This window comes from Streptomyces sp. NPDC032161 (assembly GCF_040636995.1).
Classification (GTDB): Bacteria; Actinomycetota; Actinomycetes; order Streptomycetales; family Streptomycetaceae; genus Streptomyces.
The window spans coordinates 1-56,741 of record NZ_JBEZVN010000032.1; the positions used below are offsets into that span (position 1 = coordinate 1).

Annotated in this window: 50 protein-coding genes, 3 tRNA genes and 1 pseudogene (1 of these 54 running past the window's edge); 24 read left to right on the forward strand and 30 right to left on the reverse strand. The window is 70.7% G+C overall.

The annotated features are described in order from the left end of the window. Window positions 1-114: 114 nt before the first annotated feature. Window positions 115-447: a hypothetical protein gene (locus tag AB0E67_RS30245; protein WP_362032532.1), complete on the forward strand. Its 333-nt coding sequence runs from the start codon at window positions 115-117 to the stop codon at window positions 445-447. Window positions 448-542: 95 nt separating this feature from the next. Here AB0E67_RS30245 and cutA read toward each other — a convergent pair whose 3' ends face one another. The 10 genes from cutA to AB0E67_RS30295 all read right to left on the reverse strand — a co-directional run bounded on the left by cutA (window position 543) and on the right by AB0E67_RS30295 (window position 13,226). After that, window positions 543-779 carry a divalent-cation tolerance protein CutA gene (gene cutA, locus AB0E67_RS30250; protein ID WP_362032535.1) on the reverse strand — a complete coding sequence of 79 codons (237 nt, stop codon included), beginning with the start codon at window positions 777-779 and terminating at the stop codon, window positions 543-545. 232 nt (window positions 780-1,011) lie between these two features. Next, window positions 1,012-2,364, reverse strand: coding sequence for a DNA cytosine methyltransferase (locus tag AB0E67_RS30255; protein ID WP_362032537.1), 1,353 nt, complete (start codon window positions 2,362-2,364; stop codon window positions 1,012-1,014). A gap of 9 nt (window positions 2,365-2,373) precedes the next feature. After that, window positions 2,374-4,218: a DUF6339 family protein gene (locus AB0E67_RS30260; protein ID WP_362032540.1), complete on the reverse strand. Its 1,845-nt coding sequence runs from the start codon at window positions 4,216-4,218 to the stop codon at window positions 2,374-2,376. Further along, the gene (locus tag AB0E67_RS30265) at window positions 4,215-5,018 is read right to left on the reverse strand and encodes a hypothetical protein (RefSeq protein ID WP_362032543.1); all 804 of its coding nucleotides are present in this window, start codon (window positions 5,016-5,018) and stop codon (window positions 4,215-4,217) included. The genes AB0E67_RS30260 and AB0E67_RS30265 overlap by 4 nt, the downstream gene beginning before the upstream one ends. Window positions 5,019-5,107: 89 nt before the next feature. Then, window positions 5,108-7,045 (reverse strand): hypothetical protein, encoded by a 1,938-nt coding sequence (locus AB0E67_RS30270; protein WP_362032546.1) that lies wholly within the window; start codon window positions 7,043-7,045, stop codon window positions 5,108-5,110. After that, the gene (locus AB0E67_RS30275; protein ID WP_362032549.1) at window positions 7,042-8,067 is read right to left on the reverse strand and encodes a PD-(D/E)XK motif protein; all 1,026 of its coding nucleotides are present in this window, start codon (window positions 8,065-8,067) and stop codon (window positions 7,042-7,044) included. The genes AB0E67_RS30270 and AB0E67_RS30275 overlap by 4 nt, the downstream gene beginning before the upstream one ends. Further along, the gene (locus AB0E67_RS30280) at window positions 8,064-10,619 is read right to left on the reverse strand and encodes a Z1 domain-containing protein (protein ID WP_362032552.1); all 2,556 of its coding nucleotides are present in this window, start codon (window positions 10,617-10,619) and stop codon (window positions 8,064-8,066) included. The genes AB0E67_RS30275 and AB0E67_RS30280 overlap by 4 nt, the downstream gene beginning before the upstream one ends. A gap of 259 nt (window positions 10,620-10,878) precedes the next feature. Then, window positions 10,879-11,328 (reverse strand): very short patch repair endonuclease, encoded by a 450-nt coding sequence (locus AB0E67_RS30285; RefSeq protein WP_362032555.1) that lies wholly within the window; start codon window positions 11,326-11,328, stop codon window positions 10,879-10,881. A 285-nt stretch (window positions 11,329-11,613) separates the two neighbouring features. Continuing rightward, a complete protein-coding gene (locus AB0E67_RS30290; protein ID WP_362032558.1) occupies window positions 11,614-12,138 on the reverse strand; it encodes a GNAT family N-acetyltransferase in 525 nt (174 codons plus the stop codon). A gap of 86 nt (window positions 12,139-12,224) precedes the next feature. After that, window positions 12,225-13,226, reverse strand: a complete 1,002-nt coding sequence (locus tag AB0E67_RS30295) for an SEC-C domain-containing protein (protein WP_362032561.1) — start codon at window positions 13,224-13,226, stop codon at window positions 12,225-12,227. A gap of 78 nt (window positions 13,227-13,304) precedes the next feature. Between AB0E67_RS30295 and AB0E67_RS30300 the strand changes: the two genes are divergently transcribed. Both AB0E67_RS30300 and AB0E67_RS30305 read left to right on the forward strand, forming a co-directional pair. Next, a complete protein-coding gene (locus AB0E67_RS30300) occupies window positions 13,305-14,114 on the forward strand; it encodes a class E sortase (protein ID WP_362032564.1) in 810 nt (269 codons plus the stop codon). 232 nt (window positions 14,115-14,346) lie between these two features. Continuing rightward, entirely contained in the window at window positions 14,347-14,553 is a 207-nt protein-coding gene (locus AB0E67_RS30305; protein ID WP_362032567.1) for a hypothetical protein, read from the forward strand. Window positions 14,554-14,753: 200 nt separating this feature from the next. On the opposite strand, the pseudogene AB0E67_RS30310 reads toward AB0E67_RS30305, so the two are convergent. Then, window positions 14,754-14,883, reverse strand: a pseudogene (locus tag AB0E67_RS30310) (IS5/IS1182 family transposase); the annotation flags it as partial. Window positions 14,884-15,013: 130 nt separating this feature from the next. On the opposite strand from AB0E67_RS30310, the gene AB0E67_RS30315 reads away from it, so the two are divergent. From AB0E67_RS30315 to AB0E67_RS30330, 4 genes are all read left to right on the forward strand, one after another. Continuing rightward, window positions 15,014-15,172, forward strand: coding sequence for a DUF3311 domain-containing protein (locus AB0E67_RS30315; RefSeq protein ID WP_362032690.1), 159 nt, complete (start codon window positions 15,014-15,016; stop codon window positions 15,170-15,172). After that, on the forward strand, window positions 15,169-16,797 hold the full coding sequence (locus AB0E67_RS30320) for a sodium:solute symporter family protein (RefSeq protein WP_362032693.1): 1,629 nt from the start codon (window positions 15,169-15,171) through the stop codon (window positions 16,795-16,797). The genes AB0E67_RS30315 and AB0E67_RS30320 overlap by 4 nt, the downstream gene beginning before the upstream one ends. A gap of 135 nt (window positions 16,798-16,932) precedes the next feature. After that, window positions 16,933-17,277, forward strand: a complete 345-nt coding sequence (locus tag AB0E67_RS30325) for a DUF6412 domain-containing protein (protein WP_362032570.1) — start codon at window positions 16,933-16,935, stop codon at window positions 17,275-17,277. 321 nt (window positions 17,278-17,598) lie between these two features. Beyond that, window positions 17,599-18,369, forward strand: coding sequence for a YidC/Oxa1 family membrane protein insertase (locus tag AB0E67_RS30330; protein ID WP_073783293.1), 771 nt, complete (start codon window positions 17,599-17,601; stop codon window positions 18,367-18,369). A 119-nt stretch (window positions 18,370-18,488) separates the two neighbouring features. Here AB0E67_RS30330 and AB0E67_RS30335 read toward each other — a convergent pair whose 3' ends face one another. After that, window positions 18,489-19,634 carry a Gfo/Idh/MocA family oxidoreductase gene (locus AB0E67_RS30335; protein ID WP_362032573.1) on the reverse strand — a complete coding sequence of 382 codons (1,146 nt, stop codon included), beginning with the start codon at window positions 19,632-19,634 and terminating at the stop codon, window positions 18,489-18,491. Between the two features lie 577 nt (window positions 19,635-20,211). Here AB0E67_RS30335 and AB0E67_RS30340 point away from each other — a divergent pair. From AB0E67_RS30340 to AB0E67_RS30390, 11 genes are all read left to right on the forward strand, one after another. Beyond that, the gene (locus AB0E67_RS30340; RefSeq protein WP_362032576.1) at window positions 20,212-21,486 is read left to right on the forward strand and encodes a hypothetical protein; all 1,275 of its coding nucleotides are present in this window, start codon (window positions 20,212-20,214) and stop codon (window positions 21,484-21,486) included. Between the two features lie 143 nt (window positions 21,487-21,629). Continuing rightward, a complete protein-coding gene (locus tag AB0E67_RS30345; RefSeq protein ID WP_362032579.1) occupies window positions 21,630-22,400 on the forward strand; it encodes a GntR family transcriptional regulator in 771 nt (256 codons plus the stop codon). Between the two features lie 213 nt (window positions 22,401-22,613). Further along, a complete protein-coding gene (locus AB0E67_RS30350; protein WP_362032582.1) occupies window positions 22,614-23,738 on the forward strand; it encodes a TIGR03364 family FAD-dependent oxidoreductase in 1,125 nt (374 codons plus the stop codon). A 59-nt stretch (window positions 23,739-23,797) separates the two neighbouring features. Further along, on the forward strand, window positions 23,798-24,514 hold the full coding sequence (locus AB0E67_RS30355; RefSeq protein ID WP_362032696.1) for a phosphonatase-like hydrolase: 717 nt from the start codon (window positions 23,798-23,800) through the stop codon (window positions 24,512-24,514). Further along, window positions 24,511-25,668, forward strand: a complete 1,158-nt coding sequence (locus AB0E67_RS30360; RefSeq protein ID WP_362032585.1) for an ABC transporter ATP-binding protein — start codon at window positions 24,511-24,513, stop codon at window positions 25,666-25,668. Before AB0E67_RS30355 ends, AB0E67_RS30360 begins: the two co-directional genes overlap by 4 nt. Before the next feature lie 199 nt (window positions 25,669-25,867). Continuing rightward, on the forward strand, window positions 25,868-26,683 hold the full coding sequence (locus tag AB0E67_RS30365; RefSeq protein ID WP_362032699.1) for a 2-aminoethylphosphonate ABC transporter permease subunit: 816 nt from the start codon (window positions 25,868-25,870) through the stop codon (window positions 26,681-26,683). Beyond that, window positions 26,670-27,467 carry an ABC transporter permease subunit gene (locus AB0E67_RS30370; RefSeq protein WP_362032589.1) on the forward strand — a complete coding sequence of 266 codons (798 nt, stop codon included), beginning with the start codon at window positions 26,670-26,672 and terminating at the stop codon, window positions 27,465-27,467. The genes AB0E67_RS30365 and AB0E67_RS30370 overlap by 14 nt, the downstream gene beginning before the upstream one ends. A gap of 106 nt (window positions 27,468-27,573) precedes the next feature. After that, window positions 27,574-28,635, forward strand: a complete 1,062-nt coding sequence (locus tag AB0E67_RS30375; RefSeq protein WP_362032592.1) for a 2-aminoethylphosphonate ABC transporter substrate-binding protein — start codon at window positions 27,574-27,576, stop codon at window positions 28,633-28,635. 116 nt (window positions 28,636-28,751) lie between these two features. Next, entirely contained in the window at window positions 28,752-29,549 is a 798-nt protein-coding gene (locus tag AB0E67_RS30380; RefSeq protein WP_362032595.1) for an HAD-IIA family hydrolase, read from the forward strand. Between the two features lie 226 nt (window positions 29,550-29,775). Further along, window positions 29,776-30,390 carry a hypothetical protein gene (locus AB0E67_RS30385; protein WP_362032598.1) on the forward strand — a complete coding sequence of 205 codons (615 nt, stop codon included), beginning with the start codon at window positions 29,776-29,778 and terminating at the stop codon, window positions 30,388-30,390. A 1-nt stretch (window position 30,391) separates the two neighbouring features. Beyond that, on the forward strand, window positions 30,392-31,075 hold the full coding sequence (locus AB0E67_RS30390; protein WP_362032601.1) for a class F sortase: 684 nt from the start codon (window positions 30,392-30,394) through the stop codon (window positions 31,073-31,075). A 521-nt stretch (window positions 31,076-31,596) separates the two neighbouring features. On the opposite strand, the gene AB0E67_RS30395 is transcribed toward AB0E67_RS30390, so the two are convergent. Next, window positions 31,597-31,670, reverse strand: a tRNA-Lys gene (locus tag AB0E67_RS30395). 183 nt (window positions 31,671-31,853) lie between these two features. Between AB0E67_RS30395 and AB0E67_RS30400 the strand changes: the two genes are divergently transcribed. The 3 genes from AB0E67_RS30400 to AB0E67_RS30410 all read left to right on the forward strand — a co-directional run bounded on the left by AB0E67_RS30400 (window position 31,854) and on the right by AB0E67_RS30410 (window position 36,088). Next, window positions 31,854-33,299 carry a peptidoglycan-binding protein gene (locus tag AB0E67_RS30400; RefSeq protein ID WP_362032604.1) on the forward strand — a complete coding sequence of 482 codons (1,446 nt, stop codon included), beginning with the start codon at window positions 31,854-31,856 and terminating at the stop codon, window positions 33,297-33,299. A 10-nt stretch (window positions 33,300-33,309) separates the two neighbouring features. After that, window positions 33,310-35,340 carry an SPFH domain-containing protein gene (locus tag AB0E67_RS30405; RefSeq protein ID WP_362032607.1) on the forward strand — a complete coding sequence of 677 codons (2,031 nt, stop codon included), beginning with the start codon at window positions 33,310-33,312 and terminating at the stop codon, window positions 35,338-35,340. Between the two features lie 157 nt (window positions 35,341-35,497). Further along, a complete protein-coding gene (locus AB0E67_RS30410) occupies window positions 35,498-36,088 on the forward strand; it encodes a lytic polysaccharide monooxygenase auxiliary activity family 9 protein (protein ID WP_362032610.1) in 591 nt (196 codons plus the stop codon). Between the two features lie 124 nt (window positions 36,089-36,212). Here AB0E67_RS30410 and AB0E67_RS30415 read toward each other — a convergent pair whose 3' ends face one another. The 8 genes from AB0E67_RS30415 to AB0E67_RS30450 form a co-directional block, all read right to left on the reverse strand. Next, complete coding sequence (locus AB0E67_RS30415) at window positions 36,213-37,730, reverse strand: MFS transporter (protein ID WP_362032613.1); 1,518 nt, start codon at window positions 37,728-37,730, stop codon at window positions 36,213-36,215. Between the two features lie 142 nt (window positions 37,731-37,872). Further along, window positions 37,873-37,946: transfer RNA gene (locus tag AB0E67_RS30420), tRNA-Lys, on the reverse strand. A 117-nt stretch (window positions 37,947-38,063) separates the two neighbouring features. Beyond that, window positions 38,064-38,822, reverse strand: coding sequence for an IclR family transcriptional regulator C-terminal domain-containing protein (locus AB0E67_RS30425; protein WP_362032616.1), 759 nt, complete (start codon window positions 38,820-38,822; stop codon window positions 38,064-38,066). 164 nt (window positions 38,823-38,986) lie between these two features. Further along, window positions 38,987-39,880, reverse strand: coding sequence for an ectoine/hydroxyectoine ABC transporter ATP-binding protein EhuA (ehuA, locus tag AB0E67_RS30430; RefSeq protein ID WP_362032619.1), 894 nt, complete (start codon window positions 39,878-39,880; stop codon window positions 38,987-38,989). Continuing rightward, window positions 39,870-40,526, reverse strand: a complete 657-nt coding sequence (ehuD, locus tag AB0E67_RS30435) for an ectoine/hydroxyectoine ABC transporter permease subunit EhuD (protein ID WP_362032622.1) — start codon at window positions 40,524-40,526, stop codon at window positions 39,870-39,872. The genes ehuA and ehuD overlap by 11 nt, the downstream gene beginning before the upstream one ends. Beyond that, window positions 40,523-41,263 (reverse strand): ectoine/hydroxyectoine ABC transporter permease subunit EhuC, encoded by a 741-nt coding sequence (gene ehuC / locus AB0E67_RS30440; protein ID WP_362032625.1) that lies wholly within the window; start codon window positions 41,261-41,263, stop codon window positions 40,523-40,525. The genes ehuD and ehuC overlap by 4 nt, the downstream gene beginning before the upstream one ends. A gap of 24 nt (window positions 41,264-41,287) precedes the next feature. Beyond that, window positions 41,288-42,190: an ectoine/hydroxyectoine ABC transporter substrate-binding protein EhuB gene (gene ehuB / locus AB0E67_RS30445; protein WP_362032628.1), complete on the reverse strand. Its 903-nt coding sequence runs from the start codon at window positions 42,188-42,190 to the stop codon at window positions 41,288-41,290. 249 nt (window positions 42,191-42,439) lie between these two features. Further along, window positions 42,440-43,408 carry a D-2-hydroxyacid dehydrogenase gene (locus AB0E67_RS30450; RefSeq protein WP_362032631.1) on the reverse strand — a complete coding sequence of 323 codons (969 nt, stop codon included), beginning with the start codon at window positions 43,406-43,408 and terminating at the stop codon, window positions 42,440-42,442. Window positions 43,409-43,690: 282 nt separating this feature from the next. Here AB0E67_RS30450 and AB0E67_RS30455 point away from each other — a divergent pair, with 282 nt between their 5' ends. Continuing rightward, window positions 43,691-44,512, forward strand: coding sequence for a decarboxylase (locus tag AB0E67_RS30455; protein ID WP_362032634.1), 822 nt, complete (start codon window positions 43,691-43,693; stop codon window positions 44,510-44,512). Window positions 44,513-44,768: 256 nt separating this feature from the next. Next, window positions 44,769-45,869: an LLM class flavin-dependent oxidoreductase gene (locus AB0E67_RS30460; protein WP_362032702.1), complete on the forward strand. Its 1,101-nt coding sequence runs from the start codon at window positions 44,769-44,771 to the stop codon at window positions 45,867-45,869. Window positions 45,870-45,896: 27 nt separating this feature from the next. Here the strand turns inward: AB0E67_RS30460 and AB0E67_RS30465 are convergent, their stop codons facing one another. Next, complete coding sequence (locus AB0E67_RS30465; protein WP_362032637.1) at window positions 45,897-47,915, reverse strand: EAL domain-containing protein; 2,019 nt, start codon at window positions 47,913-47,915, stop codon at window positions 45,897-45,899. A gap of 394 nt (window positions 47,916-48,309) precedes the next feature. On the opposite strand from AB0E67_RS30465, the gene AB0E67_RS30470 reads away from it, so the two are divergent. After that, on the forward strand, window positions 48,310-49,557 hold the full coding sequence (locus AB0E67_RS30470) for a M6 family metalloprotease domain-containing protein (RefSeq protein ID WP_362032640.1): 1,248 nt from the start codon (window positions 48,310-48,312) through the stop codon (window positions 49,555-49,557). Window positions 49,558-49,722: 165 nt separating this feature from the next. Here the strand turns inward: AB0E67_RS30470 and AB0E67_RS30475 are convergent. The 8 genes from AB0E67_RS30475 to AB0E67_RS30510 all read right to left on the reverse strand — a co-directional run. Then, window positions 49,723-49,796: transfer RNA gene (locus AB0E67_RS30475), tRNA-Lys, on the reverse strand. Then, window positions 49,787-50,491, reverse strand: coding sequence for a hypothetical protein (locus AB0E67_RS30480; protein WP_362032643.1), 705 nt, complete (start codon window positions 50,489-50,491; stop codon window positions 49,787-49,789). Before AB0E67_RS30480 ends, AB0E67_RS30475 begins: the two co-directional genes overlap by 10 nt. Before the next feature lie 162 nt (window positions 50,492-50,653). Next, the gene (locus tag AB0E67_RS30485) at window positions 50,654-50,995 is read right to left on the reverse strand and encodes a hypothetical protein (RefSeq protein ID WP_362032646.1); all 342 of its coding nucleotides are present in this window, start codon (window positions 50,993-50,995) and stop codon (window positions 50,654-50,656) included. 197 nt (window positions 50,996-51,192) lie between these two features. After that, window positions 51,193-51,351 (reverse strand): hypothetical protein, encoded by a 159-nt coding sequence (locus tag AB0E67_RS30490; RefSeq protein WP_362032648.1) that lies wholly within the window; start codon window positions 51,349-51,351, stop codon window positions 51,193-51,195. Between the two features lie 124 nt (window positions 51,352-51,475). Beyond that, the gene (locus tag AB0E67_RS30495; protein ID WP_362032651.1) at window positions 51,476-52,810 is read right to left on the reverse strand and encodes an AAA domain-containing protein; all 1,335 of its coding nucleotides are present in this window, start codon (window positions 52,808-52,810) and stop codon (window positions 51,476-51,478) included. Window positions 52,811-53,107: 297 nt separating this feature from the next. Beyond that, on the reverse strand, window positions 53,108-54,751 hold the full coding sequence (locus AB0E67_RS30500; protein WP_362032654.1) for a hypothetical protein: 1,644 nt from the start codon (window positions 54,749-54,751) through the stop codon (window positions 53,108-53,110). Next, the gene (locus tag AB0E67_RS30505) at window positions 54,742-56,055 is read right to left on the reverse strand and encodes a hypothetical protein (RefSeq protein WP_362032657.1); all 1,314 of its coding nucleotides are present in this window, start codon (window positions 56,053-56,055) and stop codon (window positions 54,742-54,744) included. Before AB0E67_RS30505 ends, AB0E67_RS30500 begins: the two co-directional genes overlap by 10 nt. Beyond that, window positions 55,940-56,741 carry the 3' portion of a phosphatase PAP2 family protein gene (locus tag AB0E67_RS30510; protein WP_362032660.1) on the reverse strand. Its footprint extends 200 nt past the window's final position, so the window shows 802 of its 1,002 coding nt (coding positions 201-1,002); the start codon falls outside the window, past its right edge; the stop codon is at window positions 55,940-55,942. The genes AB0E67_RS30505 and AB0E67_RS30510 overlap by 116 nt, the downstream gene beginning before the upstream one ends.

The window sequence follows — 56,741 nt, forward strand, 5'->3', positions numbered from 1 at the left end:
CACCCGTCGAGTACGAGACCAACTACTACACGGAACTGACAAAACCCCAGGTCACAACCACAATCTGAGATCTCTACCGAACCCGGGGCGGTTCAACCTGACTGGGCGGCTTGGGTGGATCACACCGAGATTCAGATCATGATTGGGCGATGCTGGACGGAGCTGGGCCGTCCGCTTCGGGCTGTTCCGGCGCTCGAGCGCGCCTTGTCCGGGTATGGAGATAATTTTGCTCGTGACAAAAGTCTTTACCTGTCCTGGCTAGCGGAGGCGTATCTTTCTGCTGGCGAAGTTGAACAAGCAGCGCATGCGACGATGAAGGCTCTTTCCTTGGCGGCAGGGGTGGCTTCTGTCCGTCCGCAACAGAGGATCAGGCTGGTGGTGCAAAAGCTGGGTGCGTACAAGGAATTGTCGGCAGTGGCAGAAGTGTTGGATCTGGCCAACGCCTAGTGTGTGCTTGGGAGACCTTTAGTGTTGGTTTCCACCCAGCGGAGGCTAGCAGTTGAACCCGCGAAAATCGCCACTGCTACAATCTCCGGATTCTCTCACGGGTGGTTCCGTAGAATGTAATCTTCGATTTCTGCATATAGCTCCCTACGGGTCTTGAAAAGGAGCTGCCACTCTTCTCCGATGCCGAAGTCTCCGTTGTGCCAGAAAACGGAAGTGACAGGGCCAATGATCTGAGCGCCTGCGGCCAGCCGTTCAGCAACCACAGATCGGGCCAGATCTACAGCAGCTTGACGGTCTGGCGTTGCGGTGGACACCTGGATGAAGTCAGCCATGCCGCGAGCGTAGCCGAGCATTGTTGTGTCAGGGATGGGAGGTTTCCGCCCGGTTGAGAGGGAACGGGAGCCCCCGGCGCTGATGCCGAGAGCTTCCGTGATCTGGGTGGCGGCGGGGCGTCGCTGACATGTCGGAGTCAGCCGCACCAGCTGAGTCCTGGCCGAGCACGGACGGCTGGTGATGGTTTGGTGACTCCGTCGCGATGCAGCTGAGGGGGAAGCTCCCTTCCGGTCAGCCGCGCAGGAAGGCGTGGATCGAGGATGCTATGGCTGTGCCGAGAGGGATGGGCACCGCGTTGCCGATCTGGCGGGCGATGTCGGTCTTCGAGCCGCACCAACGGAAGTCGTGAGGGAAACCCTGAATACGGGCGGCCTCGTAGTGGGTGATGGGGCGGGCGGCCGTCGGGTGGAGATAGCGGCCCTTTTCCGGTTTGAAGAACTCTGTCCGGATGGTGACCGAGGGCTCGCCGAGGCGGAGGCGGCCCATCACGTCACCGGTGCCGGAGTTGTGGTTGTCCCAGCTTTCGGTCGAAAGGTAGGCCACCGTGGTCTTCACGCCCTGAGGGTTCGGCTCGCCGAAGATCCTGATACGGCCATCCTCGTCCACAGTGAACCACTTTCCCCGCAGATCCTTACGGTTTCCACCTGGAGGGATGGCTTTGTAGCGGGCGATCGACAGCGGCTCCGGATTGCGCCCGAAGTGCAGGTCACGAGTGGTGAAGATACCGAGGACGCGAGCGTTCACGTCGGCGACATCTTCTTTGGAGTCCGGAAGCTCGGTGCCCTGGAGCCTCAATTCGGAGGACTCCTCGAACACACTGTCCACGGCACGCCAGTACGGCAGACCCACATCGATACCGTCGAACGCCTGCGTCGAGCTGCCCTTGCCGAGTCGTGGGCGTCGGACGTGAGTTGCCATGGGGTACGCCATTGTCCGGCCGCTGTCGATGTCTTTTCGGACGCCGATGACGATGGCGCGGCGACGGGCCTGGACCGCGCCGTAGTCGGCGGCGTTGAGCAGGTACCGCTTGATCCTGCGTTCCTCTGTGTCCGTCGGCTCGTGGCCCGGTGGATCGACAAGTCGATAATCAGCCAGCCGTCCGCCCTCGCTCACTTCTTTGAGGAGATTACGGAATTCGTCCGACTTCAGGAATCGGTCAACGTTCTCGATGACGAAGACCTTGGGCCTGATTTCCTGTACAACGCGGACGTATTCCTCCCATAGGCGATTGCGCTCGGTGCCCTTCTTGATACGGTTCAGCGCAGAGAAACCCTGGCAGGGAGGGCCCCCGACAACGACGTCTGCACTCAGCTCGTCCGACGTCGGCGTCCAGTCCTCGATGTTCTCGAGATGGATACGTGCCGGTGGAACGTTGTCGTCCCCCCGGCCGCTTCCGAAGTTCGCCGCGTACGTGGCAGCCGCTGCCGTGTCGTGTTCGACGGCCGCGATGCTGTGGAAGACCGGGCCTCCATCCGGCGCTGTGGTTGGACGGAACTCGTGAAAGCCCTGAGTGAAGCCCCCGCAGCCGGAAAAAAGATCAAGGACGGTGACGGGCTCGGGGTCGCGGGGGCGGGACGTACGCATGGGGCGATCTTAGCTTCGCAGAGCGGCTGCTATCGCTCGGCCGACGGCGCTTGCCAGCGGGGGTGGCATGGCGTGACCGATCTGCCGGTACCTGGACGTTTTGCCGCCAGCGAAGCGCCAGTCCTCGGGAATCGACTGGATCAGGGCAGCCTGTTCGACGGTCAGCTTGGGCAGGCCGTCCATGGGGAAGTCCGGTCCGGGCGGCTTGTTGCCGAGGCTGCTGCCGTTCACGCCGAGTGCCTCCCACGCCTTCTTGCTGCCGGTCGGACCGAGGTCCGCTCCACCGCGCCGGTCGGAGCCTCCGACGAGGGCGGGCGCAATGCGGTCGGCTCCCTTGGCCCAGCGTTCCGCCCCTGGCCAGTCATTTGCAGACATCGTGGGTGCGAGCACCTGGCCCACGGTCGGCGGTGTCCTGTCGGCAGGCTCGGGCCAGGAGAACCGTGAGTGGTATGGGCCCTGCAGTGCGACCAGGAATCCGCTGCGACGGTTCTGCGGCACTCCGAAGTCGGCTGCGTTCAGGACTGCCCAATGGCATTCGTATCCCGCTTGCACGAGAGCCTCTGTCATCCATGAACGATCTACCTCGAAGTCCGGGCTCTCGACGAGGTCGGGAACGTTCTCCAACAGCACAGCCTTGGGCCTGATGATGCGGGCTAGGTCAATCGTCGCTCGAAGCACCTTGCGCTCGTCGGTGTCCTCGTCGCGTCCGACGGTGGCCATCGACTTGACGCGTGGGAGGCCACCGCTCAGAAGGTCGACTCCGATGACGTCCTGTCGCTCGAAAACCCGGAAGTGTGCGAGGTCCATGCAGATGACGTCCCACTCGGGACGGTTCGCCTCGATGGTGAAGCAGGCGTCGGCCTTGCTGTCGATGAGGAGTATGGGCTCGAAACCGGCACGCTCGAGTCCGAGCGCCTGTGCACCGCACCCGGCGCAGATCTCGACGGAGCGGAGCTGGCGGTCAGGTACGGACACATCCCGGGTCGAGAGTGTCCGAGACACCGGTGTCTCTCCCCCCGGCGCCACTTGGTTCCTCCGTTCCTCGGAGGTCGATTTCTGTCCGGTGTCCCTTGCTACGTTCAGGTCGATCTGCAGGGTGGCGAGTCGCTGCGCATGGATGGACTCCTGGGCGACAGCGTGCAGTTCGTCGTCCAGCGCCGCTCCGGCGACGCCGTCGAAGAGAACGAACGGGGCGAGCCTTAGCAGTCGTTTGAGGAAGTCGCGAAGAGTTTCGCGTTCGTTCAGGCCCTGCAGGTCGAGTTCTGCCCAGACTCGCAGGATGGCTCCTACCATGTGCGGGCTGCCACCGAGCGCGGCTCGGCGTGCGTAGATCTGGTCGAAGGCGGCCTCCCCGAGAATCTTCAGAGCGCCGTACGGTTCCGGGGCGTCGGAGGAGCGCACGAGCTGGGCCCGCCACCAGAGCCGGCCGAAGACGTGTCTGGTGAGATCCGTACCGAGGACGCGGTCCTTGGGCGGCTGGGGGTAGCGCCAGAAGGCGACGTCGGGCAGGACGATCAAGGCAAGAAAGGCCCACACGTCACGGGCGGCGGCTTCGGCGGGCACCATGCCCATCTCGGCGTGCAGGAAGGCGGCGAGTGCGAGATCGAATTCGGCATTGCGCGTGCGTTCGGAGTTGTCAGGGAAGCCTGCACGCTTGGCAAGGTCGACAACGCCCTCGCGCAATTCCCGTAGTCGATCGGCGGAGACACGGTCGCCGCCCGTGGCCACGTACACCGCCGACTCATGGGCGAAGGCCACGCGTCTGGTCAACTCGGAGGTCGATAGCTGCCGGTACTCGGTGAAGAGAGGGGTGGCCTGGTCGGCGAGCAGGCGAGGGTAGAGAAAGCTGATCACAGCACCTCGAAGATCTTGACTGCCGCCTGCAGATCCGAGGCGAACAAGGACGGCGACTGGCGCTGGCGCAGGCGAATGTCAGTGATCGACTGGTCGGGGAAGAGCCGATCGAGCAGGCTGAGCAAGGTCGCGCCGAGCGAGTCCTCCGGGTAGTCGGAGTCCTCGGTGAAGTCCTCGTGGCCGAGCGCATGCTCGACCATGATCCGGGCGGCGTCTGCGTACACCGCAGAGAGCACCACCCGGTCGACCGGTCGGGGCTTTCCCGCGTTCTCGAAGGCGGCGGCAGTGACCGTGTTTTGCTCGTTGACGAGTAGGAGGAGGGCACCCATGGCGGCACTCTCCAGGCCGCCGCTGATTTGCAGGTGCCAGGCCGCGCAGTCGGGGAAGGACGTACGGGCGAAGTCGATCACGGCCATGGGGAACTGTGGCGCATCGCCCTGGAGGCGCAGTGCTTCTCGATCACTCCAGAGGACAGAGCCCGCTCTGCGGGGGGACGAGGGGCGGGCGTCGGTGCGCCGTTCGGCCAGGACGAGGGCGGTGTCGAGGAGGAGCAGACCGCCCAGGTCGGCCCCGCGAAGCTCGACATTGATCTCCACCGGGACGGTGCCCGCCTGGGGCAGACGTATATGTCGCCCCGGGCCGCTGAGGCTGGATCCGGTGGCGGTCCACACGGCTGCGAGCATCAATGCTGCGTCGGCCGGGAGACCTGACTGGGAGCGCGCCCGGTCCAGGTCGATCCGGACGGTCCTGCGTAGGTGCAGGTCCATCCGATAGTCCCAGTCCGGTAGTGCCTCCGGCATTGCGACCTCGCCGTCCGCGGTTACCAGAAACCAGCTTGCGGCGGAGACGACGTTGTCTGACGGAGTGCGATACGGAAGAACTCGGCGAGTCAGGACGACCTCACCGCCTCCACAGTGATGCCGATTTCTGTCACGGTGTCCGGGGCCGGGAGCACGAGCGCACGCCAGAGGGACTCTCCGCCCTCGATCTCGAAGACGTCGGAGTCGTGCACCTGGCCGGCGCTGTCTTCCCAGCCGACGAGCTCAGGCAGGCTGGCTCCGATCGGCGGGTCCGTCTCACGTCCCCCCGTTCCGGGCAGGGTGACGGCCAGATCTGCTCGGACCCGCTGCGGCCCGGGCACAGGAAGACGGAACTCCTGGACGAGGAGGGACGTGTCCCCGCGATCTTCGTAGTAAGGGGCACCGACGTACCGGACTTGCGGGCGTCTTCGCGGCGTCGTGGTCCGCTCGTCGTTTCCTGCCACATCCTTCGAACCGACCGATGCCGTCGTAGGAGAGGGCTGGCCCGTGCCTGAAGGGGTAGTGCTCTCTCCAGCGTCGTTTGCCCTCGACTTTCGCCGCGTGGCGGTGCTGCCCGGCTTGGAGTACGCCGTGTCCCCACCGATGCCCCAGGCTCCGCCCACCAACCCGGAGAAGAACGAACTGGCCGCACCCAGCGCGACGTTGCTTGCTCCGGGACGCGCGACACCGCCGAGCGAGAGCAGGTTCTCCAGTGCCTCGCCGACGCGTCGGAAGGTCGTTTGCACGAACGTGCTCTCGGGCCTTTCGAGGGACTGCGGATTCCAGGCGTCGTGTGTGGGTGGCTCGGCCTTGGCGTAGATCTCGTCCATGGACTCGTCGGCCCGGAAGACCCCGGCGTAACCCTGGTTCACACTGGGCGGCTTCGGCCCGGGCCGGTAGGTGACGACGAGTTCAGCGGGGCGCATCAGGCAGACGTGATGAATAAGGTCCTCGATGTCGACCATACGGGAGGCTCGGCTCGGCTCCAGTGGAGGCATGATCCGCTTCTCCAGCCCGAGGCGCCCCAAATAGCGCTTGGGGCGATTGCAGTGCAGCTCGCTGCCGTCCCGGCTGCTCATCTTCTCGTAGGCAGCAACGAACATGTTGAGTGGACGGGTCTCCCTGGGGTCGGGCACGGGGTGTTCGACCCCGTCGCACGTGACGGAGAACCGCATATCGGCGGGCTTTCCGGCCGTGGATATCATCTTGGGCCAAAGGTGCCAGGCGATGGTGTCGGCCAGATAGTCGGCTGCCTCAACCGGTCTGAGCTCGTCAAGAATCGGATCGATGACGACGACCATCGTTCCAGTCTCCTCGGGTCCGAAGGGACGGAGCCCGAGACGCCGGGCCACGATGTCCGCGTCCTGACCGGTCAGTGGTTCGACAACGTCATCCGAGATGTCACCCCACCAATGCCGGCCGGTGTGGCGGCGATTCCCGCCGGACTCGTTCGCGACGTAGCTCTTCCAGAGCGTGCAGCCGATGAGCCTGGTCTCGTAGCCGCCTTGCGTGGTGCGGCAGCGTGAGTGCACAAGGATCGTCCCGGCGTTGGACAACAGGTAGAAGATGCCCTTGCCGAAGCCGTACGTACCGCCTCCCAGAGCGTTGTCCCGAGGTTCACCTATGTTGCGGACGAACGACACGAAGTCATGTTCGGGTTCGAAAGCGTCGGCCCGCGTGGGCCCTCCGAGCCCGCGGGTGCCACGGTCGGACACAGCCATGACTCGGATTGAATTGCGTCTGAGGATCTCGCGCAGTGGGAAGCTGTCCCGCTCGGCAGGCGCGCCGCTGAGTAGCAGTTCACGCCACGCACCGGCATGGGCCGGGCCGACCGTCCACATATCGATGCGGTAGTCGACGGGAGCGGAGGAGTTCTGAATGCGAGCATCCCAACTGTTCTGTGCCGACTCCCGCACCAGGATGGTGAGCAGGTCGAGCTGCGGACGCCCGAGCTGATTGCGAATCCCTTCGGCAGCGCTCGCACCCTCCGGAGGGTAGGCCTGGGAGAACCAACTGGGCTTCGTCACACCGACTCCTGGATCAAGCGGTTGACCGCCCGGGTCACGTGGCCGATCTCCAACGGAGCAGGAGATTCACCGGACAGGTCGATCGTGTACTCGACATTCAGGGCCGATACCGGGACGCCTGCTGCGGCAAGGGCTGCACCCGTGAGGCCGGGGAAGTCGGGGCCGACCCGGTACCAACGCTCCTCGCTGACGACGAAGCGAACATCCCGGTAGCGGTCGACGTCAGTTGGACGATATCCAGCCCCGGCAAGAAGGTCGAGAAGCGCACGTTCGTCGTCGCACAGGCGTAGTGTCCGACCGATCAGCTCCACCAAGCCGGTGCCCACACCGGCCGCGGTGGTCCTCTGGAGCCGGAACCAGGTGAGCCAGAGCTCTCCCTCTTCAGGAGCCTCCAACTGGTCCAGACCGTGGATCCTCGGTTTCCGCCCTTCCGTTGAAGTACTCGTCTTCACCTCCACGGCAGTCGTCCCGGCCCAGAAGTCGTGGCGATACCCGCTCGGGCCGTGCCACAGTCGATGTGCGCTGGGGTCCTTGTCGAGGAGCCGCTGCAGAACCATCAACTCGCCGAACAGGCCCGCAAGCTGCTCCGGACTCAGGGAATCCCTTTGCGAACGGAAGAGCGCCTTCCACCGGTCGAGGACGGTGTAGAGAGCCTTGAGGGGGTTCGCGGACATCTCCTCTGTTGCGCCCAGTACATCCACGCAGAGTTCTGTGAACAGGTCTCCGAAGCCGTCGCGGAGACAGCCGAGGTCGGCGTACGTCTGGTAGCTCTCCTCGTCCTCCAGCGCGCGCTTGCGCAGTTGCAGCACGGGGCCGTCGAGGCCAGGGCGAACCTTCCCGTGAACGGGTATCGGCACAAGAAGATGGCGGTATCCGTGGTGGTCGACAGCCGCCATCAGCGGACCCTGCTCGGTGCCGACCGGCAGCGGAGACACCCGCAGGCGGTGTTCCCCCGACGCGTGCTCGACCTCAAGCGCCGTCCATCTGTCTCCGACGACCCTGCGGAGCGTCTCGTCGCTCATGCGTCCTCGCCGTCGAGGATGCTGTAGTCCTCCTCCTCGATTCGGACGTTGGTCAAGTTGGCGGCAATGTAGCCCTCCACCTCGCTGTCACGGTCCCTCGGCGCGGGGAAGACCAGACCTACGCCGATTACATGCTCCTCGGCGTTCAATGGCGCGCGCAGTTTCTTCGAAGGATTCGGCTCGGACACCTTGTCGATCGGGTACAGGACAAGCAAACCGGTGTCGGGCAACTGCTTCCGACGCTCGACCATGATCTCCTTTTCCGTCAGCTTCGCCGTGTTTCCTGCCAGATCGATCGCGGCGTCGCGACGGCTCATCAGCGTCTTGATGTCGGCGAAGTCCGGTCCGGGGTTGGGTAGATCCAGGCGGGCACGGTTGACACGTCCGATGGTAACGATGGGTGTGAAGCTGAAGTCCTCCCCCTTTCCCTTGGGGGTGCCGACGATCGCGACGTTCCATCGTCGCAGCGAGCCAGCCCTGACTCGCTTTCGGATGTAGCCGGTGATCAGATCGGCATTGTTCTCCTGGGACTTCTCGTGGAACTGGTATGCCGTCAGGAACGCGGTAACGACGTCGTGCGGCACATCGCGGAACAGGTACCGGCCCGCCGACAGGTGCTCATCCACTTGATTCGCGTTCGCGGCGGAGCTGGCAACCAGAGCTTTCGCGGCGTCAATGTTCCTGCGCAACCAATCGGTATCGGTGTGGAAGAAGTGGGTCTGGACCCGCTTGCCGCCGTACGAGGAGGCTGCTGTGACGGCGTCGCGCATCTTGGCGGCTGCGGTCACGCGCAGGGCGGGGTGCGTGCGCAGGCGCACCGCGAATGTGAGTGGACTTTCGGCCTCGGTCAGGTAGACGTCGATGTCACGGCGCATCTCGGTTTCGACAGTAGCGAGGTGCCGGAACCACTCGGCCAACTCGTCGGTCATCCAGATGCGCGGCAGGTCTGCGTAACCGTTACGGAAACCGAACCACCGCCCCATCTGGAGCAAGGTGTCGTAGGCCGACACTGCTCGGACGAAGTAGCTTACGGACAGGCCCTCCAGCGTCAGTCCGCGTGAGAGCGTGTTCCCGCCCACCGCGATGGCCACGACCGGACCGTTCTCGTAGTCGAGGCGGTCCTCACTGCTGGAGTTGTCCATGATGATCCGGCAGCTGTTGAGCACCCCGGCCAGCTCGGGAGCAAGCCGGTCGAACGGCACCTTGGTCTCGCCGAAGTCCTTGGCGGGGACACGCGCAGTCTCCTCATCCCACAGGTCTCGCAGGTGGGACATGAACTTCGCGTCCGTCAGGGACCGCGAGGCACAGTCACGAAGATATTCCAGCGGTCTTCTGAAGCTGTTGTGCACTGTCGTGTTGACGCTTGTGTGGATCAGCATGGTGTTGTGCGGATTGCCGACGCCGCGCCACCGTCGGGCAGCGGTCACCATCCAGAAGTACTGGACAGACCTCTGCAAGGTGTCGGTGATGACCGGCTCGAAACCATCGATTTCGGCTCGTGTTCCCGGGCGCACCGCTAGCACATCCTCGTCGGGAACGGACCTGATCATGTCGTATCCGTCGTCGATGTCCTCCGGGTCGTCTCCGTCGAGCGCGTAGCGCCCGAAGAGCACCTCGGTGCCGAAGTGACCTTCCGGCTTGGGGAGATTGACGACGAAGTCCTTGGGATACAGGTTCTCGGAGCTCGGATCGATCAGCAGGTTCGCGAATGGAGAGGCGGTGTAGCCGACGTATGCGGATCGCGGCAGGCTGCTCATGATGTCGAGGATCAGCGGGTTGATCGACTTGGTGGCCACTGTCGCCTGGTCGGCCTCATCATCGATGATCAGCGCGGGGCAGTCGGCCAGGTAGGCCGACGCTTTGTCGAGCCACTTGGCCAGTTTGCGGAGGACTGTCGCGTTCTTCTTTACGACACACAGCACATGTGTCTTGTTGTTCTTGCCGAAGTACGAGGCAGGGTTCTCGTGCGGGGTGAAATCGTGGTCGAGGCCCGTCAGCTGGGACCAAAGCGAGGGGTTCGGCTCCACGAGCTGCTGGACGAGGCGGGCTTGCGTCTGACGGCGGAGGCCGTTATGGACGCCGGCCAGAACGATGAACAACTTGTAGCCGCGGTCGGCGGCCTTGGCCATGACAGACGTGAAGTTGGTCGTTTTGCCCGACTGTACGTAGCCGACCACGAGGCCCCGCGTGGCGAACGACTTTTCCTTCGGGTGGTTCAGCAGTGACACGACGCGACTGGAGGAGTCGTCGAGGCTCTTGATTGCAGGTTCTTCGGGCCAGCCGTCCTTGCGGAGCAGCGAGACGATCGCCGGCCAGCACTTGTCCTTCGACTGGGGACCCGTGTACCAGGTGATGCGATTGTCTCGAACGACCGCTTGCGGCTCCTCGAGTTCCTTGATGCGGAGGGCCTCCTGCTCGTGCCTCTCCCGAATCCGCTCGACGATGTCACGGCCGACGCCGAACTGCTCGAGTCGCTTGACCGCCTCCGTGGGAGGGAACGATTCCAACAGAGCCTTGAACGTGTCGTACATCGCGTCGAATTCATCGGTCATGAGAGTCGACCGTTCCCCGTTCTTGTCCACTGAAGCCGCCACCTCGAACCCTCCGCATTCGCGGATCACAGGCATGCCGAGGGGACGGCGGTCGCCAGGCCCCCGTACGGCCTCTACACCCTATTGGGTGAGATGAGCGCCGATGCGTGTTACCAGAACTTCGACAGTGTCACCCGTCCTGGCAGGCGCGGGCGGCCAGGGAATCGATGAGGTACCGACCCTGCACGTCGTGTGCGTGCGACCGTCGCGCCACTCACAGTCACGACTTGGGCGCGGCACATCCCGCCCTGCCCAGGGACGGTGGCCCCACTGTCGCGGTGACCTTGCCCATGACGTCCTCGACCGACTCGTGTTCCCAAAACCTCAGGACCGTCCATCCTTGGGACTCAAGATGGGTGGTTGTCTCCTTGTCCCGCGCCATGTTGCGGTCGAGTTTCTGCCGCCACCACTCAGCGTTCGATTTCGGTTGCGTGGCGTGAACAGGGCACCCGTGCCAGAAGCAGCCGTCCAGAAAAATCGCCACCTTAGCCCGGGTGAAGGCGATGTCCATCGTCCGACGGGACATGCCTGGCACCCGCGCATTGATCCGGTAGCGGTATCCGGAGGCGTGCAGCAACTTCCGGACCGCCACCTCCGGTGTTGTGTCGCGGCTCGGCTGGCGGCTCATGCGGGCAGAGACGCCGGGGGAGGAAGGCTTCGCGATGTTCATCACTGTCAAGTCTCCTACTACCTGTCGGTCTCTCGACCGATGAAGGCGAAGTCGCTTCTCCCCGAATCGATGGTTCGGAAGCGCACCAGGCTGTCTCCAGTCGGTCGACGGCTTGGGCGCGATCAGGGAGGAAGCCGTCGATCAGATGGCGGGGCGATCGCGCGGCTGGCGGTCAGCTGGGGGCGCCACCGACCGCGAGACACAGGACCAGGCACCTTGCCGCTTTGGGGCGAAGAAGGTGAAGAAGCAGCGTTTCCCGCATTCCGCCATGCGATTACGGGGTTCTTAGCCCCGGCTCCTGACCTCGGAACCCCGATTCAAGTCCCGCACGTACCCCAGCCCCCGCCGACCACCCAGCAGGAGTTCCTCGCCGGTCGGGGTGAAGCCGGCGCGGGTGAGGACCGCTCGGGAGGCGGGGTTGTCGAGGGTGGTGGCGGCGCGGAGGGTGGTGAGGCCGTACTCCTCGGCGGCCAGGGTGCACAGGTGGCGGAGGGTGGTCGTGGCGAGGCCGCGGCCGGTGGCCTTCTCGGCTACGCGGTAGCCGAGTTCGGCGGAGCCGTCGGCCACGTCGACCAGGTTGAAGCGGCCCAGGATCTCCCCGCGGGTGAGGGGGTCGGTGGACACCAGGACGTGGAAGTGGCAGGTTCCCGCGGCCTGTTCGGCGAGCAGGGCGGCGTGGCGGGTGTCGAAGTGGGTGAAGTAGTCGTCGCCGCGATCCGGCACCGAGGCGGCGAAGTAGGCGCGGTTCTCCCGCTCGAAGGCGAGGACGGCCGGGGCATGGACGGGGCGGAGACGTCGGAGTTCGGGCATGGGGGGAGGGTACGTGGCCCCGCGTCCGGGAAGCCCGCGGATTCCCTGCCCCGCCGCAGGGGCGACGGGGCACGGCCCCTCTCCGGTCATTCGGCCCCGTGGCACTTGCGGTAGGGGCGGTCCGAGCCGCACCAGCAGGGGGCGTTGCGGGCCGGGGGCCAGGGGACGGCGCGGCCGCGGGCGGCGAGGGTGGTGGCGTACTGGGGGAGGAGGTCCGGGTCGGCCGGGGAGGCGGCCTCCGACGCGGCGAAAGCCTCGTACGAGGGGACCGTGCCGGTCACGATGCCCAGGTTCGGGGTGCCGGCCTGGTGGAGGTCGCGGAGGGCGGCCTCCAGACGGGCGAGGTGGTCGGCGTGGGAGGGGTACTCGGAGCGCAGGTTCGGGTACGCGGCGAGGAGTTCGTCGAGTTCGTGGGCCGGCCAGTGCAGCATCGCCACCGGGAACGGGCGGGACAGTGCGGTGCGGTAGGTGCCCAGTTCTGCGCGGAGGCGGGTGATCTCGGCCCGGAGCTCGCCGGGGTCGGAGGAGCCCAGCGCCCACAGCCGCTTCGGGTCGTGGAGCTCGTCCAGCGGTACGGAGGCCGTGTGGACGGCGTCCGCCAGGTCGTCCCAGACATCGTGGTCGACGCCCATCAGCCGGCGGACGCGGTGGCGGCCGATCAGCAGCGACTGTGTGGCGTACGGCACCTCCTCGCCCGGTGTCAGCAGGAGGGTCAGCGCGGTCGTGAAGCAGTCGTGGGCCGCGTCCAGTTCGTCGTGGGACTCGAAGGTCTCCGCCGCGATCTCCCACGGTGCCGGGTCGAGCGGTTTCGCGGTACGGACACCCTCCAGGATCGCGCGGGCCTCCGCCTCGTGGCCGTACTCCCACAGGTTGGCCGCGTTCAGCGCCTTGACCAGGTGCGGGTGGTCGAGGCCGGGGGAGCCGAGCAGGTCCTCGTAGAGGGTGGTGGCACGGGCGCGGTCGCCGGCGAGTTCCAGATGGGCCGCGGCCTGGAGGAGAAGCGGTTCACGGTCCTCGGGATAGCGCTCCGCGGTGCGCAGCAGTCGTTCGGCTTCGGTGGTGTGGTCGGCAGGCGTGTCGGGACGCATGAACCACACGGTACTGCGGCGCGCCGCATGGACGGAGAGTTGTTCCGGCCCTGGAGAGTTACGGGGCCGGGCCCTATCGTGCGGGCCGTGCGGGAGCGGATACCGGTGGTGGTGCAGCACGGCGCACGGGGACGCAGGGCCGTGGCGCGCGTTCTCTGGACGGCGGCCGAGGCGGTGGTGACCCTCGGCGTCGTCCTGTTGTTGCTCGTTGTTCATCAGCTGTGGTGGACCAACCGGCAGGCCCGCACCGACGCCGAACACGAGGTGCGGGCCCTGCGGAAGACGTGGCAGGAGCCGGAGGGGGAGAGAGGACACGGAGCGGGGACGACGGGCGGAGCGGGAGACCGGGACACCGGGAGCGGTGACGGGCCGGACCGTGGCGCGGGCTCCGGAGGGCGTACGCCCCAGGGGCGCACCGCGCCCGCCGAGCCCCGGTGGGACCAGGCGTACGCCGTCATCCGCATTCCCAGGATCGGGCTCGTGGCCCCCGTCGCCCAGGGCATCGGCAAGCGCGGCGTCCTCGACAAGGGGTACGTCGGGCACTACCCGCAAACCGCGCAGCCCGGCGAGGCGGGCAACTTCGCACTCGCCGGACACCGCAACACCCACGGCGAGCCCTTCCGGCGCATCGACCGCCTGCGCCGCGGCGACGTGATCGGCATCGAGACCCGGGACGCCGTGTACACGTACACCGTCGACCGGACGCTCGCGCGGACCAGTCCTCGCGACAGCGGTGTCATCGCGCCCGTTCCGCGCAGCGGGGTGAAGCCGGGCGCCGGATACACCGCGGCCGGCTCCTATGTGACGCTCACCACCTGCACGCCCGAGTTCACCTCCCGGTACCGGCTCGTGGTGTGGGGGAGGCTCGCCGATGTCCGGGTTCGGTAGGAGGCGTCCGGTTCGGTGCACGGAGTGGAGGGGAGCCGGGGGCGGGAACGGGGGGCGTGGACCTGTGGGCCTCCGGGGGCGGTGCAACCAGGGCCTGTCCGACGGGTCGCGTCACCGACCCCGCACCCGCCGGCACTGTCACCTGAATGGCGCGACATGACGTGCCTCCCACAGGGGTGTGGATCAAGCTGACTAGTGCCCCGACCGAGGCAATCCGTGAAAGGGGAACCACATGCGCATTCGACGAATCCTCACCGCCGTCATCGCCACGGCAGCCCTCGCCGGACTCGGCCTCACAGGCGCCGCCACCGCCACCGCCACCGCACAGGGTGACCCGTCCTACGTCACCCCTTCTGAGTGCAAGCAGGGCGGCGGAATGCCCGATCTGGCGGACAACCGCTGCAAGGGGGGTATGCACGACGGGGAGCAGATCGACTAAACCCCACAAGGCGCCCCGCGGCCACGCGCCGCGGGGCGCTCCCGCGGTCTGCCGACGCCAGCATGGACACGTTGACGCTGTTGTCGCTGACGACCCCCTTCCTCCGTCTGATCGACGCCGAAGCACGTGGGTCCGCCGAGGACGGGGTGATGGTCGTCCTGACCGAAGTGGACAGCTCGTTGTGGGACGTCAGGGCTGTCGACGGGCGCGTACTCAGCGAACTTCGTCGCCACTGTCCGGGTGCAACGGACCGTGCTTGAGCCGATTGATGGTCCGCTCGACTTCGTTGCGTCGGCGGTAGACCGTCTTGTCGAACCCTGTGGGCCGGCCGCTGGGGTCTCCCCTGCTCGAACGAGGCTGAGAGCTCGGGAAGTGCCGGGCGGCGCGACGGGGCAGACGTTGCCGGGGAGGGGAACTAGGGTGGCCCGACGTGCTGAGACGACGTCCGCAGTTGTTGTGGTTGCTGGTTCCCTATGTGCTGTACCTCGGGATGCTGCCGCTCGTGAACCGGGTGACGCCGGTGGTTCTCGGGCTGCCGTTCCTCTTCGTCTGGCTGCTCGGGGCGACCCTGCTGACACCCGTCGCCGTATGGCTGACCAGGCGGGGGGACCGCCGGTGAACGCGGCGGTCGCGACCTCCGTCCTCGGGGTCTTCATGGTGCTCACCGTCGCCCTGGGGCTGCTCGCGGCGCGCGGGCCGCGGAAGGGGCACGGAACGGACGGCGGCGGGCTCGCGGAGTGGTCCGTGGGCGGGCGCAGCCTGGGGACCGTGTTCATCTGGGTGCTGATGGCCGGCGAGGGCTACACCAGCTTCAGCTACCTGGGCGCCGCGGGATGGGGGTACAACTACGGCGCCCCCGTGCTCTACGTGGTGGCGTACATGTCGTGCGGTTACGCCCTCGGCTACGTCGTCGGGCCGATGCTCTGGGCGTACGCGCGCAGGCACGGACTCGTCGGGATCACCGACATGGTGGCCCATCGCTTCGGGCGGCCCTGGCTCGGCGCGCTGGTCGCCGTTCTCGCGACCGTGTTCCTGCTCCCGTACATCCAGCTCCAGATCACCGGCATGGGGGTGGTCGTCTCGACCATCTCCTACGGCGCCATCAGCCTGAACTGGGCCTACTTCATCGCCTTCGCCGTCACCACCGGCTTCGTCGTGGTGAGCGGGCTGCGCGGCAGCGCGTGGGTGTCCGTGCTCAAGGACGTCCTCGTGATCGCCACGCTCGGCTTCCTCGTCGTCTACGTGCCGCTGCACTACTTCGACGGGTACGGGGCCTTCCTCGACCGGCTCGTCACCGAGAAGAGCGAGTGGCTGACCTTCCCCGGGCACGGGGACAGCGGGCTCGGACAGGCGTGGTTCATCACCACCTCGTTCCTCAACTCCCTCACCGTGGTGATCTTCCCGACCACCGTCGCGGGGTACCTGGGCGCGAAGAACGCCGACGTGCTGCGCCGCAACGCGATGTTGCTGCCCGCGTACAACGTGCTGCTCTTCGTGCCGATGCTGCTCGGCATGGCGGCCCTCTTCGTCGTGCCGGGACTCGTCGGCGCCGAGTCCAACCTGGCGCTCTTCAAGCTCGTCGTGGACTCGCTGCCCGCGTGGGTGGTCGGGGTCGTCGGTGTGGCGGCGGCGCTGTCGTCGATCGTGCCGATGGCCGTGTTCATGCTGGTCATCGGCACGATGTGGGGGCGCAGTGTGCTGTCCCTGGTGCCGCGCTGGGAGCGGCGGCAGAAGGGTGCCGCGCAGAGCGTCGTGGTGGCCGCGGGCGTGATAGCGCTCGTGCTCACCTACACCGCGCCCAACACACTGGTGCGGCTCTCGCTCATCTCGTACGAGGGAATGGCGCAACTGCTTCCGATGGTGCTGCTGGGACTGGTGTGGCGGCGGCTGACGTCGGCCGGGGCGGTGAGCGGGCTGGTCGTCGGGGTGGGGGCGGTATGCGGTTTCGTGTTCACGGGGAACGATCCGGTGTGGGGGGTGAACGCGGGGGTCGTGGCGCTCGGTGCCAACCTGCTGGTCGCCCTCGCCGTGACCTGCGCGGGACCGCGCGTGCGCGACGACCGGCCGGACGACGAGGTGCTCGCACGGGACGAGATCGGCGTTCCGGAGGGGGCCGACGGCCCGGCCGGCGGTCCGGGGAAGACCGGCGGCCCGGGGAGGACCGGTGCGTCGGGGAAGGTCCCCGCTCCCGGGGCTCCCGCCTCCGGGGTCCCTGCCTCCGGAGAGATCCCCGCCTCGGGGTGAGGGGGGCTGGGGTACGGGGAACGGCCGCTCTGTCCGAGCCGTCGTGTATAACGGCTGGAGAGTATGGCGCACGCACAGGTGCGCGAAAGCCGTGCCGTGACAGTCCGCGCATGACAGCGACGAGGGGAGGGGCCGATGAGTGGTGACACGCGCAGTCCGCGTGACGGCGTCACCGGCCTGCCCCGCCCCGTGGCGCTGCTGCTCCTCCTCGTCACCGAGCTGTTCGCGGCGATCCTGCTCGCCGAGGGCGGCAGCCTTTCCGCCGCCGTAGCCCTCGCCGCCACCGCGGCCGCCGGCTCCGCACTCGTCGCCGCCGCGGTCATCAGCGCCCGCTGTGCCGCGCCCGTGCCCCGGACCCGTGTCCGCACGGCGATACGCGACCGGGAGCAGCGCACCGCGTTCCTGCCGCAGCGGGACCCGGACGCCAGGGGCCGCAGACGCCCCCGGGCCCCCGGGCACGCCCTCCCGACGACCGCGTAGGGGCCCGTCCGGTCCGTCCTCCGCCCTGTTCCGTGCGTGGGCCGGTCCGACGCGTGGGCGGTGCGTGTGTGCGTGCGCACTCGTGTCCGCATGCGGATGCCGACACAGCATGTGTACACACGGCGCGTGTACGCGCGGTGCGCCCGTGGCAGGTGCGCCTGGGCGCCCGGCCACGGGTGTCCTCCTCGCGGTTCGTCATGCCGAGTCCGTTACTCACCCCCGGTACTCCGGTGCTCCGGTACGTCCAGTACTTCCAGGACCCCGGTACTCCCGGCACTTCCGGTATTCCCGGCACGACGAGATCCCTCGGAGGGCTCACCGATGTCCGTCCTCATGTCCGCGTTCGCCGCCCTGGTCGGCGCGCTGGCCGATGTACTGCACCCGCTCTTCCAGAGCGCTTCCACCGCCGCCGCCATCGTGCTGTTCACGGCGCTCGTGCGGCTCGCCGTACACCCCCTGTCGCGGGCCGCGGCACGCGGGCAGAAGGCCCGCACCAGGCTCCAGCCGCAGATCGCCGAACTGCGGAAGAAGCACGGCAAGGACCCCGAGCGCATGCAGCGGGCGCTCATGGACCTGCACCGGGAGGAGAAGGTCTCGCCGCTGTCCGGCTGTCTGCCGAGCCTGCTCCAGATGCCCGCGTTCTTCCTCCTCTACCACCTGTTCTCCAGCCGGAGCATCGGCGACGGGCCCAACGAGCTGCTCGGCCACCAGCTGTTCGACGCCCCGCTCGGCGGGCGCTGGCACGATGCGCTGGCGCACGGCGGGCCGTTCGGGGCGCAGGGGCTCGTCTACCTCGGACTGTTCGCGATCGTCGCGGCCGTGGCCACGTTCAACTTCCGGCGTACGAAGCGGCAGATGGCCGCCAACCCGGTCGTCCCCGCGACCGGGCCCGACGGCGAGCCCGTTCCGGGCATGGGCGCCATGACGAAGCTGATGCCGCTGTTGTCGTTCGCCACCCTCTTCACCGTCGCCGTGGTGCCGCTGGCCGCCGCCCTGTACGTCGTCACCAGCACCACCTGGACGGCGGTCGAGCGGGCCGTCCTCTACCGCGACATGCCCGTCGCCGGCACGGCAGCCGCCACCACGGCCTGACCGCGGCCGTGTCCAGGGCCTGGGACGCGAGGTTCAGGGCCTGACGGGCCTGACGGACGGGTGGGAGAGGGGAGCCGTAGGACGCGGGGCGGGGGCGTGTCCCGCCCGGGCCGGGCCCGTCAGGCGTCGGTCGTCGTGTCCGTGGCGGGCGGCAGGGAAACGGTGACGCCCTCGCGGGCCGAGCGGCGGGCGGCCTCCAGCACGTCCAGGGTGGCGGCGGCCTGGAGAGCGGTCACGGGGTTGTCGCCCCTGCCGCGCAGCGCGTCGGTGACCGCCGCGTAGTAGGCGCGGTAGTCGCCCGGCACGGTGGGGACCGGGGCGCCGCCGCCCGTCAGCGGGGACTCGCCCGAGCCGATCCGCCCCCACAGGCTCTCCGGTTCCTCGCCCCACGGCTGGTCGTCCGTCGGGCGGGCGCCCGTGCGCAGGGCGGCCTCCTGCGGGTCGAGGCCGTACTTCACATAGCCGGCGGCCGTACCGAGCACCCGGAAGCGGGGGCCGAGCTGGGCGGCGGTGGCGCTGACGTACAGATGCGAGCGGACCCCGTTCGCATGGGTGAGCGCGAGGAACGTGTCGTCGTCGGCGGCTGCGCCCGGACGGCGTACGTCGGACTCCGCGTACACCCGCGCCACCGGCCCGAACAGCACGAGCGCCTGGTCGACGACATGGCTGCCCAGGTCGTACAGCAGCCCGCCGATCTCCTGCGGATCACCCGACTCGCGCCAGCCGCCCTTGAGCTGTGGACGCCAGCGCTCGAAACGGGACTCGAAGCGTTGTACGGTGCCCAGCTCGCCGTCCGCGAGCAGTTGGGTGAGGGTGCGGAAGTCGTTGTCCCAGCGACGGTTCTGGAAGACCGACAGCAACAGCCCGCGCTCCCGCGCGAGTGCCGCGAGCCGCCGAGCCTCGGCGGCCGTACCGGCGATCGGCTTGTCCACGACGACCGGCAGACCGGCCTCGATCGCTGTGGTGGCGAGCGGGACATGGGTCCGGTTCGGTGACGCGATCACGACCAGATCGAGTTCGTCCGCCCTCTGCCACAGCTCCTCGGGCGACGCGGCGAGCCGCGCGGCGGGGAACTCGGCCCGGGCCCGCGCCCGCCGCTCCTCGTCCGAGGTGACGACCGTGTCGAGGACGAGTCCCTCGGCCGCGGCGATCAGCGGGGCGTGGAACACGGAACCCGCCAGTCCGTAGCCGATCAGTCCGACACGCAGGGCGGGCGGGAAGGTCTCGGACACCACAGGCGTCCCGGGAGTCGCGTTGCCAGTCATACACGTCACTTAAGCAACGCCGTCGCCGAAGTGCGAGAGCCGGCCGGGTTCGGCGCTGGGGGCGCGGTACGGGTACGGGGGCGGTGTCCGGGGCTGGGCCGAACGAGCGGTCCCGGCGGCCGGCCGGAGGGCATTCCGGCACGTCGGTGCCGGTCGCCTCGCGCGTGCGTGGCAGTGTCGCGTGTCCAGAACCGTGAACTCCGGCGCACAGGCCGGGCGGGTGCTGAAGATCTTGGCCGGATCCCGCGGCGGCCGACGCGCACATCTCCGGCGCCTTGTAGCTGTACGTGCCGGCCGCCGCTCCGGACCCGGCCAAGATCTTCAATGCTCGCCCGGCCCGTGCCCCGCCCTTCACCCGATGCCCGGGTCGGCCCGGCGGCCCTCCTGGCCGGGCAGGCCGCCGGTGAAGGGTGCCGGGGGAGTGTCCGGCGAGCGAGCGGGCCGGTTCGACACGGGCCGTGCGACGCGAGCGACACCCGGGTGTTCGGTGAGGCAGGACCGACCGCTCGGTGAGCAGGACCGGCCGTTCGGGCGAGCGGGACCGCCCGTCCGGTGAGCAGCGAAGGTGAGCCCCCGCATGTCCCACACGCCGTCCCCGTCCGGCACACCCGCCGCATCCGGCACACCCGCCACATCCGCCGCAACCGCGGCCTCCCCGCCCACCGGGCGGACGCGGCACGGACTGGCGCTCGGGCTGGCGGCCGCGAGCGTGGTCCCCGCCGTCCTCGGCGGCACGTCCGGTGCGCCCGCCGTCGCCGCGTCGTCGGCCACCGCCGTCGCGAAGCCGGGCGCCGCCACCGACGACGAGCAGTCCGGCTGCGGTGATCCGAAGGCGAGCGAGTTCCCGATCCGCACCCGTATCCATGGTGGTCCGGGCACGTACGCGTCCGGTGGCGGCTACCGGACCTGGTTCCTGGACCTGACCAACACCACGGACGAGGTGTGCCGGGCCGTTCACCCGGTCCTCGTTCTCGTCGACGAGGACCGGAAGCTGACCTCGGAACAGATCCAGCTGGTGTTCTCCGAGCAGAGCCGCCCCGATGTGGAGCACCGCGTCACCTGGGAGACCACCGACCAGGACGAACACATCGGCGTCTTCGGCGGCGGTGACGGTGGCGACGGCGAGGCCGAGGACGGCGGCGCCGAAGCCTTCGAGGGCTTCACCGTTCCGGCGGGGCGCACCGTCACCGTCCGGGTCAGGATGGCGTTCACCTCGGACACCAGCCCGGGGCGGATCACCGCCGGAGCGGCGATCGTCCAGCGCCTGCGCGCGTCGAACGGAGAGGCGGGCAAGCGCGGCGGGGCCGACAAGGACGACGGAGCGTGGGTCGGCGAGTCCGGCGACTACGTCTTCGCCGTCGTCGAGGACGTCGAGGGCTACGGCGGCGGAGGGAGGGCGGGCGGGACGCACGCGTCCTGCACCGGTACCGGTGCCTCCCGTAAGACCGACAAGGCCGGCAGGCCTCGTGACAGCGGAAGAATCGATGGGACCGGCAGGCCCCGTGACAACGGCGGAACCCGTGACAGCGGCAGGACCAGTGGGACCGGCACATCCCGTGGGACCGGCACATCCCGTGGGGGCGGCGGGACCGGTGAAGGAGGACACCCGATCTCGACCCGGCCTTCGACCCCGCCCTCGCCCGGCCGCACCCCGGCGCGCGAGCACCCGCAGCACCGGCCTCCCGAGCCGGCCGCGACCGGTCCCGCCACCGTTCCGTATTCCGGCGTCACCGTCGCCGGGTTCCTGATCGGCGGCGGGGCCGCGGTGGTCCGGTCCCGACGGATGCGGCGCGCCCGCCCCGGCCTCGGTCCCGGACCCGAGCCCGGCCCCCGTCCTCGTTCCAGCTCCTGACCCGGCCGCAGTCCCGACCCCGGCCCCGGACCCCGCCCCGAGCCCGGTTCCGCCCCCGACCCCGATCCTTGTTCCGGCTCCTGACCCGGCCCGTCCCGCAGGTCCGTCCACAAGTGTTCATGTCCGTCTGCCACCATCCCGGCGTGGACTACCCGCACGACCAGACACCTGGCGCACCCATCCGCTCCGGTATCCCGGAGCACGGCCGTATCCCCAAGTACTACGCGGTCAAGGCACGCGTATCCGTCCTCATAGAGGAGTTGGGCGAGGGCGGCATGCTGCCCACCGAACGCGACCTCGCCGAGCGCTACGAGGTCTCGCGCGAGACCGTGCGGCAGGCGCTGCGCGAACTCCTGCTGGAGGGGCGGCTCGCCCGCCAGGGACGCGGCACCGTCGTCGCGGGCCCCAAGCTGGAGCAGCCGCTCTCGCTGGCCAGCTACACGGAGGGGGTCCGGCGCCAGGGCCGTACGCCCGGCCGCCATCTCATCGAGCTGGAACGGTTCCCCTGCCCCGAGCGGCTGGCCGCCGACATCGGGGTGGGGCGCGGAGACCCGGTCTGGCACCTGGAGCGGGTGCTGCTCGCCGACGACGACCGGGTCGGCCTGGAGAGCACGTACGTGTCCGTCGCCCGGGTACCCGACCTGGACACGGAGTTCGACCCCGACTCGTCCTTCTACGCGTACCTGCGCGACCGGCTCGGGATCGTCTTCGGTGCCGCGGACGAGCGGATCGAGACCGTGCTGGCGACACCGCGCGAGGCGTTGCTCATCGGTACGCCGCCCGCGCTGCCCATGCTGCTCATGCACCGGGTCTCGCGCGACGCGGCCGGGGCGCCGCTGGAGCGCGTCCGGACCCTCTTCCGCGGGGACCGGTTCTCGTTCACCGCGCACCTCGGCCCGCAGCACGGGTACTGACCCGCAGCACGGGTACTGAGAAGCCCCCAGCGACGGCCCCGGGGTCTGTCCTCGCACTGTCGTCGGCGGTGCGACGCCCGGCAGGCCCCCGGGCGCACCCGCCTCTCAAGGTCACGGAAACGTAACGGGTCTAGGCCAACTTTGGGGTCCGGTTCACCGTCCCGTTGCCGAGCCGATCCTTCCGGGACACCGGCCCCCACGAGCGTTGCCGTCGTGAGAGTCATCGTCGTAGGAGCCGGCGTGGTGGGAACCATGCACGCCTGGCACGCAGTGAACCGCGGCCACGAGGTCGTACAGATCGAGCGCGAGAGCGAGGCGCGCGGGGCATCGCTCCGCAATTTCGGACAGATATGGGTCAGCGGCCGTGCCGGTGGCGAGGAGTTGGAGACCGCGCTGCGTGCCCGGGAGCTGTGGGAGGAGGTCGGGGCCCGGGTTCCCGGGCTCGGGTTCCGGTCCTGCGGCTCGCTCACCCCGATCCGCACCGAGCTGGAGATCGCCGTCGCCGAGGCGGCCGTTGCCCGCCTCGATGCGGCGGCGCGCGGCTACAAGCTGCTCACCGCCGACGAGGCCCGCGCGATCAACCCGGCGCTGCGCGGTGACTTCGCCGCCGCCCTGTGGTGCGAGCGGGACGCCGCGGTCGAGCCGCGCACCGCCCAGGTCGCGCTGAAGAACGAACTGCTGAAGTCCGGCCGGTACACCTTCCTGGGCGGGCGCGAGGTCCGCGAGGTCGTGGGCTCCGCCTCCGTCCGCGACGACCACGGCGACGTCCACACCGGTGACGCCGTGATCCTGGCCACCGGCGCCTGGCTCGGCGGCCTCGTCCGCGAGCTCGCCGGTCCCGACCTGCCGGTCCGCCGCGTCCGCCTCCAGATGATGCAGACCGACCCGCTCGGCGAACCGCTCACCACGTCCGTCGCCGACGCCGACAGCTTCCGCTACTACCCCGCGTACCGGAGCGAGGCGCTGGACGCGCTCAACGCCGGACAGGCGCAGGCGCCCACCGCCGCGGCGCACAGGATGCAGCTGCTGATGGTGCAGCGCCGCGACGGCGGGCTGACCATCGGGGACACCCACGAGTACGAGTACCCCTTCGCCTTCGACACCGTCGAGGAGCCGTACGAGCACCTCACCGGCGTCGTCGAGGCCCTGCTCGGCCGGCCGCTGCCGAGGATCCGCCACCGCTGGGCCGGCGTGTACGCGCAGTGCACCGACACCAGCCGGGTCGTCCACCGCCAGCAGGTGAGCGACGGCGTGTGGCTGGTCACCGGGCCGGGCGGCCGGGGCATGACGTGCTCGCCCGCCATCGCCGAAACGACCGCCGACGAACTGGGCTGGTGAAGAAGTTGACCGCGCAGAATCCCTCGAACCCGACCGTGCAGAACCCCCTGGACCCGACCGTGCAGAGCCGTTCGAACACGACCCCGCAGAGTCCCCTCAAGCTGATCGTCCTCGACATGGCCGGCACCACCGTCGCCGACGGCGGGCTCGTCGAGCAGGCGTTCTCCGCCGCCGCCGAACGCCTCGGGGTGGAGCCCGGCTCCGCCGACCACGCCGAGAAGCTCGACTACGTACGTGCCACGATGGGCGAGTCCAAGATCTCCGTCTTCCGCCATCTCCTCGGTGACGAGGACCTTGCCCAGCAGGGCAACGCCGCCTTCGAGCGGGCGTACGGCGAACTCGTCGACGGCGGTCGCATCGCGCCGGTCCCCGGTGCCCGTGACGCCATCGAACGACTCCGGGCCGAGGGCCGCACCGTGGTCCTGACCACCGGTTTCGCCCGCGTCACCCAGGACGCCATCCTGGACGCGCTCGGCTGGCGGGACCTGGCCGACCTGACCTTGTGCCCCGCCGACGCGGGCGGGCGCGGGCGGCCCTACCCCGACATGGTGCTCGCCGCGTTCCTGCGCACCGGCGCCGTCGACGGCGTGCGGCAGACCGTCGTCGCGGGCGACACCTCGTACGACATGCTCAGCGGCGTCCGCTCCGGCGCCGGGATCGTCGCGGGCGTGCTCACCGGCGCCCACGACCGGGACCAGCTGACCCGGAACGGGGCCGGCCACGTGCTCGGCTCGGTCGCCGAACTCCCCGATCTGATCGCGCGGGCCGAGGCATGAATAGCGCGGGCACGACGGGCCGGAGCGCGGTGGCCGGGGGCGACGGGGCGGAGCAGAGCGGCGGCCGCGCACCCGTCCGCAGCGGCATCAGGTTCGACCAGGTCAGCGTCGCGTACGGCGGGAACACCGTCCTCGACCGGCTCGACCTGACCGTCGAACCCGGCGAGGTCATGGCCCTGCTCGGACCGTCCGGTTCCGGCAAGACCACCGCCCTGCGCGCCGTCGCCGGATTCGTCCGGCCCGCCTCGGGCCGGGTGTACATCGGCGACCGCGACGTCACCGCCCTGCCGCCGCACAAGCGCGGCATCGGCATGGTCGTCCAGCAGTACGCCCTCTTCCCGCACATGCGGGTCCGCGACAACGTCGCCTTCGGTCTCAAGGCCCGCAAGGCGGCGAAGGGCGAGATCCCCGAGCGGGTCGCCGAGGCGCTCGCACTCGTCGGCATGGCCGCGTACGCCGAGCGCTACCCGCGCGAACTCTCCGGCGGTCAGCAGCAGCGCGTCGCCATCGCCCGCGCGCTCGCGATCCGCCCCGACGTCCTGCTGCTCGACGAACCGCTCTCCGCGCTCGACGCCCAGCTGCGCTCTGGAATGCTCGCCGAACTGGCGCGGCTGCATCGTGAGTTGCCCGACGTGTCCATCCTGTACGTGACCCACGACCAGGTCGAGGCACTCACCCTGGCCGACCGGATCGCCGTCATGGACAAGGCCCGGCTCCAGGACTGCGGCACCCCGCAGGACCTGTACCGGCGCCCGCGCACGCAGTTCACCGCCTCGTTCGTCGGCAATGCCAACCTGCTGCCGGTCACCGTGGCCGACTCCACCGACACCGTCGACTTCGCGGGCCGGGCCCTGGGCGTGCCGACCGGCGACGCGGCGCGCGGCGCCACCGCCACCCTCTGCGTCCGTCCCCACCTGGTCGGGCTCGGCGACGGCCCCAACGCACTGCACGGCACCATCGCCGAGGTGCAGTGGCGCGGTTCCACCCACCGGCTGTACGTGGACATCGACGGGCACCGGGTCAAGGCGGACCTGCGCGAGCTGCGCGAGACGCCCGCGCTCGGCGACAAGGTCACCCTGCACTTCGCCACCGAGGACGCGGTGCTGCTGCCCGCGGGCACGGCGCCCGGAACCGGAGGGGGAGCCCATGTCTAGTGCCGGGAGGGGCACTAGCGCGGTGACCGCCGACATCCGCCCCGGTTCGCCCGGGAGCCGCCCCGGACGGTCCGGGAATCCGGCCGCGGCGTCCGGCGACCGCCCCGGACCGGCCGACGGCCTCCGCGAAGGTGCCGGCACCGGACGGGGCGCGCCGACGGGCGGCGGCCCGGCCCGCAGCGGGCGCGGAGCGCGGGGCATCCCGCGCTTCGTCTGGGCACTGCCGCCCGTCGCCGTGCTCGCGCTCGTCTTCCTCTACCCACTGGCCCTCGTCGTCCAGCAGTCCGTCAGCCCGGACGAGGGCGGCACCTCGCTCGCCCCGTACGCCGACGTGTTCGCCTCCGAGGCGTTCCGTTCCGCGCTGACGACCACCGTGTGGCTGGCGGTCGCCTCGACCGTCGGCTGCCTGGTACTGGGCTTCGTCCTGGCCATGGTCATCGCGTTCGTGCCGTTCCCCGGCGGGCGGGCCGTCTCCCGGTTCATCGATGTCTTCCTCTCCTTCCCGTCGTTCCTGATCACGCTCGCCCTGCTGTTCATCTACGGCAGCGTCGGCATGGCCAACGGCGTCTGGACGGACGTCACCGGCGCGTCGAGCGGCCCCTTCGACTTCCTCACCACCCCGTGGGGCGTGCTCCTCGCCGAGATCACGTACTTCACCCCGTTCGTCATGCGGCCGCTGCTCGCCGCGTTCTCGCAACTGGACAGCGCGCAACTGGAGGTGGCGTCCTCACTGGGGGCGAAGCCGGCCCGGATCGTGCGGCAGGTGATCCTCCCCGAGGCGCTCCCGGCGCTCGCCGCGGGCGGCAGCCTCGTCCTCGTGATGTGCCTCAACGAGTTCGGCATCGTGCTGTTCACCGGCGCGAAGGGGGTCACGACCCTGCCGATGCTCGTCTACGGCAAGGCGATCCTGGAGTCCGACTACCCGGCCGCCTGTGTCGTCGCCGTCGTCAGTATCGCGATCTCCGTGGGTCTCTACAGTCTGTATCGGATGGTGAGCCGCCGTGTTGGTGCATAGCCGTACCGGGAAGTGGGCCGCCTGGGCCGTGTTCTTCGTGCTCTTCGTCCCGCTGTTCGCGCTGCCGCTGCTGGTCGTCGTCGCCGCGTCGTTCTCCACCAACTGGTCCGGCGCCTTCCCCTCGGGCCCGACCACCGAGCACTACACGGCCGCGACCGGCGGCGACTCCCTCCAGGCCCTGACCACCAGCCTGGTCACCGCCGTCGCCGCCAGCCTGCTCGCCCTCACCATCGGGTCCTGGGCCGCGCTGGCAGCCGCCTCGCTGCGACGGCGCGGGAAGAGGTTCCTGGACGCGCTGTTCATGCTGCCGGTCGCGGTGCCGTCCGTCGTCGTGGGCCTCGCCGTGCTGGTGGCGTTCAGCAAGCCGCCGGTGCTGCTGAACGGGACGCGCTGGATCGTGATCCTGGCGCACACCATTCTTGTCACGGCGTTTGCCTATGCGTCGGTTTCGGCGGCGATAGTGCGTCTCGACCCGATGTACGAACAGGCGGCGGCCAGTCTCGGCGCCCGACCGTCGTACGTCCTGTGGCGCGTCAGGCTGCCGCTCCTGCTGCCGTCCCTCACGGCGGCGGCGGGTCTCTGCTTCGCCCTGTCCATGGGCGAGTTGAGCGCCACGATGATGCTCTACCCGCCGGACTGGACGCCGCTCCCGGTGCAGATCTTCGCTGCCACCGACCGCGGCTCGCTCTTCACCGGCGCGGCCGTCGCCGTGGTCCTGATGGGTACGACGCTGCTCGTACTGCTCGGGGTCTCCCGCATCCGCACCAGGGCCTCGTACCGGTGACCCGCCCGCGGCCGCCGTGGCGCCACCGGCACCCCGAACCACACCGAAACACCCCCGTACCGACTCCGGCCGGCTCCCCGGCCGACTCCCAGGAGATCCGACAGCCATGCGCAAGACCCACCTCAAGCCGATAGCCGTCGTCACCGGCGCCCTGGCCCTCGCCGCCACCCTCTCCGCCTGCGGCGGCTCCTCCGCCGCCTCCGACGAGAAGGTCGTCACCGTCTACAGCGCGGACGGCCTCAAGGGCGAGAACGGCGACGGCTGGTACGACAAGGTCTTCAAGGACTTCGAGAAGAAGACCGGTATCAAGGTCGAGTACGTGGAGGGCGGCTCCGGGGAGATGGTGCAGCGCGCCGTCCGCGAGAAGTCCAACACCCAGGCCGATGTGCTGGTCACGCTGCCGCCGTTCATCCAGCAGGCCGACGGCAAGGGCCTGCTGGCGGCGTACGCGCCGGCCGGCGCCGACAAGGTCGACGCCGGCGACAAGGCGTCCGACGGCAAGTGGACCTCGGTCGTCAACAACTACTTCGGCTTCATCTACAACAAGAAGGAGCTGAAGTCGGCGCCCACCACCTGGGAGGAGCTGCTCGACGGAAAGTTCAAGAACAAGATCCAGTACTCCACTCCCGGAGTCGCCGGCGACGGCACGGCCGTGCTCATCAAGGCCATGCACGACTTCGGCGGCAAGGACCAGGCCATGGAGTACCTGAAGAAGCTCCAGGCCAACAACGTCGGCCCGTCCGCCTCCACCGGCAAGCTCGCGCCCAAGGTCGACAAGGGCGAACTTCTCGCCGCCAACGGCGATGTGCAGATGAACTTCGCCCAGTCCAAGGACATGCCCAACCTCGGGATCTGGTTCCCCGCGAAGGAGGGCGGCGAGGCCACCACCTTCGCCCTGCCGTACGCGGCAGGTCTGGTCGACAAGGCCCCGCACAGCGAGAACGGCAAGAAGCTGCTCGGCTTCATGCTCTCCGAGCAGGCCCAGAAGGACGTCAGCGCGGTCGGCGGCGGCTTCGCGGCCCGCAAGGACGTCGGGGCCGCCGACGCCAACGCCGTCGAGCTCGCCGAGCTGATGGAGGGTGTGGAGGTCTTCCAGCCCGACTGGTCGGACATCGGCGGCAACCTGGAGACGTACGTCGGAGCCTGGAAGTCGGCCACCGGCAGCTGACGCGGTCGGCCGTCCGGCCGACGGGGCGAACGCACGCTCTAAACTCGGGGGCGTCGGCGCTGCACAAGGCGGTGCCGCCGGCGTCCCCGCACACGCGTACGGCAGGAGTCCCACGCATGGCAGAGCGCAAGCCGATCTCGTCCTGGCTCACCGACATGGACGGAGTCCTGATCCACGAGGGGACGCCGATCCCCGGGGCAGATGCCTTCATCAAGCGGCTGCGGGACTCGGGACTGCCCTTCCTGGTCCTCACCAACAACTCGATCTACACCGCCCGCGACCTGCACGCCCGCCTGCTGCGCATGGGCCTCGACGTGCCCGTGGCGAACATCTGGACCTCCGCCCTGGCCACCGCCAAGTTCCTGGACGACCAGCGGCCCGGCGGCACGGCGTACGTCATCGGCGAGGCCGGGCTCACCACGGCCCTGCACGACATCGGCTACGTCCTCACCGACCACGATCCCGACTACGTGGTCCTCGGCGAGACCCGTACCTACAGCTTCGAGGCGCTCACCAAGGCGATCCGGCTGATCAACGGCGGCGCCCGTTTCATCTGCACCAACCCGGACGAGACCGGTCCGTCCACCGAGGGGCCGCTGCCCGCCACCGGGTCCGTCGCCGCCCTGATCACCAAGGCGACCGGCAAGGAACCGTACTTCGCGGGCAAGCCCAATCCGCTGATGATGCGCACCGGGCTGAACGCGATCGGCGCCCACTCCGAGTCCAGCGCCATGATCGGCGACCGGATGGACACCGATGTGCTGGCCGGTCTGGAGGCGGGCATGCAGACGTTCCTGGTCCTCACGGGTCTCACCGCGGTCGCGGACATCGACAAGTACCCCTTCCGGCCGTCCAAGGTCGTCGACTCCATCGCCGACCTGATCGACCTGGTCGACGTCGTCCCCGAGGGCTGAGCCCGGCGGCGGCCGGGGCAGGAGCGGGGCGGGAGCCCGACGGGCGGCGCGGGATCCGGTGAGATCCCCGACCGGATCCGGTGAGAACCCCGTCGGACCCAGGCGGGACCACGACGGGATTCGACGGGATCCGTGCGGGGACCGGTCCGGTGCCCGCCGCCCGCTCGGGCCTCCTGCGGATGCGGAACGACGGAGCAGGCGTGAACCTTCACAGAGGAGGTTCACCATGCGTTCCATACCCCTCACGCTCTGTGCTGTGGCGGTCGTGGCGGCCACCCTGGTGCCGGCCCCCGTCGCACTGGCCGAACCGGACCCCGCCGCCGGTTCCCGCGCCGGCTCCGGTCCGGGCACCGCTTCCCGCGCCGGCCCGGACGGTGGATCGGGTGCCTCCCTCTCCGTGACCCCGCGCTCCGCCGCCCCGGGCGCCGAGGTGGCCCTTCGGCTGGACGGCTGCGCGGGCGGGAGCGCCGAAGGCAGCTCCGACGTCTTCGTCTCGAAGGCGCGTTTCGCCCCCGCCGCCGACGGGGGCCTGTTCGCACGGGCCCGGATCGGCACCGAAGCCTCACCGGGCGACCACGGCGTCCAGGCCGTCTGCGCCGACGGTGGCGAAAGGGCCGCCGGAACGGTCACGGTCACCGTCGCCGGACGGGACGCGGCGGCCACTCCTCTGGCCCCGGTCCGCGCGGGCGGCGGCGGCGCCGCCGCCCTCACCGACGAGGAGGCCCGGCGGAGCGGCCCCGGCATCGCGCACGCCGTGATCGGCCTGGCGCTGACCGCCGTCGCGGTCGTCGCCGTCGTGTTCCGCGGCGCGGCGCGGCGCCGCCGCCCGGCGGCGGACTGACATGTCCGCCGCGGACGACCCCGCCGGTCATGGCCGGCTGCTCGCCGGGACGGCCTGGGCCGTCCTGCTCCTGGGCCTGTGGGTCTGGGGCCGCGACCTCACTGACGGCTCCGGAGCCGGTTCCGCCCCGACCACCGGCGACATCGCCGCGGTCGGCCGCCCGCTCGGCGTCCCGCTGCCCTCGCCCCACGACCCGATCGAGGGCGCCGCGCCACGACGGATCGAGGTCCCGTCGATCGGCGTCGACGCTCCCGTGGTCGCCCGTGGCCTGGACGAGGACGGCGCGATCGAGCCACCGCCGTTCGACGCGCCCCGGACCGTCGGCTGGTACGGGAACGGCACCGAGCCCGGCGCGAAGGGCCCCGCGCTCTTCGTCGGTCATGTCGACACCGAGACCAGACCGGCCGTCTTCTACGGACTGAGCGCGGCCCGCCCCGGAGCCAAGGTCGAGGTGACCCGCACGGACGGCACCGTCGCCGAGTTCACCGTGGACGACGTCCAGGTCCTCACCCGTGAACGCTTCAACGCCGACAAGGCGTACGGCCCCCGCAGGAAGGGCCGCGCCGAACTCCGCCTGATCACCTGCGGCGGCACCTACGACCGGGCGTCCCACTCCTACGACGCCAACGTGGTCGTGTCGGCCTACCTGACCGGCGAGAGGCGGAAGGGGAACGGCGGGAGCTGACCCGGCCCGCACCGTCCCCGCCGAGGCCCGTCGGCCGGCCCGCTCGGCTCGGATCGCCGGTCCTGTCGTGAACCGCCGTTGTCCCACGTCGTTCTGATGGAAGATCAACTCATCCGTGACCGTCGGCCGTCGGCGATCCGCGACCGGCGGCGGGTGTGACTCTCGTCACGGCGCTCGAAGTTCTCCCCGCCCCTCTCGGCCCGGGTGGCGTGAGTCGGTCGGGTCCGCGTGTGATCAATCTCGCGCGGCGGCCCTTCCGTCGCGTCCGCCAACTGCGAGCCGGGGCGGCCCGATTGGCGCCGGGCGCTCATGCGAGGGCGCGCACACCACTTTTCGGATGCGTAGCGTGACCGTGTCATCACTGTGTGAAGTGATCGTGTGAGGTGCCGATTGCCGCGCCGTCGCCCGGTGTTGCCTGTGTGTTGCCTGTGAATCCGGAGGGTTGCGGCGTGATCGTTCCGCCCGGCCGACGTGCACGAACAAGGCCCCCTCACGTTCGGTGAGGGGGCCTTGACTCTGCGTGCGCCGCCAGGGACTCGAACCCCGGACCCGCTGATTAAGAGTCAGCTGCTCTAACCAACTGAGCTAGCGGCGCCTGCTGACCTGGAGAATTCTACCCGAAGGAGAAGGGTGCTCCTCACCATTTCCTGTCCGGCACGGCCTGTCGGATGGTCGTTTTTTCTCTCCTATCCGTCAAAATGCAATATGTCATAAGGGTTGAGACACTGACGCCCGTGCAGATGCGCCCAAAGATCTTGAGAACGCGGAGGGGAATCGCATGACTGTGCCGGCTTTCGAGGAGTACATGCCCGCCGTCGACTGCGCCTGTGAGGGGTGTGCCGCGCAGCGGCGGGCCGCCGGGGCCCTGGCCGTACGGGACGGGGGCCATCCAGGTGCCCGCGGCGCGCGCCGCGTGCTGGTGCTGGCCACCGCGGCCGGCGTGGTGCTGAGCACCGGGGCGGCCGAGGCGCTGAAGGCGCCGGGCGGCCGGGCGGCCGACGCGACCGGTTCGGCGGGGACGGCCGGTGCCCCCCGTTCGGACGAGACGACGGTACCGGCGGACGAGCTGGACGCACTGGACGTGTCGGACGCGTCCGATCCGTCGGCTCCGGACGGGGAGGGCGATCTGCTCGCCGGGACCGGAGTGAGCCCGGACACTCCGCAGGGCAGGCCGGGTCCCGTGCAGGGCACCGGTGCGGCCGGCCCGTCGTACACGAACGCCTCGCTCACACTGCGCAAGACCAGCCGGGCCGCGATCATCAACCGGGCGAAGAAGTGGGTCTCCGCGCAGGTGCCGTACAGCATGTCGAGGTACTGGTCCGACGGCTACCGGCAGGACTGCTCCGGCTTCGTCTCGATGGCCTGGAACCTGCCCGGCAACGAGTGGACCGGCAGCCTCGCCCGGTACGGCACCAGGATCGCGCGGAAGGACCTGCAGCCGGGCGACATCCTGCTCTTCCACAACCCCTCGGACCCCAACAAGGGATCGCACGTCACGATCTTCGGCGGCTGGACCGACTACACGCACACCCACTACACGGCGTACGAGCAGACGAGGCCGCACACCCGCAAGCAGACGACGCCCATGGCGTACTGGAGCCACTCCGGCTCGTACGTCGCGTACCGCTACAAGGGGCTGAGCGGGGGGAGCGACGACGGCGGCGGTTCGTCGGTCTCGTTCCCGGGCATCGGGAAGTTCGGCCCCGGGGCCAACAACAAGTACGTCACCCAGCTCGGGAAGATGCTGGTGGAGCGGGGCGGAAGGCGCTTCTACTCGTCCGGCCCCGGCCCGGTCTGGGGCGATGCGGACCGGCGCGCCACGCAGGCGTTCCAGAAGGCCCAGGGCTGGAAGGGCGGCGAGGCGGACGGCTTCCCGGGCCCCCACACGTGGCGCCTCCTGGACAACGGAACCGGCAGCGACATACCCGGTTCGGGATCCGGTGGCAGCGGATCCGGCAGCGGCGGCGCGAGCGGGCCGAACGCGGACTCGGCGTTCCCCGGGCGCGGCCATTTCCGGCCCGGCCAGTCCAACGCCCATGTCGAGAAGCTCGGCAGGCAGTTGGTGAAGAAGGGCTACGGCAAGCACTACCAGTCGGGCCCCGGCCCCCGGTGGAGCGAGGCGGACCGGCGCAATGTCGAAGCCTTCCAGCGCGCCCAGGGCTGGCGGGGCGCGGAGGCGGACGGCTACCCGGGACCGGAGACCTGGCGGCGGCTCTTCTCGTGAGGAAACGGACATGACGGAGGCGGGAATGGGATCCACGGCGTCGGACAGTGCCGGAGCGCCGGAGGCCCGGGCGGATCGGGGAGAGGCGCGGATGCGGGAGCGTGCCCCGTCGAGTGCGGGCGGTCCCGGCGGGGACGTGCGGACCGAGGGCGCGGTGGACCCGGGCGGTGCCACCACCCCGGCCGCGGGCGTCGGCACGCCCGTCGAGGCGACGGGTCGGGATGCGGACACACGCATGGGCCCGGGGACCGGGGCCGATGTGCGCCCGGGGCCCGGTCACGGCCCGGACGCACCGGCGAACGGTCCGGTGACCGGATCCGACGCCGTGGTCGACCTGGTGCTGGACCTGGTCCCGGGGGAGGACGCGGGCACGGTGCCGGACGGTTCCTCCTCGCTGGGCGTGACCTCGGCCTCGGTGTCGGTGCCGTCCGTGGGCGTCGCATCCGGCCCGGTCGTGGCGTCGGACGTCGTGCCCGCCGAAGGGCCCGGACTCCTGCTCGGTGCCGCGCCCGCCATGAAGCCCGGATTCCTGCCGAACGGCGTGGCCGCCGCGAAGCCGGAGCTCGTGGCGGACGGTGGGACCACGGGGAAGCGGGGAGTCCTGCCGGGGGGTGCGCCTCTCGCGGAGGGCGTCGCACCCGCCGTGGAGCCGGCGCCCCGGCCGAGTGATGACTCCGCCGCGGGCCCGGCGGCCGACGAGGAAGCCGTACCGGTCGCGGCCGGCACCCGTCCCGCACCCGTGCGCGGCACCCCGCGCCCGGCCCGGACCTCGCCCCCGGCCTCGGCTCCGTCCACGTTCCCGTCCGCGCTCGCGTCACCGCTGCCGTCCCCCTCCCGGCACCGGGACGCCGCCCGGCAGCGGGATGTCGTCGACCGCGCCCGCGGCGGGGGCGAACGGCCCGTCGCCGCGCCGTCGGGCACCGGGCGGCGCCACGCGGTCATCGGCAGCGAGTCGACCGCGACCATCCCCGTCCACCTGCTCTTCCGCGACGACCCCGGGAACACCGGCACCACCGGGCTCCCCACCAGCGCGTTGCGGCGGGGGACCGGTGGCGGGGGTGCCGTGCCCGGGGGCCGGCGCCCGCCCGCGCCGCGCGGACCGCAGGTGCGGCCCTCGACCCGGCCCGCGCCGGCCGGTGACCCGGAACTCGCCGAACGTTCGGGGCCCGCGCTGCCCGGCTGGGTGGCCCTGCTCGCCGCGCTGTGCGGGATCGCTGGAGCCGGGGCGGTCCTCTGGTGGATCGGAGCGCTGCCGGTGGCCGCGCTCGCCCGGTTCGGGGTCGCGCCGCGGCCGTACGAGGGGATCGGCATCGGCGCCTGGGCGGCCCTCGCCGCGCTGGCGACACTGGTGCTCTTCGCGCTCGGCGGACTGAGCCGGGGGCGGGTCGGATACGCGTGGGTGCTCACGCTGTTCGGCAAGTACCGGGGGAGCGTGCGGCGGACCGGGCTGATGTGGATCAGTCCGCTGCTGCTGCGCCGCCGGGTCGACGTACGCCTGCGGCACTGGCGCAGTGAACCGCTGCCGGCCGTGGACGCCAACGGCACCGCCCTGCGCGTCGTCGTCCTGGTGGTGTGGCGGGTCCGCGACACCGCGCGGGCGCTGCTCGGGGTCGAGGACCATGAAACGTATCTGCGCGAGCAGGTCGAGGCGGCGATGGCCCGGGTCCTCTCCCAGCTCCCCGCCGACGCCTTCCACGAGGACGCGCCCACCCTGCGTGACGCGGAGGCCGTCGGCGACGCGCTGACCCGGATGCTGAAGGCGGACTGCGTGCCCGTCGGCATCGAGGTGTACTCGGCGCAGCCGACCGGGATCGAGTACGCGCCGGAGATCGCCGCGGCCATGCAGCGTCGCCGGATCGCCGCCATCGACGCCAAGCACCGTGACAGTGTCCTGACTTCGGTGGTCGACGCGGTCGACGACACCGTCAACCGGCTGACCGAGCGAGGCATCGTGGAGCTGGACGACTACGAACGGAAGGTGCTGGTCAAGGACTTGACGGTGGCGTTCTACACGGGACGCAGCGGGGGCGAAGGGGTCTGAGGGGGCCGGGAGACCGCTCGGGCGGCGAAGCGGAATCCCGCTCCCATTGGTCTGGACATGTTCATGTCCCGTCAATAATCTAAGACTTGGTCTAGACCGCAGTACGCGCGCAGCAGGGCTCATGGAACCTCCCCCACGTTCTCGAGGAGCGACAGCAATGCGTAAAAGGGCAAGTGCGGCCGTAGTCGGCCTGGCGATCGCGGGCGCCTCGTTGTTCGCGACGAGCAGCGCCAGCAGCCACGGCTACACCGACAACCCCATCAGCCGCCAGAAGCTCTGTGCCAACGGCACCGTGACGGGGTGCGGCAACATCCAGTGGGAGCCGCAGAGTGTCGAGGGGCCGAAGGGCTTCCCGGCGGCCGGTCCGGCCGACGGGAAGATCTGCTCCGGCGGCAACTCCGTCTTCGCCCAGCTCGACGACCCGCGTGGCGGCAACTGGCCCGCCACCAAGGTGACGGCCGGTCAGGGCTTCAGCTTCCGCTGGCAGTTCACCGCACGCCACGCCACCTCGGACTTCCGCTACTACATCACCAAGGACGGCTGGGACCCCACCAAGCCGCTCACCCGGGCCGACCTGGAGCCCCAGCCGTTCATGACGGTGCCCTACGGCGGCAAGCAGCCCCCGGCGACCCTGACCCAGCAGGGCACCATCCCCACCCAGAAGACCGGAAAGCACATGATCCTGAGCGTCTGGAACGTCGCCGACACGACGAACGCGTTCTACGCCTGCTCCGACGTGCAGTTCTGACGCGAGGCACTTGATGCGCTGAGGCACCGACGACCCCCATCGGGTCCGCCCGGGGCGCAGCCGGACCGGCCGCACTCCGGGCGGACCCGATGGGGGCACTTCGACGGGGCTCACGGGACGGCCCTCAGCCGGTCGGGGCCGGCTCGCCCCGCTGTGCCGCCGCGGGCCTCCGCCGCAGCAGCGTCGTGGTGAGCACCGCCCCCGCCAGCAGCAGGACGGCACCCGTCACCGAGGCGTACCGCATGCTGTGGACGAAGGCGTCCCGAGCGGCGGCGATCAGCGAGCCGTCCCCGGTGGCCACCGCGCCCGCCAGGGTCTTGCGGGCGTCCTCCGGCGCCGATCCCGGCATGTCCGCGGTGTAGACCGCCGTGGCCACCGCGCCCAGCAGGGCCATCCCCATCGCGCCGCCGAACTCCTGCCCGGTCTCCAGCAGCGAGGCCGCCGAACTCGCCTTCCGGGGCGGGGCGGTGGACAGCGCCAGGTCGGAGACGAGTGCCATCACGGTGACGATGCCGCAGCTCAGCACGGCGCAGCCGACGAGCAGCAGCCACAACGAGTCCGTACCGGTGAGGGAGAGCACGGCGAACCCCGCGGCGGCGATCACGAATCCGGCGCGGACGACGCGTGCGCGGTCGGTCCGCTGGGCGATCGCCGTGGCCGTCGGCGCCGCGGCACCCACGGCGAGCGACGGTGCCAGGCTCCACAGCGCGGCCTCCAGCGTGCTCATGCCGAGCACCGACTGCAGGTACTGCGTGGTGAAGTACGAGGAGCCCATCATGGCGAAGGACGCCAGGGCGTTCAGGCCGACCCCGGCCGCGAAGCCGCGGTCGCGGAACAGCTCCCGGCTGATCAGCGCGTCGTCGCGGGAGCGCTGCCGGCGGACGAAGACCACGCCGACGAGAAGCCCGGCGGCGATGATCAGCCCGCGCGGCACGTCGAGCCCGTGGGCGGCGCTCTCCTTCACCCCGTAGACGACGGGCAGCACGGCCCCCATCGACAGCGGCACGCTCAGGAAGTCGAACCGTCCGGGGACGGGGTCCTTGAACTCCGGGACCAGCACCGGCACCAGGACGAGCAGCAGCACCATCGCCGGCACGTTGATCAGGAAGACCGAGCCCCACCAGAAGTGCTGCAGCATGACCCCGCTGAGCACCGAGCCGAGCGCGATCCCGCCTGCCATGGCGCCGGACCAGATGCCGATGGCGCGGCCGCGCTGCCGCTCGTCGCGGAACATGTTCCGCACGAGCCCCATCGTCGACGGCATCAGCGTCGCACCGCCGACCCCGAGCAGGGCGCGGGCCGCGATCAGCATTTCGGGGCTGGTGGCGTACGCGGCGGCCACGGACGCGGCGCTGAACGCGAACGCGCCGATGAGCAGCAGCCTGCGCCGCCCGATGCGGTCGCCGAGCGAACCCATCGTGATGAGCAGGCCCGCCAGGGCGAAGGCGTACACGTCGAAGATCCAGAGCTGCTGGGTGGCGCTGGGGGCGAGGTCCCGGTCGATGGACGGGATCGCGAAGAAGAGGACGGAGATGTCCATCGACACGAGGAGAAGGGGCAGCAGGAGAACCACGAAGGCGGTCCATTCCCGGCGGCCGGCGAGGTGGCCGCGCTCGGCGGTGGTGCGCGTGGCGTTCGTCATGCCAGAAAATGTACGAGCGTCTAAAACATCTGTCTAGTACGTCTGTGTAAAACGTTCGTACGTCCTGGTGGGCGCCCGATGGGCAGCAAAAAACGCACTGGGCGGTTCACGTGTGTACGTGAACCGCCCAGTGCGTTGTCTGTGCGCCGCCAGGGACTCGAACCCCGGACCCGCTGATTAAGAGTCAGCTGCTCTAACCAACTGAGCTAGCGGCGCCTGCTGACAGGAAAATCATACCCGCTCCTGGATGGTGTCGATGCCACCGGGGGCAAATCGCAGAAAACCGGAATGAAAAGGGGCGATTACCCAGCGGTAGCGGCTCGGGGGCGGCCCTCAGAGCGCCAGCGACAGCAGCACGGGTGCCGCCCGCCGGTTCAGGGTGTCCGCCGCCGAGCGCAGGCGGTGCGCGTCCTCGACCGGGAGGGAGAGTGCCAGGCACCCCGCCGACGAACCGGCCGTCAGCGGCACCGCCGCGCAGACCGTGCCGACGGCGTACTCCTGGAGGTCGAGCACCGGGACGGTGGCCGGCTGGCTGTCGAGCTTCGAGAAGAGCGCCTTCTCGTTGGTGATCGTCCGCGAGGTCAGCCGGGGCGTCTTGTGGCGCGAGAGGTGGTCGCGGCGGCCGTTCAGGTCGAGCTGGGCCAGCAGGCACTTGCCCGCCGCCGAGGCGTGCGCGGACGACCGGAAGTCGACCCACTCGTTGACCGCGGGGGTGCGCGGGCCGTCGGCGTACTGCGTGATCCGGACCTCGCCGTCGACGTACCGGCTGATGTAGACCGCCGCGCCGACCGAATCGCGCAGCTGCGCCAGCGACCGCTGGAGCTTCGCCTCCAGGGCCTCCCTGCGGGCCGTGCCGGAACCGAGGAGCAGCAGCGAGGAGCCGATGACGTACGCACCGTCGGTGATCTGCTCGACATATCCCTCGCGGCGCAGCGTCAGCAGCAGGGGGGTGAGGTGCTCGGCGGGCAGTCCCGTCTCCCGGGAGATCTGGGCGTCCGCCACGCCGTCACCGTGCTTCGAGACCGTTTCGAGAACGCGAAGGGCGTGCTGCACCGAGTGGAACGGCGCCGTCGGTTCGGGCTTCAACGCCACGGTTTCCCCTATCAGGTTGTGACCGCGAGCTTTGGCCTCACGATAGCCGCCAACAGGCTGTTAGGGGCGGTTGTTGACGAAGCGACGAGGTGCCCCGGCTCCCCGAGCTGGGGCTCATTCGTAAGGCATATGCCAGAGTCGTTGGCGTACGGCGAGTGGCGAGGTCACAGCACCGCGGCCAGGAATTCGCGCGTACGTTCGTGCTCCGGATCCGAGAAGATCTTCTCCGGTGATCCGGATTCGATCACGCGTCCAGAATCGAACATGAGTACCGTCTCCGAGACGTCGCGGGCGAAGTTCATCTCATGGGTCACGCAGAGCATGGTGATGTCGGTGTTCCGGGCGATGTCGCTCAGCAACTCCAGTACTCCCGCGACCAGTTCCGGGTCGAGCGCGGAGGTCACCTCGTCCAGCAGCAGGATCTCGGGCCGCATCGCCAGCGCGCGGGCGATCGCCACCCGCTGCTGCTGTCCGCCCGACAGCTGGGAGGGATGCGCGTCGGCCCTGCCCGCGAGTCCGACCATGTCGAGCAGCTCGCGGGCGCGGGACTCGGCCTCGTCGCGGTCCATGCCCAGGACGTTGACCGGAGCCTCGGTGATGTTCCGCAGCACGCTCATGTTGGGGAAGAGGTTGAACTGCTGGAACACCATGCCGATCTTCTTCCGCGCCTCGCGCAGATGCCGTTCGGTCGCGGGCTTCAGCGATCCGTCGGACGCCCGGACGTGGGACAGCGGATCGCCGTCCACCCAGATGACACCGTCGCTGACCTTCTCCAGCGTCATCAGCAGCCGCAGGATGGTGGTCTTTCCCGATCCGCTGGGCCCGATCAGGGTGACGTGCTCCCCGCGGCGCACCGAGAAGTTCAGCCGGTCCAGGACGACGCGGTCGCCGTACCGCTTCACGACGTCGTCGAAGCGGACCAGGGGCTGACCGGTCCCGGCGAGCGCGGAGGCCGGCACGGCGCCGCCGAGGGCCGGTGCGGCGCCGCCGGGCGTCGGTACGGCGTCCTCGGAGGTCGGGGCCGCGTGCTTCTGCAGGGGGAAGGGTTCAGTGGCCAAGGCGCTTCTCCAGCTTTCTCATCAGCAGCGAGGTGGGACAGCTCGCGATCAGGAAGATCAGTCCGGCGAGGGTGAACGCCTCGGTGTAGGCGAAGTGGTCGGCGCCGTACTTGCGGGCCTCGAAGACCATTTCCTGCACCGTGATCACGGCGAGGAAGGGCGTCTCCTTGAACATCGAGATCGCGTAGTTGCCGAGGGCGGGCAGGACGTTGCGCACCGCTTGCGGCAGGATCACGGCCTGCCAGGTCCGGCGCGGGGTGAGCGAGAGCGCCCGGCAGGCCTCCCACTGCCCCTTCGGCACGCTGTCGATCCCGGCCCGGTACACCTCGGAGGTGTACGCGGCGTAGTGGATGCCGAGCACCACGATGCCGGTCGTGAGCGGCTCCACCGAGGGGAACAGGGCTGCGGCGCCAACGAGTTGGACGAGCAGCGGGGTGGACCGGACGAACTCCGTCAGAAACCGCACCGGCACCGTCACGAACCTGCTCGGCGCCCGCCCGGCGATCGCGACGGCGAGTCCGAGCACTGCCGCGACCAGTGTGCCGAGCACCGTCGCGAGCAGGGTGACCCGGAAGCCTTCGAGCAGCAGGGGCAGGGCGTCCCCGACGGCGTCCCAGTCGACACCGCTTGCCGTGGAGCCGTTCACCGGGCACCTCCGGAGGTCGACGCGACGGCCGGGACGGGACCACCGTCGCGCGGTGCCGAATCCGCGCCGGCCGACAGCCCGAGACGCCGCTTGGCACCGCGCTCCAGCAGGTTCATCAGCAGCGTGAGCGCGTAGGCGAGGACGAAGTAGGCGACCAGCAGGGTCAGATACGCGGTGAGCGTCTCACCGGTGCGGTCGCGCAGTTGCTGGACCACGGTCATCAGATCGGCGGCGGAGATCAGCCACAGCAGCGGGGTGCACTTGAGCAACTGGATCAGCAGATTCGTGAACGACGGGATCATCTGCACCCATGCCTGCGGGAGGATCACCCGCCACATCCGCTGCGTGGGCGTCATGTTCAGCGCGATGGCCGCCTCGTACTGGGCACGCGGAACGGAGTTGATCGCGCCGCGCACCACCTCGGCGCCGTACGCACCGTAGTTGAGGCCGAAGGCGACGACCCCGCAGAGCAGCGGTGTCAGTTCGTACCCCGTCAGCGGTGGCATCGCGTAGTAGAGCCAGAACAGCTGGATGTAGAGCGAGGTGCCGCGGAAGAACTCCACGACCACGCGCGACACACCACGCGCCACCAGCAGCCGGCCGACCGACATCAGGCCGAGGACGAACGACAGGACCAGGGCGAGCGACGCGCCCAGGACGGTGGCCTGGACGGTCACCCACAGCCCTGAGCGCAGGTGCGGCAGGTCGTCGAGGAGGGCGGTGAAGAAATCACTCATGCGGTGCGTTCCGTCCCGTCCCCGTCAGCCCGCGCACAGATCGGCCGTCTTCAGCGTGGCCGGCGGGAGCTCGCTGGCTCCGAAGCCGTACTCCTGGAGCAGGCCCACATACCGTGAACGGTCCGAGACGATCTTCTTCAGCTCGCGGTTGAAGGCGTCCCGCAGGTCCTCGTTGCCCTTGCGGAACACGGCACCGCCGGGGCTGTACTGCTTCTTCCCGTCGAGCTCCGGTACGAACGGCTCGGTGACCTCGGTCTCCGGGTTGGTCTTCGCCAGCCAGCGCAGCGAGATGCCGGTGAGCAGGAACGCGTCGATCCGGCCGCCCTTCACCGCGTCGGCGCCGTCCTGCGGCTTCTGGAGCGTCTTGATCCTGTCCTTCGCGATGCCCGCGCCCTCGGCGTACGTGCCCTCGACGGCACCCGACATCACGCCGACGGTGATCCCGGCGGCCTTCGCCGATGCCAGGTCGGTGACCTTCCTCGGATTGCCCTTCTTCACCATCAGCGCGGTCGGGGAGATGAACTCGGGCTCCGAGAAAAGGGCGTTGGCGCATCGCTCGGGCGTGATCGCCATGCCGGCGCTCACCACGTCGTACTTGCCCGCCTGGAGGCCGGGGATCAGGCCGTCCCACTCGGAGAGGGTGGGCTTCAGCTCGTCCACCCCGAGCGCCTTGAAGATCTCGCGGTGCAGGGTGGGCGCCTCGCCCTTGAGCTGCTTGCCCTCCAGGTAGCCGTACGGGGCCTCGTTCGCGTACGCGACCCGCACGAAGCCCTGCTCGCGCAGCTTGTCCAGGGCTCCGGCGCCGTCCGCCGCACCGGCGTCGGTCTTGCTGCACGCGGAGAGCAGACCGGGAACGACGAGCAGGCCGCCCACGACCGCCGATCGGTTGAGGAAGCCCCTGCGGGACAGGTGGGGAAAGTCGGCCATGGTTCCTGAACTCCTGGAGGGATCGGGCGGTTCGGACAGGTGGAGCGCCTGCCCGATCCCGTACGTCTATGCAGGAAGCGCCCGCCTGTGGCCGAACCGTGACCGGAGGGTGACCTTTCTGTATCCCGCCAGAGAGGGGGAGTTGGCGACGTGTTCACGTCCATTCCGGTGCGTATCAGACCTTGTGATGGCGCGTCATACGCGTCGGTGAGCGTGCAGCCTGCCGGGTGCGACGGGTTCGGATCGAGGTCAGTTGTCGTCTTGGTCGCGGTCGCGATCGGGGACGTATCCGCGACGCTTGTCCACCACGTTCGGCAACGGCTGCCCGGCCGCCCAGAGTTCGTACATCCTCACGAACTGCTCGGCGAGCCGGTCCCGCCAGCCGGCCGTGTCGCCGCCCATGTGCGGTGACACGATCAGATCCGGTACGTCCCACAACGGGCTCCGGGGATCCAGCGGTTCCTGGCTGAACACGTCGAGCGCCGCGCCCGCGATCCAGCGATCGCGCAGCGCCTGCGCCAGGTCCTCCTCGACGACCAAGGGGCCGCGCCCCACGTTGATGAACCGGGCCGACGGCTGCATCAGTCCGAAGAACCGCGCGTCGAACATGGCACGGGTCGTCTCCGTCAGCGGCGCCGCGCAGATCACCCAGTCGGCCTGGGCGGCCAGCCGGTCCAGGTCCGCCACGCCGTGGACGGTACGCCGGGCCGTGCGGCCCACGAGCGCCACCTGGACGCCGAGGGCGATCAGCAGCCGGGTGATCTCCCGGCCGATCGGGCCCGCGCCGACGACGACCGCGCGACTGCCCGCCACCGGCGCGCTCTCCCGGTGCCGCCACACCCGTCGGTGCTGGAGGTCCAGGGTGCGCGGAAGATCCTTGGCGAACGCCAGCACCAGCCCGGTCACGTACTCGGCGACCGGCCGCTCGAAGACGCCGCGCGCGTTGGTCACCACCGTGTCGGAAGCCAACAGCTCGGGGCAGAGCAGCCGGTCCACACCCGCGCTCGCGGTGTGCACCCACGCCGGACGCGGCCCGTCGCCGGGCCACGCGGCGCGCACCGCGTCGGAGGCGGCGTCCCACACCAGCAGCACATCGGCCTCCGGGAGCCGCGCGGCGAGCCCGGCCCCGTCCGTGTACCGGACGTCGGCGCGTCCGATCAGCCGGCCGAGACGCGGCGACGGGTCGGTGTCCAGGACGAGCAGGGTGGGCTCGGGCATGAGAGGCGGTCGCTCCGCTGCGTCTGATGCGTCTGGGATGTGCGGATTGACCACGCTCGCACCCGCGTCCGTCTTCGTCAACAGCACACGACGGGCGCGGAGGCCGGCCGAGACCCCCGGCCGGCCGGACCCGGCCGGTCCTCGATGAATGGGGGAAACTGGGAGGAAGTGGATGAAATCGAATGTCGTGCCGCAGAGGAGACGGGCGGGCGGGGGGGGCGCCGTGCGGGGACAGGCGGGAACGGGCACGAGAAGAGACGGACGGGAAAGGAAAGGGCGGCCATGACGACCCTCGGCATCCTCTACCCGGGACACTCCGCGGAGGACGACTTCCCCCGGATGGAGATCCTGCTCGACGCGGTCCGCCTCGTCGTGAACCACACCGCCGTGGACGAGGACGCCTACCGGACCGACGCGCTGATGAGGACCGGTGCGCCCGAACGGCTGGCCGCCGGGGTGGCGGAGCTCCAGCGGGCCGGTGTCGAGTGCGTCGTGTGGGCGAGCGGCGCGGGCAGCTTCCTGTACGGCTGGGAGGGCGGCCACGAGCAGATCGCCGCCCTGGCCCGGGCCGCCGGGGTGTCCGCGTCCAGCACGTCCTTCGGCTTCGTCCACGCGGTACGGGAACTGGGCGCCGCCCGTGTCGCCGTCGCCACGACCTACCCCGAGCACATCGCCGCACTGTTCACCTCCTTCCTGCACGCCGCGGGCATCGAGGTGACGGCCACCCGCACCGCCGCTCTCGCCTCGGCCGCCGAGGCCGCCCGCTGGGGTTCGGACCAGGTGAAGGAACTCGCCGAAGCGGCGGACCGGCCGGACGCGGAGGCGGTGCTGCTGCCCGACACGGCCCTGCACACCGTCTCGTACGTGCCGGAACTGGAGGCACTCCTCGGCAAACCGGTCCTCACCGGGAACCAGGTCACGGCCAGGGAGGGGCTGCGGCTGGCGGACCGCCGCGCCTGGTCCCCGAGGCTGGGCAGGATCTTCGCGGCCCGCGAGGCGCCCCCGGCCCCGGTCGCCAGATGGGGCGAGGGCCGCGCCTGGGCGCACAGTGGCAGGAAGGGGCATTCCGGAGGGCGCGCCGAGCCCGGCCGGCGGGGGGAATGAACCGGTCGCGGACCATCGGCCACGGGCCTCCGGAGGGGGAGCGGCCGGAATAACCGGAGGTCTCCTCCTGTTAGGTTGGCGCGGACGTGTGAGCCGCAGCCGTGCCGCAGCCGCGGCCGTACAGACGGCCGGGCGCATCACCAGGAGAGGCGGGGACGTGAACGAGAACCGGGGCGACGAGAGCCGGGTCGACGGAGGCCGTGGGAACGAGGCCCACGGGAACGAGGTACGGGGCGACGGGCACCGGGACGACGGGATCCGCGGCAGGGCGGAGGGCACGGCCCCCGTCCCCCTCTCCGTGCTGGACCTGGTGACCGTGGGCCAGGGCCGCACCGCCACCCAGGCGCTGCGCACCGCCGTGGACATCGTGCGGCTCGCCGAGCGCCGCGGCTTCCACCGCTACTGGGTCGCCGAGCACCACTCCATGCCCGGCGTCGCCTCCTCCTCGCCGGCCGTGATCCTCGCCCACCTCACCGCCCGTACCGAGCGCATCAGGCTCGGGTCCGGCGGAGTGATGCTGCCCAACCACGCCCCGCTGGTCATCGCCGAGCAGTTCGGCACCCTCCACGCCATGGCCCCGGGCCGCATCGACCTCGGGCTCGGACGGGCTCCCGGCACCGACGGCGCCACGGCCGCCGCCCTGCGGCGTACGGACCGGCCGGACGAGGGCTCCGACCACTTCCCGCAGCAGCTCGCCGAGCTGACCCGGTTCCTGGACGACGACTTCCCGGACGGCCACCCCTACTCCCGTATCCATGCCGTGCCCGGGCCGGTCCAGGCCACCGCCGAGGGCGGCGTGCAGTCCCCGGCCCGGCCGCCGATCTGGCTGCTCGGTTCCTCCGGGTTCAGCGCGCGGCTGGCCGGTGTGCTCGGTCTGCCGTTCGCCTTCGCCCACCACTTCTCGGCGCGGAACACGATCCCGGCCCTCGACCTGTACCGGGATTCGTTCCGGCCGTCCGGGGTGCTCGACGCCCCGTACGCGCTGATCGGTGTCTCGGCCCTGGCCGCCGACGACGAACGCGAGGCCCGCCGCCAGGTGCTCACCGGCGCGCTGTCCATGGTCCGCCTGCGCACCGGCCGCCCGGGCCTGGTCCCGACGCCGGAGGAGGCGGAGGCGTACGCCTTCACGCCCATGGAGCGCGAGTTCGTCGACAACTGGCTGTCCGACGTCGTCCACGGCACGCCGGACGAGGTCCGTTCCGGCCTCGACGCCCTGGCCGAGCGCACCGGCGCCGACGAGCTGATGATCACCGCCAACGCCCATGGCGGGGAGGCCCGTCTGCGCAGCTACGAACTGATCGCGGACGCGTACGGCCTGCCGGGCTCGTCGAGCCTGCCGGGTCTGCCGACCGCCTGACCCCGGCCGCTGGGGACGGCCCGGCTCTCACACGGTCAGTCTCCGGCGGCCGATCAGTTCGGCGATCCGCTCCGGGGCCACCGCGCGCGAGTACAGCCAGCCCTGTCCGGTGTCGCAGCCGATCCTGCGCAGCCGCTCCGCCTGGCCCGCCGTCTCCACGCACTCCGCGGTGACGGTCAGGCCCAGGCGGTGCGCCAGGTGCACCATCGCCTCGACGATCGTCTCGTCGGCCGGGCTCGCGTGGGCGCCGTCGTCATGGCGGAAGCCGCGTACGAACGAGCCGTCCAGCTTCAGTACGGAGACCGGCAGCCGGCTCAGATAGGCGAGGTTGGAGTAGCCCGTCCCGAAGTCGTCGATGGCGATCCGCACGCCCATGTCGCTGAGCTGCTGGAGGGCCTGGAGCGGGCGGCCCGCCGAGCCCATCACCGCGGACTCGGTCAGCTCCAGCTGCAACAGGCCCGGTTCGAGACCGGTCTCGGCGAGGATCTCCGCGACATCGGTGACCAGGTCGGAGTCCCAGACCTGCCGCACGGCGACGTTGACGCTGATGAACAGCGGTGGCTCGGACGGATGGTCGAGCTGCCAGCGTCGTGCCTGGCGGCAGGCGGACCGCAGTACCCACCGGCCCAGCTGGACGATCGAACCGTCCTCCTCGGCGATCGCGACGAACCGATTCGGCGAGAGCATGCCGAATTGGGGGTGGTTCCAGCGGACCAGGGCCTCCACCCCGCGCACCATCCCGTCCGCCATGCCGACCAATGGCTGGTACTCGATGGTGAACTCGCCGCGTTCGACGGCCGGCCGCAGGTTGGAGGAGAGCGTCTGCCGGGTCATCCGGTGGGCGTTGCGTTCCGGGTCGAAGACCGTCCAACGGGCCTTGCCATCCGCCTTGGCCCAGTACAGCGTGGTGTCGGCGGCCTGCACCAGACCGGTGGCCGAGGTACCGGCGACCGGCCGTTCCACCACTCCGATCGAGGCCGAGACGGAGAGCCGCCGCCCGCCCAGGTCGAACGGCTTCTGCAACGCCGTCAGCAAGCGGCGGGCCAGATCGGTGAGCTGCTGCGTGCCCGCCGAGTCCTCGACCAGGACCGCGAACTCGTCGCCGCCCAGCCGCGCCACGAGATGGGGCCCGTGGCGGTGCCGTCCGTCCCGCACGTGCGGGTCCTCCTGGGCCGCGCAGTCGGTGAGCCGTGCGGCGACGGCTTCCAGCAACTGATCGCCGATCCGGTGGCCCAGCGTGTCGTTGACGGCCTTGAAGCCGTCGAGATCGAGATAACAGAGCCCGATCCGGCCGCGCCCGGGGGCCATCCGGTCGTCCTGGTACGGAGGAGTCTCCAGAATGGCCGAGAGCCGTTCGAAGAACAGGGCCCGGTTGGGCAGCCGGGTCACCGGGTCGTGCATCTGGAGATGGCGCAGCCGCTTCTGGAGCTCGCGCCGGTCGCTGATGTCGGCGACGGAGAGCAGCACCCGGCCGGGCCCGGAACGACCGGCCCCGCCGCGCTCCGGACCGCCCTGCGCGCCGTGTCCCGAACCGACCTCCGCGTCGTGCCCCCGGCCGTTCTCCGGGTGGGGCACCGGCGCCGGGCGGGTCTCCGCGTGGCTCCCCGGGCCGGGCTCCGGACCGCTCTCCGGTTCGGGCATCGGTACGACGGTGACCTCGGCCCACAGCGACCGGCCGTCCGGATGCTTGAGCCTGCGGGTGCAGTGGAACCGCGCGCGCCGTCCGTGCAGCACCTCGCGGTACGCGTGCCAGGTGCGTCCGTCCGCCGCGAGATCGAGGAGGTCGGCCGCCGACTGCGTGGTCAGATCCGAGGGGCGGGAGCCGAGGAGACCGCCGAACGCGTCGTTGGCGGCGACCACCAGGCCCTCGTGGTCGACCACCGCCATCGGCAGCGTGGCGGCCCGAAAGGCCGCCCGATAGCCGTGCGGCTCGGATCCATGGCCACCGGCAGGAGGCCATGAGGTGTCACGCTCCGTGACCGGCGGTCCTGCGGAGTGGGAGTGTGTGCCCGCCGCGGGCCTCGGCCCTTCGGAGGTTCCGCTCACCGTTCGCTCCTGCCGTGCAGTTCGGTCCTGAACAGGTGTGGCCGGGCCGGCCCGCCGCTCGGCGCACCGCCCGTCGGAGGCGGCAACCGTGGGGGGAAGGCCTGGTGAAGCATAGAGGCTGGCGCGTCGGCCGTTCCAGCGTCCGACCCTTCCGCGCCACGCGTTCGCCCCGCATGGGTCAGTCCCGCATGGATCCGATTTGCCCATGACTGATCTTTTGTGAGCGGTTCGAGTCCAGTTCCGCTCCCTGGTGGCGTGGCCGTGATTGATTGTGACTGTCCGTGAGGGTGAAGACCTCGACGGGCTGCTGACTCGACTGGGGCAGCTCAACAGGACGAAAGCCTCGAACCACCACAGGGTGGTGCGTGATCGGATCTCGCACCCGGAGGTAGTTGTGCCGCGTCAGCGCAGAACCGGGGGAGTGGAGAGGCCGAGTCTGCGCGGTGTGACCGCGGCCACGACCTCGCTCCTGGCGCTCGTGGCCACCTCCCTCGTAGCCGGGCCGGCCGCGGCCGCCACGGGGGAGCAGGGACCGTGCGCGCTGCCCCGGACCGAGGCCCACCACTCGCTCGGTGTGGACGGCTGGAACGAGACGTACCCCCGCCCCGACCATCCTCTCGACGCGGTCATGATCTTCCTGTCCTTCCCCGACCACAGTCCCACCACCACCCCCGCCGAACTCGCCGCCGACCACTTCCCCGCCACCACCCACTTCTTCCAGCGTTCCTCGTACGGGAAGTTCACCCTGAGACCGCACCCGCTGCGGCAGTGGATCCGGATGCCCAGGCCGTCGGACTGGTACGGCATGCAGCGCGACTGGGACAGCGAACGGCGCGCCGCCTATCTGCGCGACGCCATCGATGTGATCGACCCGAAGGTGGACTTCTCGCGGTTCGACCTCGTCTACCTGGTCGCCGACCCGGATGCCCCGGGCGTCGACTCCGATGCCACCAAGGTCGTCAACTTCGGCCGTCCGCTGCGCATGGACGGTACGGACATCCGGCGCATCGTCACCGTCTTCGAACAGCACCCCCCGGACCGCAACGTGCTGGCCCACGAGACCGGGCATCTCTTCGACCTGCCCGACCTCTACCACCGGCCGTCCGACAACAAGGGCGACTGGGACACCTACGTGGGCGACTGGGATGTGATGGGCAGCCAGTTCGGGCTCGCCGCCGATTTCTTCGGCTGGCACAAATGGAAGCTGGGATGGCTGGAACGCGAGCAGGTGATCTGTGTCCAGGGCACCCGGAACATCACCCTGGAACCGGTCGCGGCGGTGCCGGCGGCCGGTGCCCCGCTCGGCACCCGGCTCGCGGTGATCCGAACCGGCGAAGGGAGCGCCGTGGCCGTCGAGGCGCGCGGCGCCACCGGAAACGACCGGACGACCTGCACCGAAGGTGTCCTGATCTACCGGGTGCGCAACGCCACCCCGTCCGGCGGCGGCCCGGTCGACGTCGTCGACACCCATCCCCGCTCCGGGGCCTGCTGGGGCCGGTCCGTCTACGCGCCGCTCGCGGACGCCCCGCTGCGCGTCGGCGAGAGCTTCAGCATCCCGGAGGCGCACACCAGGGTCGAGGTCCTGGGCCGAAGACCGTCGGGCTCCTGGAACGTCCGGATCACCACGGGGGCGCGGCCCTGAACGGGAACGTGGCGCGGGCGGCGTCGGCCGGATGCGTGACGCGGGCCGGGCGGCCGACCTCGGCCGTGGACATCGCACGGGCCGGACCGGGAGAGGCGTCGCACGGATCCGTCCCGAGCACGAAGAAGCCCCCCTCGCTCTCGCGAGAGGGGCTTCCTCCGTCTGTGCGCCGCCAGGGACTCGAACCCCGGACCCGCTGATTAAGAGTCAGCTGCTCTAACCAACTGAGCTAGCGGCGCCTGCTGACGTCGTAGACATTAGCACCCTGATCGGCGGTGGGAAAAATCGGATTCCGGGCCGCTGCCGACGGTGCTGATCTGGTCACCCGCACACAGGCCCACAGCAGGACGTCCGGACCCGGCAGCCAGGGGTTGCGGGTGTCCGGGGCGACCACCCAGCGGGGGCCGGACGTGGTGGGGGCGCAGGTCAGCGGCGGGACGGTCACCGCGTCCCCGGTGCCGTGGCAGAGCACGGGCGGGACCCTGGTGTCGTCCTCCGCGGCGCCGCGCGGTTCGAGGCCGCCGCCCCACTCCTCCCAGTCGAGCAGCGACGGCAGTCGCTGCGCGGTGCCGGGGGAGGCGAACAGCAGCATCCGGCCGCGGTGCGTGGCGACCGGTCCCGAGCCGGGGCCGTCGGACCACAGCTGCTCCAGCATCCGGCGCCCGAAGAGCGTGGGTACGTTCACGACGTCGAAGGCCGATCCGCACGGCAGCACCGCGGGGGAGTCGGGACGCGCCTCCCACTGCGTGAGCGTGCTGCGCGGATAGGCGGAGGCGCCGGCGAGCCATGCGGCACCGGCCGCCGTGACCTGGGCCGTCTGGCTCGTGGACCGGTCCTGCAGAACGGCGAGGATGCCGGCGTCGCCGTACCGGGGGCCCCGGTGGGGGGTGTCGCCGTGATGCAGGGTCGTTTCGTCTGGCAGGCATGCGCTCATGCGCCCATGTCTACCGGGCGTGATCAATCGGATTCCGAGAGTTGCCGGAAATCGGGACAGAGTGAGGTGGGAAGGAGTATCTTGCGCCCCGGCATATGCCAGTGGCCGTAGCCCGGCTCCTCGGGCGGCTGCTCCCACCCGGTCGGCGGCTGCCTCCGACCCTCAGGGGGCCGAACCGCCCAGCAGGCTCCGGCCGAACTCGACCATCTTCTTGGCGTAGTCCTCGGTCCACTCGGCACGCTCCGCGATGTCCGCGGTCGTCAGCCGGTCGAACCGACGCGGATCGGCGAGCTGCGCGGCCGCGATCGCCTGGAACTCGACCGCGCGATCGGTCGCGGCGCGGAAGGCCAGCGTCAGCTCGGTGGCCCGGGCCAGCAGCTCCCGCGGATCCTCCATCGACTCCAGGTCGAAGAAGTGCTCGGGGTCGGCGACCGCGGCCGTCGGCTCGAAGATCAGGGGTGCGGGGCGCAGCCGCTGCTGCTCGTTCCGCTCGGGTTGTGGCATGTGGTGATTCCTCCTTCGGCGGGCCCCGCAGGATCCGACTCCCTCGGGCCCCGGTGGGCCACCCTCCATTGTCCAACGCCGCGCGAGTGGACTCGTCGGAATCGTGAAATCCGGGAGGGGGTTCCGGGGCGGGAGGCCAGGAAGACGGCTCCGGGGCGGGGGCGGGAGAACGGCTCCGCCGGCGGGCCGCACCCGGCTCACCCCACCGAGCAGGCGGCGTCGAACACGGGCGCCAGAACCTCCGCGAGCCGCGCCTTGAGCGGGTCGGGACGGACCACTCGCAGGAGCGGACCTCCGTCACGGCGGGCGGGGAAGCCGGTGTCGGCGAGTACGTACAGGGCCCGGAGCGTGCGCATCGTGTGGCGCGGACGGTCCTCCGCCTCGCGGGCGTACGCACCTGACGCCGCACGGCCCGGCCTCCGGCCGACGGCACTTCGACGGCACGGCCCGCGGCGCCGAGAACCACCGGCGGTCGGGCGCTCACGGCCGCCAGGAGACCCGGTGTTCCGACAGGTGGGACAGCACCGCGTGGTTGGCCTCCCAGCCGTCCGGGAACTTCACCGTGACGCCCAGTCGCACCGGCTCCGTCGACGGGTGCTCGTCCAGCAGTTCCGCGACGCCCGCCCGGCACACCACGACGCAGGCGTGCCGGTGGCGCGAGGCCAGGACGCACAGGCGGCCCGTCTCCAGGTGGAACGCCGTGGCGTCCGGGCGGCCGGAGAGCGGGTGCAGTACCACCGTCACGTCGAACTCGCGACCCTGGAGCCGGTTCGCCGTGTCCACGGCCACGCCCGTCACGCCCAGGTCCGCGAGGGCCGCCCGGACCGCCGCCGCCTGGTCGCGGTGGGCGGTGCCGACGGCGACCCGGTCCGCCGTCACCGGGACCGGGCCGGGGGAGCGCTCGCTCGTCGCCGCAGCGCCCCGGTCGAGGAGCCGACGGACCACCACGGCCACCGCCCGTACCGCCTCGGGGTCGGTGCGGGGGGTGTGCCGGGCCGGGAGTTCGAGCAGGCCCCAGCCGGACTCCGCGGCCTCGTCCAGCACTCGGTCCGGCGCCGAACCGTCGGACGCGATCCCGAACGACAGCCGCCGGTCCCCGTGGTCCGTACCGCTGCGGAACGGCGTGTACGGGTAGAACGCGTCCGAGACCAGTGGCGCGGCCGAGGCCGGCAGCCGCCACGACACCGGAAGCCGGTGCTGGGGAAGCCCGGGATTGTGCGCCAGGAGCGTGGATACCGCGCTCGCGGACGGGTCGTAGGACAGCCCCGCCCACTGCTCCGCGCCGACGATCGAGAACGGGTCCAACTGGCCCGGGTCACCGACGAACAGCGCCCGCTCGAACAGCCCCGCCACGGCGAGCAGCGCGTCCGAACGCATCTGGTACGCCTCGTCGACGATCGCGTGGCCCCACGGCTCGACGTTCTTCACATGCGCCCACTTCGCGGCCGTCGAGATGACGATGTCGAGCCCCGCGAGGTCGGCCGCCTTGGCCGACTTCCGCACGTTGTCCAGGCCGTCCAGCACCGGGTCGTACGGGTCGGAGTCGTTGCTGTGCAGACGGCCCACCGGCAGGTCCGGGGCCTTCTCGGCCAGCCGCACCACCAGGTCGTCGACCTGGGCGTTGGTCTGCGCCACCACCATCAACGGGCGGCCCGCCGCCGCCAGTTCGAGCGCGGCGCGCACCACGAGCGTCGACTTGCCCGCGCCCGGCGGGGAGTCCACCACGATCCCGCGCGATGCACCGCCCAAGGTATCGGCGAGGATCGCTTCGGTCGCCCGCGCGGCCTGGACGCCCGGGTCGGATCCGGCCGTCATGGCGACTCCTTCGGGGTCACGCGTCACCACGTGGTTCTCCTGGGTTCTGTCGTCGAAGCATCGTCGTTCGGCCGGAGGCCGGGCCGTGCGGCGTCAGGTGCGTGCGAGCGCGAGGCGGAGGACCGTCCTCGTACCGGACGTACGCGGACCACCCCGACAACGTCGCGAGCGATGGAGGCTCCCCCGCCCGAGTGGAGCCGAGAACTCGGGGAAGTGCCACGTGCCGCACGGCAGGCGGCACTTCGACGACCGGGCCGAGCGTCTCCGTATCACAGCAAAGCCCGCCGCACTCTCGCGTCACAGCAGATCCTCCGCGGTCACGGGGTCGGGATGCTCGGCGTGCCCCGCCGCCGCGCCCGGCGGCCCGCCGTGCGTCCAAGGCGTCTCCTCCGGGTCCGGCAGCTTCGGGCCGCCGCGCTGGTCGTGCTCGAACAGCGTCCAGACGATCCGGTCACCCGGCTCGGGCACCGAACCGGGGGCCGGCTCCTTGCTCCGCCCCATCCGGTCGGTGATCCGCAGCACCAGCGCGGGTCCGCGCCCGTCCCCGGCCACGCCCCCACCCGTGTTCCCGTCCTCCGGCTCCGCCACGTACTCCACGAACTCGGCGGTCTGCGGTCTGCCGTCCAGCGAGCGATACACCTTGACACGCTCACCGAGATGCGGGCGCTCGTCCGTGCGGACCGTGACCAGCGGACGCGGCGACGGGCGCTTCGACTCGCTGTACGCCATCACCACCTCCGTCACCTCGCCCACGAACGCCTCACCGGCCAGCCGCCGCCCGGCCAGCACCAGCGGATCGTCCAGCGCCTCCTGCGCCTCCAGCTGCGCCTGAGCCGTCTCGCGCGAGGCCAGCTTCTGTGCCGCCGTCACCGCGTCGTCCCGGCGCGGCTGCGGCGGCTCACCCGACCGCACCCGGTCCCGGTGACCGGTGAACGACCAGCGGTCCCGCGTCCAGCGCTCCTGCGTCCTGGCCCCCGCGGGCAGCTCCCACAAGAGGTCGAGCCCGCGCCACACCGCGTCCCACGTCGGCCGCATCACCCCGGCCAGCAACGCCCTGATCTCCCGCTCGGCGGCGGTCAGTCCGGCCAGCCGGGCATCGGCCGACAGACCGTCCTCGGCCGCCGCGAGCGCGGTGCGCGCCCGGTCGTACCGCTCGATGGCGGGCGCCAGCAGCCGGTTGTCGAACGCCGGATCCGTGGCCGGACCGGCCGGCGGACACAGCAACTGGCCCTCGCCGTCCCGCGCCGACTCCGCGCGCAGCGCCGCCGACGCCCCGGACTCGCCCGCCGGGGCGTCGATCCAGGCCAGCAGCGCGCCCAGATGCTGGTCCTCCAGGCTGCTCTGCCCCGTCGCCCAGTGCCGGTTCAGCAGGTCCGTGGCGGCGAGCAGCAGTGAGGAACCCGGCACCCGGGCCCGTTCCCCGTAATGCGTCAGCCAGCGGCCCAGCAACGGGACGCGGGGCGGGGCGGGGTACGGGGCGTCGGGTTCGTCCTCGGCCGTGCGCCGGAACCGCATGGAGCGGCCGAGCAGCCGCGCGAAATCGATGCCCGCCCGGCTCGGCACGATCAACTGCGGTGCGTCCGCGCACAGTTCGACCTCGACCTTGGTCCGCTTCCCGGTCGCCGGGTCGGTCTCGTTGCGTTCCGCGGGCTCGACGACGTCCTCGTACGCCTCGATGTGCGGCAGCACCGCGTCGGCCAGGTCGGCGAGGAAGGAGAACCGCAGGTCCCGGTCGCGCGGCTGCGGGACCGCCAGCAGCCGGGGCGCGTCCCGGTCGGTGCCGACCAGCGCACCCAGCGGCGCGCCCGCCTCACCGGCGGTCGTCAACGGCACCAGGACCAGCGGCCGGTCGGTGAGATGGCGGTGCCGGACCGTCGCCAGCGGTCGCGCCCGGCCGCTCTCCACGGCCTCCAGCCGGGCCAGGGTACTGATCAGCGACATGCCGCACCGCTCCCCGAGGCCACCCCGCCCGCCGCCGGTACTCCGGTGCCGCTCCCCGGCACACCCGCGCCGCCGTTCCGTATCGCCGCGCCGTTCCCCGGCGCACCCGCGCCGCCCGTCGGGAACGCGCCGACGCACTCCAGCGCCGCCGCGCGCAACGCCGCCGCGCGCCGCAGGGCCGCGACCGTCGGATCCGCCGGATCGCCCTCCTCGCCCGCGGCGGCGGCCAGCACCGCGCCGACCGTGGTCAGTCCGCCGAGCTCCCCGCGCACGCTGCGCCCCAGCGCCTCCACCGCACCCGCCGCACGGGCCTTCGCCCGGCAGTGGAAGGCCAGCTCGCACGTGGACAGGCACTCCGGAGCGTATGCCGCGCCGACCGACTCGACCGCCGCGTCCAACTCCGGTGCCGAGCACGCCGGATCGAAGGTCGTGCCCTCCGGCAGCGCCGCGGCGATGTCCTCGATCCGGGTCAGCCTGGTCAGCTGGCGCCGCGTGACCGCGCGCTGCTTGCGCACGTCGACGACCGACGCGGTGGGCAGGTTGGAGAAGTCCTTCGGGCAGACCAGCAGCACCCGGTGACCGGCCTCGGCACCCTCGGTCAGCTCCGCGAGCCGCTCCAGCGCCAGCACGTAGACGGCGGACTGCCGGGCCGCCGCCCCGACCTTCGCCGCGTCGGCGGAGCCGTCGACCATGGGGAAGGACTTGATCTCGATGACCGTCCACGTGCCGTCGGGGTGCACCACCACCGCGTCCGGCTCCAGATGGACCGGGGAGCCCGCCACGTCCAGGGTCAGCATCGGGTGGTCCAGCAGGGCCCAGCAGCCGGCCCCGGTCGCCTCCCGCAGCGCGAGCGCCGTCCGCGCGGAGCGGCCCTGGGGGCCGGCGGCGGCCAGATCGGGCACCAGCACCTCGTGGGGTGCCGGACCGCCGGCGCCGAGGTGCTCGTGCAGCAGCCGCATCAGCTCCGTACCGCCGTCGGCCTTGACCTTGGCCTCGAAGGAGTTGCCCCGGACGAGAGCGAACTGCGACTGCCCGAAGGGCGCCGGTGAGCCGAGCGCCTCGGCCAGCGCCGCCTTGTCCACCCCGGCGCCGTCCAGCAGGGCGCGGCGCCGGCAGCCGGGGTTGGCGGCGAGGGCGGCCAGCGCGCGGGCGTCCAACGGACGTGGCGCGACATCCGGCCCGCGCAGCTCAGCGAGCCGCTGTCGAAGCGTCGTCCCCCGCCGCTCCGGCTCCCGCTCGTGCGGCGGCTTCGGCCCGGGGGACGGGGTGGGCCGGAGCGCCCGGGGCGCCCGCCGTTCCGGCATGGGGGGAGTCTGCGGAGGTGGTCCGCTGGCCAGGGATTCGCTCACCCGCCGAAGTCTCGCATCCGGCACTGACAATCGCGGACTCGGCGGACTTCGCGGTCGGCGCGAGCCGCGGGAAGCGGGTGGAGAGCCGGGCCCCGATCCGGTCGGTGACGCGCATCACCGGGGTGGTCAGCAGGGCTCCGACGCCCATCACGGCGGCGCCCGCCACCGCGTCGAGGAAGTAGTGGTTGGCCGTGCCCATCACCACGAGCGTGGTGACCAGGGGGTACGCGACGGCGGCGGCCCGGACGAGCGGGTGCCGGGCGTGACGCCACAGCACGATCCCGCACCAGAGCGACCAGCCGACGTGCAGGCTGGGCATCGCGGCGTACTGGTTCGTCATCCCACCCAGACCGCGCGGGGCGCTCGCCTCCGCGCCCCACCAGCCGTACGAGCTGTACTGCGCCATCGTGTCGACGAAGCCGTGCGCGGCGTCCAGCAGCCGGGGCGGGCAGGTCGGCATCAGCGTGAAGCCGACGAGACCGAGGACGGTGGACGTCATCAGCCAGGTGCGGGCCCTGCGGTACAGGGTCGCGCGGCGGCGGAAGAGCCAGACCAGGACGGCCGGGGTGACCAGATAGTGCAGCGAGGCGTACGCGAAGTCGGAGGGTATGCCGAGGGCGGGGTGGGCGGTGAACAGCCGG

What these genes read in the sequence shown, in the direction of transcription:
- AB0E67_RS30400 (WP_362032604.1), top strand. Translation starts at nt 31,854, where the DNA reads ATGACTGTGCCGGCTTTCGAGGAGTACATGCCCGCCGTCGACTGCGCC.
- AB0E67_RS30410 (WP_362032610.1), top strand. Translation starts at nt 35,498, where the DNA reads ATGCGTAAAAGGGCAAGTGCGGCCGTAGTCGGCCTGGCGATCGCGGGC.
- AB0E67_RS30285 (WP_362032555.1), bottom strand. Translation starts at nt 11,328, where the DNA reads ATGAACATCGCGAAGCCTTCCTCCCCCGGCGTCTCTGCCCGCATGAGC.
- ehuC (WP_362032625.1), bottom strand. Translation starts at nt 41,263, where the DNA reads ATGAGTGATTTCTTCACCGCCCTCCTCGACGACCTGCCGCACCTGCGC.
- AB0E67_RS30375 (WP_362032592.1), top strand. Translation starts at nt 27,574, where the DNA reads ATGCGCAAGACCCACCTCAAGCCGATAGCCGTCGTCACCGGCGCCCTG.
- AB0E67_RS30330 (WP_073783293.1), top strand. Translation starts at nt 17,599, where the DNA reads ATGTCCGTCCTCATGTCCGCGTTCGCCGCCCTGGTCGGCGCGCTGGCC.
- AB0E67_RS30415 (WP_362032613.1), bottom strand. Translation starts at nt 37,730, where the DNA reads ATGACGAACGCCACGCGCACCACCGCCGAGCGCGGCCACCTCGCCGGC.
- AB0E67_RS30290 (WP_362032558.1), bottom strand. Translation starts at nt 12,138, where the DNA reads ATGCCCGAACTCCGACGTCTCCGCCCCGTCCATGCCCCGGCCGTCCTC.
- AB0E67_RS30505 (WP_362032657.1), bottom strand. Translation starts at nt 56,055, where the DNA reads ATGCCGGAACGGCGGGCGCCCCGGGCGCTCCGGCCCACCCCGTCCCCC.
- AB0E67_RS30360 (WP_362032585.1), top strand. Translation starts at nt 24,511, where the DNA reads ATGAATAGCGCGGGCACGACGGGCCGGAGCGCGGTGGCCGGGGGCGAC.
- AB0E67_RS30480 (WP_362032643.1), bottom strand. Translation starts at nt 50,491, where the DNA reads ATGAGCGCATGCCTGCCAGACGAAACGACCCTGCATCACGGCGACACC.
- ehuB (WP_362032628.1), bottom strand. Translation starts at nt 42,190, where the DNA reads ATGGCCGACTTTCCCCACCTGTCCCGCAGGGGCTTCCTCAACCGATCG.
- AB0E67_RS30340 (WP_362032576.1), top strand. Translation starts at nt 20,212, where the DNA reads ATGTCCCACACGCCGTCCCCGTCCGGCACACCCGCCGCATCCGGCACA.
- AB0E67_RS30305 (WP_362032567.1), top strand. Translation starts at nt 14,347, where the DNA reads ATGCGCATTCGACGAATCCTCACCGCCGTCATCGCCACGGCAGCCCTC.
- AB0E67_RS30255 (WP_362032537.1), bottom strand. Translation starts at nt 2,364, where the DNA reads ATGCGTACGTCCCGCCCCCGCGACCCCGAGCCCGTCACCGTCCTTGAT.
- AB0E67_RS30495 (WP_362032651.1), bottom strand. Translation starts at nt 52,810, where the DNA reads ATGACGGCCGGATCCGACCCGGGCGTCCAGGCCGCGCGGGCGACCGAA.
- AB0E67_RS30295 (WP_362032561.1), bottom strand. Translation starts at nt 13,226, where the DNA reads ATGCGTCCCGACACGCCTGCCGACCACACCACCGAAGCCGAACGACTG.
- AB0E67_RS30325 (WP_362032570.1), top strand. Translation starts at nt 16,933, where the DNA reads ATGAGTGGTGACACGCGCAGTCCGCGTGACGGCGTCACCGGCCTGCCC.
- AB0E67_RS30275 (WP_362032549.1), bottom strand. Translation starts at nt 8,067, where the DNA reads ATGAGCGACGAGACGCTCCGCAGGGTCGTCGGAGACAGATGGACGGCG.
- cutA (WP_362032535.1), bottom strand. Translation starts at nt 779, where the DNA reads ATGGCTGACTTCATCCAGGTGTCCACCGCAACGCCAGACCGTCAAGCT.
- AB0E67_RS30450 (WP_362032631.1), bottom strand. Translation starts at nt 43,408, where the DNA reads ATGCCCGAGCCCACCCTGCTCGTCCTGGACACCGACCCGTCGCCGCGT.
- AB0E67_RS30335 (WP_362032573.1), bottom strand. Translation starts at nt 19,634, where the DNA reads ATGACTGGCAACGCGACTCCCGGGACGCCTGTGGTGTCCGAGACCTTC.
- AB0E67_RS30380 (WP_362032595.1), top strand. Translation starts at nt 28,752, where the DNA reads ATGGCAGAGCGCAAGCCGATCTCGTCCTGGCTCACCGACATGGACGGA.
- AB0E67_RS30500 (WP_362032654.1), bottom strand. Translation starts at nt 54,751, where the DNA reads ATGTCGCTGATCAGTACCCTGGCCCGGCTGGAGGCCGTGGAGAGCGGC.
- AB0E67_RS30385 (WP_362032598.1), top strand. Translation starts at nt 29,776, where the DNA reads ATGCGTTCCATACCCCTCACGCTCTGTGCTGTGGCGGTCGTGGCGGCC.
- AB0E67_RS30405 (WP_362032607.1), top strand. Translation starts at nt 33,310, where the DNA reads ATGACGGAGGCGGGAATGGGATCCACGGCGTCGGACAGTGCCGGAGCG.
- AB0E67_RS30390 (WP_362032601.1), top strand. Translation starts at nt 30,392, where the DNA reads ATGTCCGCCGCGGACGACCCCGCCGGTCATGGCCGGCTGCTCGCCGGG.
- AB0E67_RS30265 (WP_362032543.1), bottom strand. Translation starts at nt 5,018, where the DNA reads ATGCCGGAGGCACTACCGGACTGGGACTATCGGATGGACCTGCACCTA.
- AB0E67_RS30280 (WP_362032552.1), bottom strand. Translation starts at nt 10,619, where the DNA reads ATGACCGATGAATTCGACGCGATGTACGACACGTTCAAGGCTCTGTTG.
- AB0E67_RS30485 (WP_362032646.1), bottom strand. Translation starts at nt 50,995, where the DNA reads ATGCCACAACCCGAGCGGAACGAGCAGCAGCGGCTGCGCCCCGCACCC.
- AB0E67_RS30455 (WP_362032634.1), top strand. Translation starts at nt 43,691, where the DNA reads ATGACGACCCTCGGCATCCTCTACCCGGGACACTCCGCGGAGGACGAC.
- AB0E67_RS30490 (WP_362032648.1), bottom strand. Translation starts at nt 51,351, where the DNA reads ATGCGCACGCTCCGGGCCCTGTACGTACTCGCCGACACCGGCTTCCCC.